At 39.2% G+C, this 57,671-nt stretch carries 37 protein-coding genes; 18 read left to right on the forward strand and 19 right to left on the reverse strand.

The genetic code is table 11. The features are described 5' to 3' along the window. Positions 1-85 precede the first annotated feature (85 nt). The 3 genes from BM179_RS17745 (at position 86) to BM179_RS17755 (ending at position 10,121) form a co-directional block, all read left to right on the forward strand. A complete protein-coding gene (locus BM179_RS17745) occupies positions 86-3,304 on the forward strand; it encodes a VCBS repeat-containing protein (protein ID WP_092018500.1) in 3,219 nt (1,072 codons plus the stop codon). Positions 3,305-3,369: 65 nt separating this feature from the next. Further along, positions 3,370-6,678, forward strand: coding sequence for a VCBS repeat-containing protein (locus BM179_RS17750; protein ID WP_092018501.1), 3,309 nt, complete (start codon positions 3,370-3,372; stop codon positions 6,676-6,678). 128 nt (positions 6,679-6,806) lie between these two features. Beyond that, positions 6,807-10,121 carry a VCBS repeat-containing protein gene (locus tag BM179_RS17755; protein WP_092018547.1) on the forward strand — a complete coding sequence of 1,105 codons (3,315 nt, stop codon included), beginning with the start codon at positions 6,807-6,809 and terminating at the stop codon, positions 10,119-10,121. A gap of 41 nt (positions 10,122-10,162) precedes the next feature. Here BM179_RS17755 and BM179_RS17760 read toward each other — a convergent pair whose 3' ends face one another. The 7 genes from BM179_RS17760 to BM179_RS17790 all read right to left on the reverse strand — a co-directional run bounded on the left by BM179_RS17760 (position 10,163) and on the right by BM179_RS17790 (position 17,500). Then, positions 10,163-11,497 (reverse strand): serine hydrolase domain-containing protein, encoded by a 1,335-nt coding sequence (locus BM179_RS17760; protein WP_092018502.1) that lies wholly within the window; start codon positions 11,495-11,497, stop codon positions 10,163-10,165. A 223-nt stretch (positions 11,498-11,720) separates the two neighbouring features. Next, a complete protein-coding gene (locus tag BM179_RS17765) occupies positions 11,721-12,866 on the reverse strand; it encodes a Gfo/Idh/MocA family protein (protein ID WP_092018503.1) in 1,146 nt (381 codons plus the stop codon). Positions 12,867-13,139: 273 nt separating this feature from the next. Next, entirely contained in the window at positions 13,140-14,306 is a 1,167-nt protein-coding gene (gene chrA / locus BM179_RS17770; RefSeq protein WP_092018504.1) for a chromate efflux transporter, read from the reverse strand. A 161-nt stretch (positions 14,307-14,467) separates the two neighbouring features. Continuing rightward, complete coding sequence (locus BM179_RS17775; RefSeq protein ID WP_092018505.1) at positions 14,468-15,445, reverse strand: isopenicillin N synthase family dioxygenase; 978 nt, start codon at positions 15,443-15,445, stop codon at positions 14,468-14,470. Positions 15,446-15,559: 114 nt separating this feature from the next. Beyond that, positions 15,560-16,192 carry a superoxide dismutase gene (locus tag BM179_RS17780; protein WP_229632977.1) on the reverse strand — a complete coding sequence of 211 codons (633 nt, stop codon included), beginning with the start codon at positions 16,190-16,192 and terminating at the stop codon, positions 15,560-15,562. Between the two features lie 357 nt (positions 16,193-16,549). After that, on the reverse strand, positions 16,550-17,155 hold the full coding sequence (gene recR, locus BM179_RS17785; protein WP_092018507.1) for a recombination mediator RecR: 606 nt from the start codon (positions 17,153-17,155) through the stop codon (positions 16,550-16,552). A 63-nt stretch (positions 17,156-17,218) separates the two neighbouring features. After that, complete coding sequence (locus BM179_RS17790) at positions 17,219-17,500, reverse strand: ATP-dependent Clp protease adaptor ClpS (protein WP_092018508.1); 282 nt, start codon at positions 17,498-17,500, stop codon at positions 17,219-17,221. 206 nt (positions 17,501-17,706) lie between these two features. Between BM179_RS17790 and BM179_RS17795 the strand changes: the two genes are divergently transcribed. Both BM179_RS17795 and BM179_RS17800 read left to right on the forward strand, forming a co-directional pair. Further along, the gene (locus tag BM179_RS17795; RefSeq protein ID WP_092018509.1) at positions 17,707-19,167 is read left to right on the forward strand and encodes a sodium:solute symporter; all 1,461 of its coding nucleotides are present in this window, start codon (positions 17,707-17,709) and stop codon (positions 19,165-19,167) included. A gap of 229 nt (positions 19,168-19,396) precedes the next feature. Next, entirely contained in the window at positions 19,397-20,827 is a 1,431-nt protein-coding gene (locus BM179_RS17800; RefSeq protein ID WP_092018510.1) for a phosphatase PAP2 family protein, read from the forward strand. A 48-nt stretch (positions 20,828-20,875) separates the two neighbouring features. On the opposite strand, the gene BM179_RS17805 is transcribed toward BM179_RS17800, so the two are convergent. Further along, positions 20,876-21,640: a septal ring lytic transglycosylase RlpA family protein gene (locus tag BM179_RS17805; protein ID WP_092018511.1), complete on the reverse strand. Its 765-nt coding sequence runs from the start codon at positions 21,638-21,640 to the stop codon at positions 20,876-20,878. 319 nt (positions 21,641-21,959) lie between these two features. On the opposite strand from BM179_RS17805, the gene BM179_RS17810 reads away from it, so the two are divergent. The 3 genes from BM179_RS17810 (at position 21,960) to BM179_RS17820 (ending at position 28,930) form a co-directional block, all read left to right on the forward strand. Continuing rightward, positions 21,960-23,945, forward strand: a complete 1,986-nt coding sequence (locus BM179_RS17810; RefSeq protein ID WP_092018512.1) for an alpha-1,4-glucan--maltose-1-phosphate maltosyltransferase — start codon at positions 21,960-21,962, stop codon at positions 23,943-23,945. Between the two features lie 94 nt (positions 23,946-24,039). Continuing rightward, on the forward strand, positions 24,040-24,495 hold the full coding sequence (locus BM179_RS17815; RefSeq protein WP_092018513.1) for a DinB family protein: 456 nt from the start codon (positions 24,040-24,042) through the stop codon (positions 24,493-24,495). A 1,315-nt stretch (positions 24,496-25,810) separates the two neighbouring features. Continuing rightward, positions 25,811-28,930 carry an AsmA family protein gene (locus BM179_RS17820; protein ID WP_092018514.1) on the forward strand — a complete coding sequence of 1,040 codons (3,120 nt, stop codon included), beginning with the start codon at positions 25,811-25,813 and terminating at the stop codon, positions 28,928-28,930. A gap of 115 nt (positions 28,931-29,045) precedes the next feature. Here BM179_RS17820 and BM179_RS17825 read toward each other — a convergent pair whose 3' ends face one another. From BM179_RS17825 to BM179_RS17840, 4 genes are all read right to left on the reverse strand, one after another. Next, entirely contained in the window at positions 29,046-30,833 is a 1,788-nt protein-coding gene (locus tag BM179_RS17825; RefSeq protein WP_092018515.1) for a RagB/SusD family nutrient uptake outer membrane protein, read from the reverse strand. A 12-nt stretch (positions 30,834-30,845) separates the two neighbouring features. Continuing rightward, complete coding sequence (locus tag BM179_RS17830) at positions 30,846-34,277, reverse strand: TonB-dependent receptor (protein WP_177219442.1); 3,432 nt, start codon at positions 34,275-34,277, stop codon at positions 30,846-30,848. Positions 34,278-34,515: 238 nt separating this feature from the next. Continuing rightward, positions 34,516-35,562: a FecR family protein gene (locus BM179_RS17835; protein ID WP_092018516.1), complete on the reverse strand. Its 1,047-nt coding sequence runs from the start codon at positions 35,560-35,562 to the stop codon at positions 34,516-34,518. Between the two features lie 276 nt (positions 35,563-35,838). After that, positions 35,839-36,438 (reverse strand): RNA polymerase sigma-70 factor, encoded by a 600-nt coding sequence (locus BM179_RS17840; RefSeq protein ID WP_092018517.1) that lies wholly within the window; start codon positions 36,436-36,438, stop codon positions 35,839-35,841. A 406-nt stretch (positions 36,439-36,844) separates the two neighbouring features. Between BM179_RS17840 and BM179_RS17845 the strand changes: the two genes are divergently transcribed. Next, entirely contained in the window at positions 36,845-37,990 is a 1,146-nt protein-coding gene (locus tag BM179_RS17845) for a putative sensor domain DACNV-containing protein (RefSeq protein WP_092018518.1), read from the forward strand. Positions 37,991-38,076: 86 nt separating this feature from the next. Here BM179_RS17845 and BM179_RS17850 read toward each other — a convergent pair whose 3' ends face one another. Further along, positions 38,077-39,117, reverse strand: a complete 1,041-nt coding sequence (locus BM179_RS17850; RefSeq protein WP_177219443.1) for a thioredoxin family protein — start codon at positions 39,115-39,117, stop codon at positions 38,077-38,079. A 368-nt stretch (positions 39,118-39,485) separates the two neighbouring features. On the opposite strand from BM179_RS17850, the gene BM179_RS25780 reads away from it, so the two are divergent. From BM179_RS25780 to BM179_RS17870, 4 genes are all read left to right on the forward strand, one after another. After that, positions 39,486-40,511, forward strand: a complete 1,026-nt coding sequence (locus BM179_RS25780) for an OmpA family protein (RefSeq protein ID WP_092018520.1) — start codon at positions 39,486-39,488, stop codon at positions 40,509-40,511. A 108-nt stretch (positions 40,512-40,619) separates the two neighbouring features. Beyond that, on the forward strand, positions 40,620-41,837 hold the full coding sequence (locus BM179_RS17860) for a hypothetical protein (RefSeq protein WP_092018521.1): 1,218 nt from the start codon (positions 40,620-40,622) through the stop codon (positions 41,835-41,837). 93 nt (positions 41,838-41,930) lie between these two features. Beyond that, positions 41,931-42,770: a maleylpyruvate isomerase N-terminal domain-containing protein gene (locus BM179_RS17865; RefSeq protein ID WP_092018522.1), complete on the forward strand. Its 840-nt coding sequence runs from the start codon at positions 41,931-41,933 to the stop codon at positions 42,768-42,770. 89 nt (positions 42,771-42,859) lie between these two features. Further along, a complete protein-coding gene (locus BM179_RS17870) occupies positions 42,860-43,756 on the forward strand; it encodes an arginase family protein (RefSeq protein ID WP_092018523.1) in 897 nt (298 codons plus the stop codon). A 65-nt stretch (positions 43,757-43,821) separates the two neighbouring features. Here BM179_RS17870 and BM179_RS17875 read toward each other — a convergent pair whose 3' ends face one another. The 4 genes from BM179_RS17875 to BM179_RS17890 form a co-directional block, all read right to left on the reverse strand. After that, positions 43,822-45,417 (reverse strand): hydrolase, encoded by a 1,596-nt coding sequence (locus tag BM179_RS17875; protein ID WP_092018524.1) that lies wholly within the window; start codon positions 45,415-45,417, stop codon positions 43,822-43,824. A 293-nt stretch (positions 45,418-45,710) separates the two neighbouring features. Beyond that, positions 45,711-46,646: a sugar phosphate isomerase/epimerase family protein gene (locus tag BM179_RS17880; protein WP_092018525.1), complete on the reverse strand. Its 936-nt coding sequence runs from the start codon at positions 46,644-46,646 to the stop codon at positions 45,711-45,713. Positions 46,647-46,730: 84 nt separating this feature from the next. Continuing rightward, positions 46,731-47,675 (reverse strand): hypothetical protein, encoded by a 945-nt coding sequence (locus tag BM179_RS17885; protein WP_092018526.1) that lies wholly within the window; start codon positions 47,673-47,675, stop codon positions 46,731-46,733. Next, on the reverse strand, positions 47,665-48,921 hold the full coding sequence (locus BM179_RS17890; RefSeq protein WP_092018527.1) for an exo-beta-N-acetylmuramidase NamZ family protein: 1,257 nt from the start codon (positions 48,919-48,921) through the stop codon (positions 47,665-47,667). The genes BM179_RS17885 and BM179_RS17890 overlap by 11 nt, the downstream gene beginning before the upstream one ends. Positions 48,922-49,179: 258 nt before the next feature. On the opposite strand from BM179_RS17890, the gene BM179_RS17895 reads away from it, so the two are divergent. The 4 genes from BM179_RS17895 to BM179_RS17910 all read left to right on the forward strand — a co-directional run bounded on the left by BM179_RS17895 (position 49,180) and on the right by BM179_RS17910 (position 54,772). Further along, positions 49,180-50,400 carry an ABC transporter permease gene (locus BM179_RS17895; protein WP_092018528.1) on the forward strand — a complete coding sequence of 407 codons (1,221 nt, stop codon included), beginning with the start codon at positions 49,180-49,182 and terminating at the stop codon, positions 50,398-50,400. A 144-nt stretch (positions 50,401-50,544) separates the two neighbouring features. Beyond that, on the forward strand, positions 50,545-52,419 hold the full coding sequence (locus tag BM179_RS17900; protein WP_092018529.1) for a M61 family metallopeptidase: 1,875 nt from the start codon (positions 50,545-50,547) through the stop codon (positions 52,417-52,419). A gap of 89 nt (positions 52,420-52,508) precedes the next feature. Next, positions 52,509-54,179: a S8 family peptidase gene (locus BM179_RS17905; RefSeq protein ID WP_092018530.1), complete on the forward strand. Its 1,671-nt coding sequence runs from the start codon at positions 52,509-52,511 to the stop codon at positions 54,177-54,179. 170 nt (positions 54,180-54,349) lie between these two features. Then, positions 54,350-54,772: an EamA family transporter gene (locus BM179_RS17910; protein ID WP_092018531.1), complete on the forward strand. Its 423-nt coding sequence runs from the start codon at positions 54,350-54,352 to the stop codon at positions 54,770-54,772. Between the two features lie 33 nt (positions 54,773-54,805). Here BM179_RS17910 and BM179_RS17915 read toward each other — a convergent pair whose 3' ends face one another. Beyond that, on the reverse strand, positions 54,806-55,651 hold the full coding sequence (locus BM179_RS17915; protein ID WP_092018532.1) for a C10 family peptidase: 846 nt from the start codon (positions 55,649-55,651) through the stop codon (positions 54,806-54,808). 89 nt (positions 55,652-55,740) lie between these two features. After that, positions 55,741-56,934 carry a helix-turn-helix domain-containing protein gene (locus BM179_RS17920; protein WP_092018533.1) on the reverse strand — a complete coding sequence of 398 codons (1,194 nt, stop codon included), beginning with the start codon at positions 56,932-56,934 and terminating at the stop codon, positions 55,741-55,743. Between the two features lie 138 nt (positions 56,935-57,072). On the opposite strand from BM179_RS17920, the gene BM179_RS17925 reads away from it, so the two are divergent. Then, the gene (locus tag BM179_RS17925; protein WP_092018534.1) at positions 57,073-57,438 is read left to right on the forward strand and encodes a hypothetical protein; all 366 of its coding nucleotides are present in this window, start codon (positions 57,073-57,075) and stop codon (positions 57,436-57,438) included. Positions 57,439-57,671: the final 233 nt, after the last annotated feature.

The raw sequence follows: 57,671 nt of genomic DNA on the forward strand, positions 1-57,671 counted from the left end.
TCCGGTCATTTTGAGTTCAAATTGATAAAACAGCAGTCCCTCGTGACTGCTGTTTTGTTTAAAAGCTAATACGCTGATATGCAAGATGAAAGCCTTACACATTTTTCTAATCACTATACTGTTTTTTTCCTGTAAAAACACTGATACCTTATTTGAAAAAACAGACCCTCAAAAAACCGGCATAACTTTTATCAATCAGATTCAGGAATCTGAGAAGGAAAATATTCTTACCTACGAATATTTCTATAATGGCGGAGGTGTTGCGGCAGGAGATTTCAATAACGACGGACTTACTGACCTCTATTTCTCAGGAAATCAGGTTGAAAATAAATTATACCTCAATAAAGGAAACTGGCAATTTGAAGATATCAGTCTTAAATCCGGAACTGCCGGAAGAAATGGCGGATGGAAAACAGGCGTAAGTCTGGTAGATATTAATGCTGACGGCTGGTTAGACATTTATTTATGCTATTCCGGCCTGAAAGAAGAAAATCTCCGGAAAAACCAGCTTTTTATTAATAACCACGACCTGACCTTCACCGAAAAAGCTGCCGAATACGGACTCGATGATCCGGGCTATTCTACACAGGCTGCTTTTTTAGACTATGATCTGGACGGCGATTTAGATTGCTTTCTCATCAATCATAACCTCAAAAACTACGAACGCAAAGAAGCTAATATCATGCGTTCGGAAAGAGACAAGTTTGCAGGAGACAAACTCTTTCAAAACAATCAGGGGAAATTTACGGACATCTCTGAAAACGCTGGCATAAAAGGAAATCCGCTGGGATTCGGATTGGGATTAATGGTTTCGGATATAAATGCTGACGGCTATCCGGATATTTATGTTACCAACGATTATGTTGAAGACGATTATCTGTATATCAATCAGAAAAACGGCACTTTTAAGGATGAACTAAGAAATTACATTCAGCATACCTCCTATTCTTCTATGGGTATCGACATCGCTGATCTGAATAATGACCAGCTTCCTGATATTTTCACGCTGGACATGCTTCCTCATGACAATGCCCGTCAGAAAACACTGCTTTGGCCTGATAACTGGAATGTATATCAATCTCAATTGCAAAATGGATTCTGGCATCAGAATATGCGGAATATGCTTCAGATCAATCAGGGGAATGGCTCTTTTGCCGAAATCGGCCAGCTAGCCGGTGTTTCGAATACTGATTGGAGCTGGGGAACATTGCTGGCAGATTACGACCTGGACGGCTTCAAAGACATTTTTGTAAGTAATGGTCTTGGGAAAGACTTCACCAATGCAGATTTTATTAAATATTATGATCAGGTAGCTTCAAACGGGAAAAACCTGTCTCTCCCGGACTACCTGAAACAGATGCCTTCGAGTGAAACCAAAAACTATATTTTTCAAAATAATAAGAACCTGGGATTTGAAAACCGCCAGAAAGAATGGGGATTTGATGAAGCCGCCATTTCAAGCGGTTGTACTTACGCCGATCTGGACAATGACGGAGATCTGGATATAATTACCAACAACCTGAATGAAACGGCCAGAATATTCAGAAATAATGCTGCCGATCAGAAAACAGCTCATAATTTTTTAAAAATACAACTCAGAGGAAATCCCGGAAATACCTTTGGTATCGGCGCCAAAGTATTTGTAAAAAACAAGGAAGCTCAACAGTATCAGGAAAATAACCCTACCCATGGCTTTCAGTCAAGTGTGATCCAGCCTCTTATTTTTGGTTTGGGAACATTTTCAGGAGAAAATGAGGTAACCGTTATCTGGCCAAATGGAAAATCTCAAAGAGTTCCGGCAAATTCAGGCCAGAAAACACTTATTTTAGAAGAGAAAAATGCCAGTACTACTACAACAGCTCCTTTGAAAAAAGAAGGATTATTTGAAGAAATAAATTATCTGAGTTATCAGCACAAAATCCTTCCGGTCAACGACTTCGATCATCAGATTATGCTTCCCTGCCATTACTCCTATCATGGGCCAAAAATGGCCGTCGGAGATATTAACGGCGACGGCAATGAGGATGTTTTTATCTGCGGAAGTTCTGCCCGGAAAGCAAGCTTTCTTATAAAATCTGCGGATAAGTTTATCGTAAAAACTGCGGATTTTCTTGAAGCAAAAGAAAATCAGGATGCTGTTCTGGCAGATTTTAACGAAGATAAATTCCCGGATTTATACCTGGCAAACGGGAATTACAGGAACGCACAGGTTAATGAAAATACTGATGAGCTCTGGTTCAACGACGGAAAAGGAAATTTCTCAAAAGGAAACCTTCCGCCGGATGCTCTCAACAATTCCTGCGTAAAAGTATTGGATATTGACAACGACGGAGACCTTGATCTATTTGTCGGAGGTTCAATTCAGGCTAATAAATATCCTTTTTGTGAAGAAAGCAGGTTATTGAAAAATGACGGAAAAGGGAATTTCAGCCCTGTCTCACTTGGTAAAATCGGTCTGGTCAATGATGCTGTGGTAACGGATTTTGACAAAGATGGTTTCCCTGATTTATTGGTTGTCGGGGAATGGATTCCTCCTCTCCTTCTGAAAAACAATAAAGGAACTCTTTCCTCTGAAAATCAGCCTGAATCTTTGAAAAATCTAAGTGGCTGGTATAATGCTATTGAAAAAGCAGATTTAGATGGAGATGGCGACGAAGACTTTGTTTTAGGAAATCTTGGCATCAATACACAGATTAAGGCATCCGCTACCGAACCGGCTTCATTGATTTATAATGACTTTGACCAAAACGGGACCATCGACTTTTTCATGAACTATTACATTCAGGGGAAAAGTTATCCGGCTGCCTCCAGAGATGAAATTGCAGAGCAGATTCCGGCTTTGAAAAAAATCTTTTCTGACTATCAATCCTATGCGTCTGCCACAATTGAGCAGTTTTTTGACAGTCAGCAACTTTCACAGGCACAAAAAAGGGAAATTACCCAGTTAAATTCTGTTATTCTCGAAAATGCAAAAGGAGACTTTGTTGTCCATCAGCTGCCTGTTCAGGCTCAATATGCTCCGGTTTATGCACTTGCACTGGACGATTTTAATGCTGATGGGAAAAAAGACATACTGCTGATGGGAAATAATAGCAGATTTCGCCTGAGAATCGGGAAAGTTGATGCAAATTTTGGGATAATACTGCTAAATAAGGGTAATTTTATGTTCGACTATTTACCACAGAATCAATCAGGCCTGGACATCAGAGGAGATGTGCGTTCGGTCAGAAAGATAGGAAATGGTTTGCTGATAGGCGTAAATGATAATACCATGAAATATTACAGGCTCAGGAAAAATAAATAGCAGATTCTTTACAGGATTAAGTTCCTCTTTGCTTACAATTAACCATTTTTAAATATAATACAATTATGAAAAAAATGTGGATTTGGATCCTTGGAACAGGTTTGCTGACCTTTTCCTGTAAGACCAAAAATACAGATACCCTCTTCGAAGAACTTCCTTCTTCTGAAACAGGGATTGACTTTACCAATCATATTCTTGATAAAAAAGACTTTAATATTTTCAGCTACCGGAACTTTTATAACGGAGCCGGTGTCGCTATCGGCGATATTAACAACGATGGTTTGCCCGATATTTTTCTTAGTTCAAATTTCGAGGAAAACAGATTATTTTTAAACAAAGGAAATCTCAGATTTGAAGACATTACCTCAAAAGCAGGCATTGTCGGAAAGAAATTCTGGAGTACAGGCGTCACATTTGCTGATGTAAACGGAGATGGAAACCTGGACATTTATGTGTGTAATTCCGGAAGCCGTGATGAAAGAGGCAACCAGCTTTACATCAACAATGGTACAAAGGGAAAAGGAGGAATTCCCACCTTTACAGAAAAAGCCAAAGAATACGGCTTAACCGACGGTGGCTTCTCTACCCATGCCGCTTTCTTCGACTATGATCGTGACGGAGACCTTGATATGTATCTGCTTAATAACAGTTTTACCCCGATGGACAGATTGGGATATGCAAATCTGCGAAACCAAAGGGATAAACTGGGAGGCCATAAACTATTCAGAAATGACGGAGAACATTTCACAGATGTTTCCGAGCAGGCAGGAATTTACGGAAGTCTGATAGGATTCGGACTAGGCATCACCATCGGTGACGTCAATAATGATAACTGGCCTGACATTTACATTTCAAATGATTTCTACGAAAAAGACTATCTCTACATTAACCAGAAAAACGGAACATTTAAGGAGTCTTTGGAAGACGAAATGCAACATATCAGCCTTTCTTCAATGGGGGCAGATATTGCAGACATCAACAATGACGGAAATCTGGATATTTTCGTAACAGATATGCTTCCTGAAAATGATGAAAGACTGAAAAAGACCTCCACATTTGAAGGCAATGATATTTTTCAGTTTAAGTTAAAGCAAGGATATCATTATCAGTATATGCGTAATATGCTCCATATCAATAATGGAGACGGAACATTCTCAGAAGAAGGTCAGCTTGCAGGGGTACATGCGACAGACTGGAGCTGGGGCGCTTTGATGTTTGACATGGACAATGACGGTTTGAAAGACCTTTTTGTCGCCAATGGCATTATGAAAGACCTTACTGACCAGGATTATGTTGCTTTTCTGGGAGATGTAAGAACGATGCAGCAAATGCTTGACGGAAAGCAGTTTCAATATAAGGATTTTGTAGATAAAATGACTTCCACACCTGTTCCGAATTATGCTTTCAAAAATTTAGGGAACCTTAAATTTGAAAACAAAGCGGCAGAATTCGGTCTGGAAGGTCCGGGTTTTTCAAATGGTTCAGCTTACGGAGATTTAGACAATGATGGTGATCTTGATCTGGTTGTTAACAATAATGATGCTCCGGTTTCAATTTATAAAAACAGAACCAATGAAAAGCTGAAATCCCATTATCTGAAAATAAAACTCAATGGCACAGGAAAAAATATCTTCGGCATTGGCACTACGGTAAAAATCTATCAGCAAGGTGGTTTACAGGTTTTACAACAAATGCCTAACCGGGGATTTCAATCGTCTATGGATCTGACGCTGAACTTCGGTCTGGGTAATAATGCCAAAATTGATTCTCTGGTGGTAATCTGGACGGATGATAAAAAACAGACGATAAAGAATGTCAAACCGGATCAGCTGTTAGTTCTTGATCACAAAGATGCCAGAGAAACTTTCGTTCCTGAAAAGTTGAATACTTCCGGAGAAATGTTTAAAGATGTTACCACTGAGGTCAATTTCAACTACCAGCATGAAGAAAATGACTTTATTGATTATAACCGTGACGGTTTGCTGAAACAAAAATATTCTACTGAAGGCCCGGCACTTGCCATTGGGGATATTAACGGCGACGGTCTGGATGATGCCTATATCGGTGGTTCTGCTACCAAACCAAAATTCATTTATCTTCAGCAAAAATCCGGAAAATTCGTACCTACTATTCCGGAAGCATTTAAAAAAGATTTTTACCTGGAAGTAGTTGATGCACTGTTCTTTGATGCTGATGGCGACAAAGATCTTGATCTGTATATTGTAACCGGAAGCAATGAATTCAGTAAAGATTCTCCTGAACTCCGCGATCGTTTATATATGAATGACGGAAAGGGAAATTTCACAGAAAACCCGGGGCTTCCTTCTGTAAGAGCAAGTGGTTCTGTCGTAAAAGCGGCTGATTTTGATTTGGATGGTGACCTGGATCTCTTTGTCGGAACCCGTTTAATTCCTGAAGAATATGGCAGGATTCCAGACAGCTATCTTCTCCTGAATGACGGAAAAGGCAATTTCAGTAATGTGAGTAAACAAATACTTGGAGAAGCACAGCACCTTGGAATGGTGACAGACGCTTCATGGCAGGATGTTGACGGAGATAAATATCCTGAGCTGGTACTGGTTGGAGATTGGATGCCTGTTACAATTCTTAAAAATGTTGGCGGGAAAAGCTTTAAACCTATGGATCTGGGCTTAAAAAATATCAATGGCTGGTGGAATTGTATACAACCTGCAGATATTGACCAGGATGGAGACATCGATTTTATACTGGGAAACTTAGGGTTAAATCATAATATGAAAGCCTCGGAAACAGAACCGGCAGAACTATATGTAAATGATTTTGACAAAAACGGAACCACAGAACAGATTATCAACTGCTATCATCAGGGCAAACAATGTCCGATGGTTTTAAAAGCAGACCTGCAAAAACAGCTCCCGGTAATCAAGCAGAAATTCCTGAAATATTCAGATTATGCAACGGCTCAGATTAAAGACCTGTTCTCTGACAGTCAGCTGGAAGGATCAACGATTTTGAAAACCAATAATACCCAGACTTCATTCCTGATTAATGAAGGAAATGGTAAATTTTCTATAAAGGCACTGCCTCAGGAAATTCAGGTTTCACCAGTTACTGCTATTCAGACCCTTGATTATAACCATGATGGCATACTTGATATAGCCCTGGCGGGAAACTTTTATGACGTCCTTCCGGAAATAGGCCGATACGATGCCAATTATGGGCTTATTCTTCAGGGAAAAGGCAAAGGAGCCTTTGAGGTAATAAAGCCTAAAAAATCAGGTTTCTTTACCAAAGGTCAGGTAAGAAAGATGAAACTGGCTAAAAACAACAATGGCGGATCAATATTGATTTTAGCCAAAAACAGCGATAAAGCACAGGTTTTCAGCATAAAATAAACCCTGCGGTATCAAATAATTATCAGGTATTTTAAAAGTTAAACCCCTGTTTGCCAGACAGAAAGTACTCAGACTTTCAACTCCGGCAAACAGGATCTTCTTTCGGATCAAATCCGGAATTCTTTATTATGAAAGCGAAAAATATATATTTTCTGATCATAACCTGCTTTAGTTTTTTCCTCTTTTCCTGCCGAAAATCTTCAGAACCATCTTTATTCAATAAACTGGATTCAACGGCTACAGGCATTTCATTTACCAATCAAATTACTGAAAATGAACAATTTAACATTATAGAATATCTTTATTTCTACAATGGTGCCGGAGTGGCCGCCGGAGATATAAACAATGACGGACTAACTGATATATTCTTCAGCGCAAATCAGGGAGAAAATAAGTTATATCTCAATAAGGGTAATTTCAAGTTCGAAGATATTTCTCATAAGGCAGGAATTACAGGTAACAGTAACTGGAAAACAGGGGTCACGATGGCTGATATTAATGCCGACGGTCTATTGGATATCTATGTTTGTGCAGTAGGAGATTACAAAGGTTTTAAGGGGAAAAATGAGCTTTTTATCAATAACGGCAATGGTACTTTTACCGAAAAAGCCCGGGAATATGGCCTGGATTTTTCAGGGTTTTCAACACAGGCCTCCTTCTTCGACTACGATCATGACGGGGATCTGGATATGTTCCTGTTAACGCATTCCGTACACAGCACGCGCTCCTATGATAAAGCCTCCACCCGAAATATTCCCGATGCCAGATCAGGAGATTATTTATTTAGAAATGACTCAGAAGTCTCCTCAAAAGACAAAACCTTCCTTCCAAAATTCACAGACGTAACACAGCAATCCGGTATTTATCAGGCGGTTATGGGATATGGATTAGGCGTATCCGTTGCGGATTTTAACAATGATGGCTGGGAAGATATTTATGTTTCCAATGATTTTCATGAAGATGACTATTACTATTTAAACCAGAAAAATGGTAGTTTTAAAGAAGTCGGAAAAGAGTATTTTGGACATACAAGCAGGTTTTCGATGGGTTCCGATGCCGCCGATCTCAACAATGACGGCTATACAGATCTCATGACACTAGACATGTATCCTGAAGACGAAACGGTAGAAAAATCCTCTGCCGGAGAAGACCCTTTCGACATTTATCAATACAAACTGAGTTATGGATACGGGTATCAATACAGCCGGAACTGCCTGCAAATCAATCAGGAAGGAAAATATTTTAGTGAAGCTGCAAATATTACAGGGTTAGCTGCAACAGACTGGAGCTGGTCTTGCCTGATGGCTGATTATGACAATGATGGTTTAAAGGATATTTTCATCTCAAATGGCATCGTAAGAAGACCTAATAACCTGGATTACATCAAATATTTATCCGGCGAAGGCTCCCGACAGCTTTCTGATACAGACCTGTTAAAACTTATGCCTGAAGGCAAGTACCATAACTACATCTTCAAAGGTTCAAAATCATTACATTTCGAAGATAAATCATTCAAATGGGGGTTTTCAGAGGCAAACATTGCCAATGGAGCAGCCTATGCGGATTTAGATAATGATGGGGATCTTGACTTAATAACCAATAATATCAATGAACCTGCAGGGATTTATCAGAACCAAAGCCAGGAACTCACCAAACATAATTACCTGACAATCAAACTAAAAGGAGACAATCCGAATACCTTTGGCATCGGGGCTAAAGTAATGATTAAGCAAAAAGGTGATGCTCAATATCAGCAGCTTATGCCTTCCCGGGGATTTATGTCGGCCTCGGAACCTGTTTTGCATTTTGGTTTAGGAAATAATCCGGAAATTGATTCCGTAGTTGTAATCTGGAATAATCAGAAGACAGAGGTTAAAACCAGAGTTAAGTCAAACAGCACCCTGATTTTTGATCAGAAAAATGCCATACTCAAAACTGTTCTTCCTACGGAAAAAAGTACAGAAAATGGACTGTTTCAAGATCTGAGCGCCTCATCCGGAATAAATTTTGTGCATCGGGAAAACCCTTATTCCGATTTTTCAAGAGAAACACTTATCCCTTTTCAGCTTTCAACTGAAGGGCCTGCCTTAGCGGTTGGAGATATAAATCATGATGGATTTGATGATTTATATATAGGCGGCGCTAAAAATCAGGCCGGAGCCCTGTTTATTCAGCAAAATGGTAAATTTATTCCTGCAAATTCTGCCGTATTTCTTCAGGATTCACTTGCTGAAGATGTAGATGCTGAATTCTTTGACGCCGATGGAGACGGCAATCTGGATTTGTATGTGGTAAGTGGCGGGAATGAGCTTGACGGCAAATTCGAAGCACTGAAAGACAGACTATACCTCAATGATGGAAAGGGAAATTTCAGGAAAGCACTCAATCATCTCCCTGTTTTTTACGGAAACAAATCCTGTGTAAAACCTTTCGATTTTGATAAAGATGGCGACATAGATTTATTCATCGGAGGGCGTTCGGTTGGAGGGCATTACGGACAAATTCCGGAATCATACCTGCTTATCAATGACGGAAAAGGACATTTCAGTAATCAAACCAATACTTTAGCCCCTGGGTTATCACATATCGGAATGGTAACAGATGCTTTCTGGGCAGATTTTAATAATGACAGGGAAGTAGATTTAATCCTGATCGGAGACTGGATGGGAGTCAGGTTATTTGAACATAAAAACGGGAAACTGGCACTTCAGAAAAATGAGATTTCAGACCTGCATGGTTTCTGGCAAGGGCTTTCTGTAACAGATTTTGACAAAGACGGAGATCTTGACTTTGTAGCAGGGAATCTGGGTACCAATAATAAATTCATTAAAAATCCGGAAAAATCCATGTTAAGGATGTACGTCAAAGATATTGATAACAGCGGAAGTCCTGAACAAATTCTGGCTTACAACCGGGCCGAAAACTGGTATTCTGTAGCCGGAAAAGATGAACTTGGGAAACAAATACCTTCGGTAATTAATAAAAAATTCACCAATTATCATCAGTTTGCCGGAAAGACTATAGCAGAAATATTTGACGGGAATGAACTTGACGGAGCAGCAGAGTCTGAGGTAAATACGTTTAGCAGTACTTATTTTGAAAATGACGGAAAAGGGCATTTCAAAGCATATCCCCTACCCTTTGAGGCTCAGCTTTCCAAGGTTTTTGCCATAACAACAGGCGATTTTAACCATGACGGGAATCCGGATATAGTCCTGGGTGGAAATCTGTACGGTGCCAGTATGTACCAGGGAAGATATGATGCAGGCAAGGGATTGATTTTAGCGGGAGATGGAAAAGGACACTTTAAAGCCTTGCCGGGTTCTCAAAGCGGATTCATAGCAGATGGTGAAATCCGGAAAATCAAGCTGCTGCAAAAAGGTAAATTACTCTTAGCAGCCAGAAACAACAATAGTGTTAAAATTTTCAAAGCCAATCATTAATATCTGAGTTTGGGAGGAATTCCGGAAAATTCCTCCCAGGCTTACTTCAGCGTCGCAACTATTTTTTTAACAAACTCATTGCGGTTGAAATGATCTTCATTCGGCGTGCATCCAAGCCGAACGACCACTAATTCTTGAGAAGGTATCACCGTAACAGATTGTCCTTCAAAACCTAAAGCCATAAAAGCATCTTGCGGAAAGCTCTTATCTTTATGTTCGATCCAAAACTGAGCTGCATATTTGCCATCGGAATGAGCCGTTTCTGAAGCAGAATATTTCACCCAGCCTTCCGGCAAAATTCTTTCGCCATTCCAGACACCATCCTGCAAATATAACTGCCCGAATTTCGCCCAGTCTCTGGCTGTAGCAAACATAAATGAAGAACCAACGTAGGTTCCGGAAGCATCGGGTTCTAAAACGGCACTTTTCATCCCTAATTTTCTAAAAAGACGCAAATGCGGAAATGCCAGGTAATCTGTATGTTTAGGGAATTGTCTTCTGATTATTTCCTGCAGAATATTCGTAGTACCACTTGAATACGACCAGATTTCAAAGGGTTTTGCTTTAGCTTTAGCCTGTAAAGCATAAGCCCCCGCTCCTTTTGTCCGGAAAAGCATAGTCGTTGCATCACTTGGTTTGGCATAATTTTCTTCAAAATCCAATCCGCTGCTCATTCTCATTAAAGCATCGGTTGTAATATTTTTTCGGTCATCATTCTTCCATTCTTCAAGCGGAGCAGGTTTTTCCAGGTCAATTTTGCCATCTTTTACCAATAAACCAATCATGGCATTGGTAACGCTCTTAGTCATCGACCAACCTAAAAGGGGTGTTTCCGGCTTGATGTTCGGAGCATATTTTTCTGCAATAAGTTTGCCCTTATGCAATACAATTACTGCACGTGTACGCAGAATTTCTTTGGGATTTTTTTCGCTGAAAATGTCATTTATCACCTTATCCAATTCCATTTTATCAACTCCTTCGGCCTTCGGATCTTCAGAAATCAATTGCCCGGAGACGGTATCAGCAGGAAGTGTGTAAGAAGGTTGGCTTCTGAGTTCTTCTTCCGTTATTTCATTGACCAAAGTACAGCCAAGGCCTTTACGAAAGATAGCTTTTGATTCGCCCAAACCATAAATACTGGCAGAAACACTTTGTTTTTCCTTATCGACTTTTATATCAGCAAAAGGAACAGCATACAGTTCCTCAGCTTTGATACTCTCAAAATCTCTTCCTGAAACAAACATACAGGAGCATACCGTTTTTGCATCATATGAAGAACCGATATGGGCGTATCTGACAGCATAATTTAATCCATAAGCTAATCCACCGACCGCTATCGCCAATACTACATAAAGAAATTTTCTTGTATTTGTCATGATGAAAATTGAAAGTTTTAGTAAAAAAGCCTTTTGCCGGACTCATTTGTGGAGACACAAAAAAGAGTGACGGAGTGAATTTTTATAAACAGATTCCCAAATCCAAGATAAAAAAAAAGAGGTGTATTTAACACCTCTCTCTTAGAAATTTGTAAACTTTATCTTCGTTTTGCCATTCCATAGTCTTCGTCTGTAAAACGTAAAAGGGCAATGGAACGATTACCTAAACTTCAACCCATGCCTGCTTCTTATTACTTTCAAGAATTTTCTCACAGATTAATAATTCTCTGTAACCATCTGCAAAAGTCGGGAATGTTGGCTTTTCAGGTTGTTTTCCGGCAGCAACAGCTTCGTAAACTTCCTTAAACAATTGTTTTGAAGTATCAGGAAAACCTTCATTATGTCCGCCAGGGAAAGTCATTAACTGACGGGCTTCGGCATATGCCAGAGAAGGATCACGTAATAATACTTCGTTAGATTTATCACGATTTCCGATCCACATTTCATTTGGTGTTTCAGAACACCAGTTGAATGTTTGTTTTGAGCCTGAAATTTCCAGAGTCATTCGGTTTTTACGACCTGCCTGAACCTGTGAAACAGTGATTACGCCTCTGTTTCCATTGTCAAAACGCAATAAAACGTTCGCATGGTCTTCTGTAGTAATGTTTACATCTGCATAGTCTTCTGGCTGCAACATCTTACCAGAATAGGTTTCTACAGGTTTTAATGGTTTTTTACGGGTTTTATGAACCGTATTGAAATCAGCCATTACCGCAGTAGTTTTCAGTCCGGTAATATACTCCAGGATATCCATCAAATGTGATCCGATATCAGCGATAGCTCTTGAATCACCTGATTTATCAGGTTCCAAACGCCAGTTATAATCAGTGTCGTAGAACAACCAGTCCTGCAAATAAGAACCCATGATCGAATAGATCTCACCGAGGTCTCCTTTTTCACGCATAGTTTTCATCTGACGAGCCAAAGGATAATAGCGAAGGTTAAAATGCACCGCATTTACCAAACCGGTTTTAGCAGCCAATTCAACAAGTTCTTCTGCTTCGTGAAGATCTTTTGCCAAAGGTTTTTCACATACAACATGTTTTCCTGCTAATAAAGCCGCTTTTGATTGGCTGTAATGAAGAAAGTTAGGCGTACAAATGTGTACACTTTCAATGTCTTCCTGCTTTAATAAATCTTCAAATGTGTAATAGCGTTCGATACCCAACGCTTCCGCTTTTTGTTTTGCCAACTCAACGGTTACTTCACAAAGTGCCGCAACTTCAACATTTGGAAGTCTTCTCAGGGCTTCGATATGAGCCGGACCGATAAAACCGGTTCCCACTATGCCAACTTTGATTTTTTTCATTGTTTTTGGGTAAAATATTAGAGAATGGATGTTTGTTTTGATTTTGTTAATAATATCTCAGTAATCAGGATTTTCTGATTCTGAATGCTTTCAGAAAACATTCGGGATTAAAGATAAAACAACATTTTCTAAAAGTCTTAAGATTAAGAAATTTAACTATGCAAAAAACCTTTTCAACTACGAAAACTACTTAAAATCTGATATTTTACAAAATATTATACATGACAAATATATAAATCTGCCATTACATTTTAATGCGTTTTTAGGGGGAATTCAAAGGATAAAGCCTAATAATAAACCTCCGAGAAAAAGAAGAAAGGAAGGAATTCTGGTAAATTCGAGCAAGGCAAGTGTGATACAGGCAGTTATAATTCCCCACCAGTTGTGCGAGGCTACCATAGGTTGCAGGAAGGTTATTGCTGCGGCGAGGGTTAATCCAGTAGTAGTAGCATTAATTCCATCAAGGGAAGCCCTGATTGGTCTGAATTGTTTCAGTTGTCCCCAGATTCTGTAAACAAAGAATATCAGAAAGGTTCCCGGTAAAAATATACCACATGCTCCGATAATACTGCCAAATAGCTGCCCGGTAATACCGTAATCTTTCAAAGCTAAAGTACCCAGGTAAGAGGTCAGGGCAAAAACAGGACCCGGTAATGCCTGAGACAAAGCCATTCCGGTAAGAAAGTCATCTTCACGGATCATGTGTTTAAATTCTACAAATTCCGTAAAAAGCATAGGAGCTAATACCTGTCCTCCTCCAAAAACCAGACTCCCGTTGCGGTAAAAATTCTCAAAAAGCCTGACAGGCATGTAATCAGTAAAATGCCCCAGCAAGGCCAGAAACACTAAAAAGCCCCAGAAAAGGTGAAAATTAGACCAGGGAATTACCATTTTATGTTTGGTATGTGAAGGATAATCCTTGTAGTTAAAAGAAGTAACCGTTCCCCCGACAATCAGGGCAACCGGACAAACCCAGGGCGACTGTAACAAAAATGCGAAAGCTGATGCCAGAAGCATAAGCAAAATCTCTACATTATTTTTAATTACTTTCCGGCCGATTGTATAACCGGCATGCAAAATAAATGCGACCCCGATAGGCTGAATAAACCTGATGATTTCCCGGTTTTGAAGATATGTCATACCAAAAGCCGCAGCAGTCATAATCAGTACAGCCGGTGTAATCCAGACCATCAGCGTAAGATAGGCCAGATTGGCTCCCCCGATTTTATAACCCAATGCCGTGATAGTCTGTGTAGAAGTCGGGCCCGGAAGAATTGAGCACAGCGCCTGAAGTTCAAGTAATTCCTCTTCGGTAAGATAACCCCGTTTTTTCACAAACCGGTCTATAAACATAGCCAAATGTACCTGCGGGCCACCAAAAGTGGTAAACGCAAGAATCAGGACATCTTTCAAAAAAAGCCGGCGTCTGATTTTCTTCATCTGGGAGGGTAACTATTAAGCCTAAAAATTAAACTGCAAATTTGGGATTTTTTTCAGATAATTGCAGTACTAATTAGTAATATATACCTAAAGTATACGACATAAACTTATCGTACACTTCAGGTATCAGGAAAAAATTATCTTTAGATAATAAGATTGTATTATTTCTTCAGACCGAGTTCAATCAATCTTTCATTCAAAAACTCCCCGGCTGTCATATCGACATAAAGCTTAGGATATTTAACAGAAATGCAGGATTCCAGACTGGTTAAGTTCATTTCTGAACGAGGGTGCATAAAGAACGGAATAGAAAAACGGGGTGTGCCCATTTTTTCACGGGGAGGATTTACAACCCGGTGTATCGTAGATTTTAATTTATGATTTGTCAGACGGTCCAGCATATCTCCCACATTCACAACCACCTGGTCCGGCAGAGCAGTAATCGGAATCCAGGCACCATCTCTTCTCAGAACTTCCAAGCCTTCAGCAGAAGCACCCATTAGCAATGTAATCAGGTTAATATCTCCGTGAGCAGCAGCTCTGACCGCACCTTCAGGTACTTCATCAGGATTTGGGATCGGGAAATAATGAATAGCACGAAGAATTGAATTACCGTTTTTCACTTTGTCCTCAAAGTAGTTTTCATCCAGTTCAAGGTATAAAGCGATAGCTTTCAGCAGGTTTTTACCGGCTTGTTCGAGGGTTTCATAAGCCGTAACCGTATAGGTTTTAAAATCAGGTAATTCTTCCGGAAAAACATTGGCAGGGTATTCTTCCCAAACCGGATCTCCGTCATTTTTCTCAGGCTGACCAACATGATAAAATTCTTTCAAATCAGCTACTTTGAAACCTTTGGCAGTTTCCTTTCCTTTTCCGATATATCCCCTCTGCCCTGAAATTCCTTCAATTTCATATTTCTTTTTTAAGTCATCAGGCGAAAAAAAGAATTGTTTCACATTAGCATACAGTTTTTCAGTAAGGTCAGAAGTCAAGCCATGATTTTTGATTGCAACGAAGCCTATGTTGTTGAAAGCGGCTCCTAAATCCTGCACAAATTTAGCTTTACGTACCGGATCACCGGAAGTGAATTCTGCCAGATCCAGCGACGGAATTTCATCCAAGAGTGTTTCTGAATTCATATTGATGAATATTTGATATTTGTTGATAAGGTAATCTATTTAATCAAATCAAATGCCGGATTCTGAATCAATAGCTTCTGAAATCCGGCATTCTAATTTAAAATCTATCTTCAATTATTTCAAGGCTGCTTCATAATTTTTTGTTACAGCATCCCAGTTTACCAGATTCCAGAATGCTGTAATATAATCAGCACGTTTGTTCTGATATTTCAGATAATAAGCATGTTCCCAAACGTCAATTCCAAGAATTGGTGTTCCTTTTTTCTCCGCTACATCCATCAGAGGATTATCCTGGTTTGGGGTCGAAGAAACTACCAGTTTTTTATCCTGAACAATTAACCATGCCCAGCCTGAACCAAAACGGCCGGTTGCTGCCTTGGTAAATTCTTCCTTGAATTTATCAAATGAACCAAATGTTTTGGTAATCTCCTCAGCAATTGCACCTTTCGGAGCTCCTCCGCCTTTCGGCGACATGATATTCCAGAAAAAAGTATGGTTCCAGTGTCCTCCTGCATTATTTCTTACTGCCGCAGGTTGCTTTCCGGCTTCTTTCAGCAAATCCCATAATGATAACTTGTCAAGCGGCGTACCTGCCACTGCTTTGTTCAGATTATCCACATAAGCCTTATGATGACGGCCAAAGTGAATTTCCATAGTCATCTTATCTATATTCGGTTCCAGTGCATCATATGCGTATGGCAATGCAGCCTGCGTAAACGGAGCAGATTCTACCAAAACTTCTTCCATTGTTTTTGAAGAAAGAGAAGAGATATAGCTTGAAAATTCCGTTTTACGGGCAAATAAATTCAGACCTGATAAGGTGAAAGCCGATGCCAATGTTGTTTTTAAAAAGTTCTTACGGTTCATGAGTTTTATGATTTAATAAAAAGGAATGTATAATTATACTAAGCGTTTGTTCATCACAGGGGTTTCCATTAACAAGCTGTAACAGCTTTTAACTCAAACTACTATTCACCAATGGACTTTATATGCTTTTCTGACGGCAGGAGATTCTGAAATGCTGAATTAATATGTATTTGACTCATTTTTTACGGAAGGTTTAGCCGTTTCAAAAAAATTACCAGACAGCAATCCGGGTCCTGGTTATTCAAATACAATACGGCTCACAATACTTCTTCCGAGTGTAATTTCATCTGCATATTCAAGATCTCCGCCAATTGGTATCCCACGGGCGATTGTGGTTATTTTTACATCAAATGGTTTCAGTCGCTTCGTCAGATAAAAAGCTGTAGTATCTCCTTCCATCGTCGGACTTAACCCTAAAATAACCTCTTTTACTTCCGTATTTCCGGAAATCCTTTGAACCAGCGATTCAATATTAAGGTCGTTTGGACCAACTCCCTCCAAAGGTGAAATAATCCCCCCTAAAACGTGATAAAGCCCTTTATATTGAGAAGTATTCTCAATTGCAAGAACATCTCTGGTATCTTCCACCACGCAAATCACACCTTGTTCTCTCCGGTTACCTGTACAGATGCCGCACAATTCATCATCTGAAATATTATGACATTGACGGCAATAACGGGTTTTAGAACGCATGGCCACCAAAGCTTCCGACAGTGATAAGGTTTGTTTTTCGTCTCTTTTTAATAAATGCAATGCCAATCGAAGAGCTGTTTTCTTACCGATTCCCGGCAATTTCGAGATTTCTTCAACGGCATTTTCTATGAGTTTTGAAGGAAAATTCACTGGCGTTCTATTTCAATTTCGGGTTTTCACTTTCCGGAAAGCCCCATTCTTTTTCAGTAATACTTACATCACTTCCGCCGAAATTCCACGACGGCAGATATCGTTTCTCATGGGTGCAAGCTCATCAAAAGAGCCCTTTTTCACGGAGCACTTCCCTTTATAATGAATTAAAAGAGTACTTTGCTCAGCCTGCTCAGGCGTATGTCCGCAAACCTCCATTAAAGTTTCAATCACAAAGTCAAAAGTGTTTACTTCATCATTGTAAACGATAAGATCTCTTTGATCTATGTCAACAACTTCTTCCAGCAAGTCAACTTGTTCTTGAAAGTGTTCAAAAGTTTTCATAATATTATTTTCCGAATATGTCTATTTTTTAGAATCAGGAAGTATTTTTCTGAAGTGTCTTAAATAATTATTGGTAGTAATGATAGCAAATTTAACAAAAAATATCAATTTTGGTGTTTATGTTCTTGGGTTAATCACTTACAGAACCTCTATTAATGAAAATAAATAAAACTTTAAATGCTCACTTTCTATAATAACCCAACTTCATGTCAACAAGTTTAGCCATTTCAATTTTAGTTGTCTATTTTTTACTATTAATCATAGTAGCACATTTCACTTCTAAAGGAGCAGATACCAATACCTTCTTTACCGCTAATAAACAGTCTCCCTGGTGGTTGGTCGCTTTCGGTATGATCGGAACTTCCCTTTCAGGGGTTACTTTCATCTCTGTACCCGGCTCAGTAGGGAAAATCCATTTTTCCTATTTTCAGGTAGTTTTAGGCTATTCTCTGGGTTATCTTACCATAGCACTGGTATTGATGCCCATGTATTACAGACTCAATCTGATTTCCATATATTCTTACCTTGAAAAACGATTCGGATTCTGGTCATATAAAACAGGTTCCGCATTTTTTGTATTGTCAAGAACCGTAGGTTCTGCGGTAAGATTATATGTGGCAGTGAATGTTTTGCAGCTGGCAATTTTCGATTCTCTGGGTGTTCCTTTCGAACTTACAGTCCTTATTACCATAGGCTTAATCTGGATTTATACTTTCAAAGGTGGCGTAAAAACAATTATCTGGACAGACACCTTACAGACTTTTTTCTTACTTACTGCATTGATTATCACTATCATCCTGATTTCCAACCAATTGCACCTCGGTGTGGGAGACATGATTACGCAGGTAAGCAACAGTTCGTATTCCAAGCTTTTTGTCTGGGAATGGGCCGACAAACATCATTTCGTCAAAGATTTTCTTTCAGGAGCTTTTATTGCCATTGTAATGACCGGTCTGGATCAGGATTTAATGCAGAAAAACCTTACGTGTAAGTCGATCGGTGAGGCACAAAAAAACATGTTCTGGTTTTATATCGTGCTGGTTTTCGTAAACTTATTGTTCCTGAGTCTTGGGGCATTGCTATACATTTATGCCCAGCAAACCGGATTCCTTATTCCTGACAAAACGGATGATCTTTATCCAATGCTTGCGTTGGGCGGTCATTTCGGCTCTTTAGCCGCTGTTACCTTCTTATTGGGAATCATCGCGGCAACTTATGCCAGCTCGGACTCAGCACTCACAGCATTGACAACTTCATTTTGTATAGATTTCATGAATATTGAAAAATATGAGGAAGCAAAACGTGCGAAAATCAAACATTATGTTCACCTGGGTTTCTCGATCTTATTCTTTCTGGTAATTATCGTATTCAAAGCCCTTAACAATCAGGAAGTTATTTCAGCCGTATTTAACCTGGCAGGTTACACATACGGCCCGCTGTTAGGACTCTTTTCCTTTGGTTTATTCCTGAAAACTCCGGTAAACGACAAATTTGTACCCCTGGTTTGTATTCTTTCTCCCTTGTTTATCTACGTTTTAGATGTTAATTCTAAAGAATGGTTCAACGGATATCAGTTTGGTTTCGAAAAACTGATCCTGAACGGACTTTTCACATTCGCTGGATTAATGATTCTTTCTAAAAAACAGGACAAAAAAGAACTGGCATAACCAAGAATATCTCTGCTGTAAATCAGCATTTTACAGAAAAAATCTTTTCAAATAAAAGTTCTTATACTTTGATAACTGCCTATTCAAAAAATAATAGGCAGTTATCAGAAATCAATTGATTTTGTGCACGATTTTTGATTTAATGTATATACAGATAAAATCATTTATGCACAGATTTTTCCCCATAACCATCGTTAGATTTTTTTTAACGACGCTACTCTTTTTACAGATGAGTTGCGGGGAAAAGCAACTTATCGACAAACCTGAATTTCCTGCTCTTAAAGTAACAGATATTGATGCTGCAGGCGGAAACTGGAAAACAATTCTGATCAGTTCTCCCAAAGCAATAAAAGTTCCGGCACCTTCTGCAATTTTGTCTGAATCCTATCAAAATGAGTTAAAGCTTTGTCATTTTTCAGTAAATCATCGCACTTATGCACAAAATGTTGCCATAAATTATTGGGGATCAGGTGGTGTGCTGCGATGGAATCAGATTGCTACAGAATTAATAGCGAAATACAACACCAATGACCTGCAAATAAAGTCTAACCCCTATAACCCGGGCATTTCCGAACCATTTGCAGCAAGAGTACTGGCACTTTTAAGTGCTGCACAATATGATGCCCTGGTCACTGCCTGGTATTATAAATTCAAATACAAAAGGATGCCTCCTTACCTGCATGGAAGCGGAGAAGCCGTTTTACCACAAAACAGCCTGCCCTCCTATCCTTCCGAAGATGCCGTAGTAGCATCTGTTTCCTATAAAATATTAAGCTATTTGTTCCCGGCCGAAAAAAGTTTCCTGTATAAAAAAGCCATTGAACATGGAAATACCCGTTTGTGGGCAGGGGTAAACGTGAGCAGTGATATTGTAGCAGGGGGGAAAATCGGGCAGGAAACTGCACAGTTATTTATAAATTTTGCCAGGAATGATTTCTTCGATCAGGCCGGTCAATTGAGCCCGGATCTGAAAAGAATGCCTGCGAAAAGCGGAAAGAACTGGAATTACCTGAGAGATTTGCTCAGGCATCCTGTTCTGCCTATGATGGGAAAAGTCAAGCCTTTAATGCCTCTGAAATACCACAAAGATGATCCTCAGATTTTACCCGAAAAAATAGCAGATCCGGCCTTTCAGAGAGAACTGGAGGAACTAAAAAAGATTTCTCAGAAACTAAATCCTGCTCAGAGACAAATTCTTGAATTCTGGGACAATGAATTAGGTTCTCCAACCATTGCGGGTCATTGGAATAAAATTGCAAAAGAGTTAATCCGGCCGTTAAATTACACAGAATTACGAAGTGCAAAAGTCTTTGCCATGCTTAATTGTGCACAGGAAAATGCAGCTATTTCAGGTTGGGACATCAAATACCGGTTCCTTATTCCCAGACCAAGTCAGGCGGATCCGACTATCAAACCAACCATGGGTGTTCCGGATTCACCATCATTTGTTTCGGAATATGCGGTTTTTTCTTTTACCTCCGGAATTGTGCTGGGGCATTTATTTCCAAAAGATTCAGTGAAAATTATGAAAATGGCAGAAGAAGCAGGTTTTTCCACAATCTATGGTGGCATCAATTTCAGGAGTGACTATGAAAAAGGAAAACTACTTGGAGAAAAAATCGGTAGAAAAGCCATAAATCCGGAAAATTGGGTTTGGTAAAAATGGCAGCATTTTCTGCCATTTTTACCAGTATTTTTTACAAGTATATTACAGGTTATAATGTGAGCGGACTACTCCTTTGTATCCGTTTCCTGCAAGCATATTAAGTTTTTCGGAAGCAGCTTCCTTGGAAGCAAATTCTCCGAACATCAGCCGGAAAACTTTTCCAGCACCTTTCACACCAACCTGAAGAAATATTTCTTCTTTTCTGACCCCCATTTTTAACAACTCCTCACTGATATCTTCTATCATTTTCAGACTTGACAGGGCTGTTACCTGCACACCAAAGCCCTTCGGATGCTGCTCAACTCCCTGCAGATTGTAGGTATGGTTTACCTGTAAGCCACTTTCAAAAGCAGATTCGACTGGTTGGGACTGAGATTCTTCTTTCGACGTAATCAACCGGGCAGAACCCGGACCATCCGCAGGCAAAGGGGAGATCAGTTCTACTCTCACTTTCGCATTTCCGGTGGCAATCATTCCAAGGCGAGAGGCAGCTTCTTTGGATAGATTAATAATCCTCCCTTCTTCCTCGCATTTGCAATGGTCATTTACCCTTACTTCAACTGATTTATTATTCTCAAGATTAGTAACTTTCAGGATAGTATTTAAGGAATAACGGGAATGCGAGGCAGTGAGTTGGGAATCATCATATTTTTCGCCGAATGAGGTCATCCGGCCTTTAAGATTTGAGGCATAATATCTTGCTGTCCCTTCCTCTGCCGGCGGATGATTATAATTTGACGTTCCCTGGGCACTTAAGAAACCAGGTGAAAGGATGCAGAAGAATGAAAAAGCCAGAATCTTTTCCATAACATGTAAGGTTTTAGTTTTCAAATTAAATTGTTTTTAGGGTTGGGTATTCAAATAAATAAGGAAATCTGTATAAAATCAAACATGGTCATTCATCCATGAAATGTTAAGCAAAAATCATTATTATTGTAACTTATAAATAATTCAATGATTAGCTTTCGGGTACTGAGTTATCATCCGTATTTTTAAGCAAACCATTACAAATCGCATACCTGATTATCATAGTATCCATTTTTATAAAGAGTTAAGATAGCTGCTTTTTCGAATTATATCAAGAAAAAGGCTATCCAAATTCAATCCATACAAATCTATTAAAAATATGTCAAAGCGAATTCAATCATTACCATCTTCTGTAAAACCTGCCGGAGGGCAAAGCAGAGTAATTATTGAACAGGTTTCCCCGGAACTGGACGGTGGAAAATTTGCAATCAAAGCATTCACCGGAGACCAGATTGATGTAGAAGCTGATATTTTTCTCGATGGCCATGATTCTCTTTCGGCATGTCTTTTATATAAATCCAGCCAGGATACGCTCTGGTCGGAGGTACCTATGATTTCTACTTTCAATGACAGATTCAAGGCTTCATTTAAGGTGGAAAAAATCGGATTTTATGAATACACCATTGAATCCTGGGTTGATCATGCGGCAAGCTGGCTCCATGAAGTAGAACTGAAATTAAAAGACGGACAGCATCTGGAAGTGGAGCTTCTGGTTGGAGCTCAGATTCTTGAAAAAATGGCTCTGATTGCTTCAAAAGAAGATAAAGCTGAACTCAAAAACTGGATTAAAATCTTTAAGAGTAAATCAAATTATGAAGAAGCTATCGACCTGGCGGAAAGTGCTAAAATGAAAGCTTTCATTGCAGCTTACCCTGATCGTCAGTACGCAAGCCGGTACAAAGAACTAAAAGTCTGGGTTGACCGGGAAAAAGCAGCGTTTTCTTCATGGTATTCCATGTTTCCAAGATCAGCATCTTCCAAACCGGGTAAGCACGGCACTTTTAAAGATGTAGAAGAAAATGTATTGCCAAAGGTAAAATCTCTTGCCTTTGATGTTTTATATATTCCACCGATTCATCCGATTGGCCACCAGTTCAGAAAAGGAAAAAATAATACCCTTAATCCAACCGAAACCGATCCGGGTGTTCCATATGCCATAGGTTCTGAGCTGGGAGGCCATAAAGCTATTTTACCGGAATTAGGAACGGTTGAGGATTTCAAACACCTGATTAATACCGCCAGTTCAATGGGAATTGAAATTGCAATGGATCTTGCCATTCAATGTTCCCCGGATCATCCTTATGCCAAGGAACACCCGGAATGGTTCAAGGTAAGGCCTGACGGTACGATTCAATATGCAGAAAATCCTCCTAAAAAGTACCAGGATATCTACCCTTTTAACTTTGAGTCGGAAAACTGGGAAGCTTTATGGGATGAATGGAAATCAGTGATGATGCTTTGGGCAGAATGGGGTGTAAGAATTATCAGAGTTGATAACCCTCATACCAAATCTTTTTCCTTCTGGGAATGGGTAATTGCAGAAGTTCAGGCTGTATATCCGGATATGATTTTTCTGGCTGAAGCCTTTACCAAACCAAAAGTAATGCAGCAATTGGCAAAATTGGGTTATACACAATCATATACCTACTATACCTGGCGAAATTCGAAAGAAGAACTCATCAGCTATATGAATGAACTCACCCAATCTGAACAGCGGTATTTCATGAGGCCAAATTTCTGGCCAAATACACATGATATTTTGCCCTGGTGTATGCAGGGCGGCTTGGAACCGATTTTCCTTCTGAGGTATTTCATGGCAGCTACACTTTCTTCGAATTACGGTATTTTCGGGCCGACTTTTGAGCATATGCTCAATGAAGCCAACCCCGGAAAAGAAGAGTACAGCAACTCAGAGAAATATGAAATTAAGCATTGGGACTGGCAGATGGAAAATAAACTGACGCACGTAATCCGTACAGTCAACCATCTGCGTCTGGAAAATTCAGCCTTGCAGCGAACCAATAATATCACATTCTGTACAATCGAAAATGAGAATATTATTGCCTATTTGAAAACACATGCAAATGGCAATCAGATTCTTTGTGTGGTAAACCTTGACCCGTACAATCGCCAGCATGGTGTGGTAAAAGTCCCGCTGCACCTGATAAAAAAGGCAGAAAATGAAGAGTATATCGTCCACGATTTACTCAATGGTGCAAAATATATCTGGACCGGAAGTCAGAATTATGTGGAACTTGATCCTTATGTTATGCCTATGCATTGTTTCAGGATTGAGAGCATCTAAAAACCTAAACCATTGAAAAAGGTCTTAAATTGTTTGAACATTCTATGGCAATTTAAGACCTTTTTTGTTTCTCTATATTAAAACACATCTCACTATGTCTGTCAAACAATCTTTAAAAACATTACTGGCAAGAGATTTATCCCGCCTTTTCAAAGAAATTGAAAACTATAAGGATGAGACTAAACTCTGGATTATTGCAGAAGATATCAGCAATTCAGGCGGTAATCTCTGTCTCCACCTGATCGGAAATTTAAGCACCTATCTGGCAAAAGAATTGGGAGGATTTCCTTATGAAAGAGATCGTCCGGCCGAATTCAGCACCAAAGGCCTGTCAAAAGAAACGCTGTTAACAATGTTGAAAGCACTTAGTGAAAAAGTTGAAAAAACGATGGAAAGTCTGACGGACGAACAATTAAGTGCTAATTATCCGGACGAAGTACTTGGCTATCCGATGACCTCTGAATATTTTATCATCCATCTTTCGGGGCATTTAAATTATCATCTGGGACAAATAAACTACCACAGACGCCTGCTGGATACTCAGTCATAATCAGGAAGAGTACATTCTCTATTTTTAGTCATTTTTTCCGGAAATTATACAAAGGCCGTTTTCTGATTACAGACAGAAAACGGTTTTTTCGTATGCTGAATAGTCTTTTTCTCTTTTCCAATTTATTTTTTTTATTTTTTGGTACAAAAAAAAGAAAAAGTATAAATTTTGGCGAAACTGTATAATAACTGACGAAAATCATTTTTCAGTGTAGCGCAGATCATTAAATTTGTCTAACACATTTAATATTAACACACCAAAATAATTGATGTATATCAAGAGTTCTGATTTTACTCATGAATTCAGAGCAAGTGTGTCTTTATGAAATCAGTATCTGGTTTCAATCATCCAATTGTTTTTAGTTGATTGCAAGACTTAGAAAATAATCTATAGGCAAAACCTGTAGATAGAATACTATTAGGTGTAGAACAATTATATAAGCTTGCCCATACGGACTCCGCTTGGGCAACTTTTCTTTTTCCTGATAGTATTTTGAATCAAAAAATATAAAGAAGTACCTTCTATGACTTTGTCGGGTAGTTCCAGAGTGAGGCATTTTACTTATCCGTCAGAGCAGACAAATTACCGCCAGAATTTTGCCTGTGTATGATTTTTATTGAGCACATGAAATTTATACTGAAGAATGCCTGTTCTTTCTTTGGGCTACCCGCCTTTTATCTTGTAATTCCTGCTTGTTAAGAACTTTATTTTCATTCCTCCCTTATCAGATTCCGGGGAAGTGAAGTATTGAACTTTTTCAGGAAATCATAAAAGTCAAATCTGTAAATAATGTTAAACCCATTGAAGAAAAGAGGCCAAATCCTCTGTTTTTCATTAAAACTTATCATTAGTTATGTTTGATGAACATTATAATTACTTTAAATATTCTCAGAGAAATGCGAGGAGAAAGAAACGGGAATTCCTGAAAAAAGCTTTTCTCCTGATCGCTGTATTTGTTGCTTTCTGGATTTTTATTTTACTGATAATCAAAAACCTAAATACTTAACTAACCACATTACTTTAATCAGTGCACACTTCTGTTTTTTTACCACAAAAGCTATCTTAATTAAAAAAAGGCCTGTTTTATAAAGTATAAAGCAGGCCTTAATTACAACATCCTCAGCAGAATATCGTTGGAATTTTTACAGGCTTCCTGCTAATAGTCCGGACAATTTATTTTAATTATACTAATTTTGCAGCAAATCTGAATGGATTGAAAGTCCTCATTGGTTGAAATCAATGGGTATATTTTTATGATTAACCACCAAAGAGCATTCTGCCTGAGAAGGATTGTCTCGATTTTAAATCCCGTTGCATGAAATTCCCCGTCAAGGCATTTTTAATAAAATCCCTGAAAATAAGCAGCTTACTAACAGGTATCCTGTGTTCACTCTTATTTTTATTACCCTACCTTTTCCCGCAAACCGTAAATACCAAAATAAAGGATTGGGCTAATAGCCGTATCAACGGAAAACTTGCATTTTCTGAAGTCGGCTTGTCGTTTTTCAAACACTTCCCTTCTCTCACTTTTACTTTATACGATGTAACCCTCAATGGGTCACAACCGTTTGAAAAAGACACGCTCCTTTCCGCTAAGGAGCTTGGGCTGGGCATTGACCTCAGTTCTCTGTTTAAAAGTACTGTGAACATCAATAAAATCTTTCTGGAAAATGGTTATATCAATATTCAGGTTGATAAAGACGGAAAGGCTAATTATAATGTTTACCGTGCCGAACCGACACAAAACACTGCTCCCAAAGACTCTTCCAAAGCAGCACTGAAACTGGAAAACATTCAGCTGGAAAACTGCCATCTGATTTATAATGACCGGTCTCTACCCATGATGGTGAATGCAAAAGGCTTTCATTATTCCGGGAAGGGTGATTTGAGTGAATCCGTTTTTGATTTACATACCCATACTGAAATAAATTCCGTTGATTTATATTATGGTGGTCAGCCATATATTCTTTCCAAAAAGGTCAATGCCGATCTGATTACACGGGTCAACACCAATACACTGGCTTTTATTTTCGAAAAAAATGACCTGAAAATCAATAAATTACCTGTCGATTTCAAAGGTCGTTTTGAGTTCTTAAAAAATGGTTATTCCATGAACTTCAATTTTCGTTCTGCGGAAACTGATTTACATAATATCATTACAGCCCTTCCTCCGGAATATCTGAAATGGCTTGAAAAAACTGAGGTAAAAGGCCACGGAGATCTCGCTTTGGTACTTGCCGGAAAATACATTGCCTCAACGCATACCAGCCCGGATCTGAGTTTTAAAATGAAGATTCGAAACGGATATATTGCCAACGAAAATGCCCCTTTTCCGATAGAAAACCTGTTTCTTGATTTTGAAACCCAATTACCGGGTCTGAACCCTGACAGCCTCGGGGTTAATATTGATTCTGTTTATTTCAAAGTAGATAAAGGATTCTTCAATTCTGTGGTAAGGGTAAAAGGGATAAAGGCTCCGAAAGTTTATGCCAAAATCAATACGCAGCTTGATCTGGCAAAATGGCATCGTGCATTCGGGTTGAAACCTTTTGAGGTAAAAGGGCAGTTTGATTTGTCACTTTTAGCGGAAGGTCAGTATAAAACCGGAATTGTCCGATCGGGTGTCAGAAAGGTTGATACGGTCATTACAAGTATTCCAAAATTTGATTTAAAATCCCATTTCAGGAACGGTTATTTCAAATATGCTTCGCTGCCTCAGGCCATGGAGAAAATCAATTTCAATATACTGGCAAATTGTACCGACAATGACTATAAACATTCTACACTGGCAGTCAGTGATCTTAACTTTATGGTGCTTGACAACTTTGTGAAAGGTCATTTTAATCTCATCAATGCAAAGGATTTTCCCGTAGACGCCCGGATTCAGACCAATTTCAATCTGGGCGATATCCGGAAATTCTATCCTTTGGAAGGTATGGAAATACTGGGAAAACTCAATGTCGATATTCAGTCAAAAGGGAAATATAGTCCTGCGAAAAAGCTTTTTCCCGTAACCAAAGCTAATTTTACCTTGCAGGACGGAACGCTTAAAACGAAATACTCTCCCCTGCCGATCGAAAGAATACAGGTAAGTGCTGAAGTTGTAAATAAAAGTGCTTCGACGAAAGATCTGAAAGTCAATATCAGACCGATTTCTTTTCAATTTGCCAACCAGCCTTTTACGCTGAAGGCACAGCTTCAGAATCTTGACGATCTCAGATACAACGTGAGTTCGAACGGATCCATAGATATTGGTAAGCTATACAAGGTTTTTGCGGTGGATGGTTATGGTGTAAATGGTTTGATTAAAACTAATTTCTCCCTGAAAGGCAGACAAAGCGATGCAGCTTCCGGTAATTACAACAAGTTGTCGAACTCAGGATCAATGAGGGTACGAAACCTTCAGCTAACTTCTGATTTATTTCCGAAGCCTTTTATGATTAATTCGGGTCTGTTCAGTTTTTATCAGGATAAAGTAAAATTTGAAACTTTCAAGGCCGTTTATGGTAAATCAGATTTTGAATTAAACGGAGAAATCTCAAACATTATCAATTATGCTACGAAACCCAACGCTTCTTTAAAAGGTAATTTTGACCTGAAAAGTAAATTGATTGCCGCTGATGAGTTTATGGCTTATGCAGATGCTCCGAAAACCCAAAACAGTACTTCCGCTGCTACAGGTGTGGTAATAGTCCCGGCTAATCTTGATATACAGTTTAAAGGAGAGGCTCAAAAAGTTAATTATAACGGACTTAATCTTAAGGACTTCAAGGGTCAGATTGCCATAAAAGACGGTAATATTGCCTTAAACGAAACAGGCTTCAGTCTGATTGATGCACCTGTGACGATGAATGGCAATTACAAAAGTATTTCACCCAAAAAAGCACAATTTGATTATCAGATTAAAGCCGATGAGTTTGACATTAAGAAAGCGTATAAAGAAATCAAGCTTTTCAGGGATATGACCAGTTCCGCTTCAAGCGCTGAAGGAATCGTCTCTCTCGATTATAAACTAAGCGGGAAACTGAATCAGAACATGCAGCCGGTTTATCCTTCCTTAAAAGGAGGTGGAGTTCTTTCCGTAAAAAAGATAAAAATGAAAGGATTTAAACTGCTTAATGCTATCGGTAAAAAAACGGATCATAATGGTATTACAGACCCCGATCTTTCGAAGGTAAACATTAAATCCAGTATCAGTAACAATATCATTTCTATTGAAAGAACAAAAGTTAAAATGGCCGGATTCAGGCTCAGATTTGAGGGGAAAGTCGATTTTAACAACAAAATGAATATGAGTTTCCGTTTAGGGTTACCTCCTTTCGGTATTTTCGGAATTCCTATGACAATTACGGGTACTTCAGAAAAACCAAAAATCAAATTAGGGAAATCCAATAAAACGGATGATCCGGAAGAAGAGAAAGATACTGAAAATTAAACCTTGTTATTTGAGAAGGTTTTCCATATAAAAAATTAAGCTACTGACATACGCCGGTAGCTTAATTCATTTTTAATCAATCGGATAATAGGTTCAGAGGTTTCCAAAACCCGGATTAATAAAGCGGGTTTTGAATGAGTTTGTTATTCTTATTGATTTCGTCCAGTTTGATCGGAAGAAAATAAGCTCTCTCGTTCCATGCCCGATCCTGCACTTCAATTACTTTAACAGTTGGCTGCGTAGCAGTAGTTTTATCAGGGTTCAGTTTGTAACGAACCTCCACTCCTCTTGCATTACCAAAAGTCTGTGGCGCAATCATCCAGCGGCGTACATCAAAATAACGATGCTCTTCATAAGCCAATTCAATACGACGTTCATTCTGATAGCGTTTCACCAATGCAGTACCTGTTTCGGTAATATCAGGCATTCCTGCTCTTTTACGAATCATATTCAGATATTGTTTTGCTTCAGTTTCATCTCCCAAACCGATGCAAGCCTCTGCATAATTCAACAAAATTTCTGTATATCTGAAAAATCTCCAGGGTACTTCTGTTCTAAAGAATTGTGCTTCAACAGTCGGATCCATAAATTTTTTCAGATAATATCCTGAATAAGTTCCGTTCCAGTCTTCAATCGGGCCTTTTCTGGTATCCAGTCCTGCAACTACATCAATTGAATTAGAGCCTGCATTCCATTTTTCCCAATATCCGACCTGAATAATTCCATTCGGATCTTTCTCTCTTACATCTGCCGGTCTCACCGCCCATTTCGCTCCTTCATACAAAATATCAGAATAGAATCTTGAGTCACGGTTTTTGTAAGGGTTTGCCGCATGAACAGGGTTATTCCAGTCAAAACGAGTACCATCTTTCATCTCATAATCATCAACTAATTGTCCCAAAGGTGTATTACCACCCCAGTTATGATAACCATTCGGACCGTTTGAACGACCCGGCCATGCGCCATCATTATCAAGTTTGGCCAGGAAGAAACGCACATGTATATCTTCAGGAGATTGTTTTGATAAAAAGAGTTGTTCTCTGTTTTTGGAAGCCTCCTCCAAAGAAGCAGGATTTGGTTTGTAAAGACTGTAAACGCCTAAATCCATAACTGCCTTTGCTGCATTTTTAGCGGCCAGCCAGCGTGCTTTTCTGTCACCTCCTACAATACTGATTAATTCCGGATTGGCAAAACCTTTCGCCCAGGTCGGATTCGCATACAAATCGCTGGCAGCATAGAGCAGTGTTCTGGCTTTTAAAGCCAGAGCGCCACCTTTGGTTGCCCGGCCTAAATTAGCCGCATCATAGTTTAATGGAAGTAAAGCTGCTGCCTTATCACACTCATCTGTAATGAATTTGATACATTTTTCATAGCTGTCGCGCGGAACTGCATAGTTTTCATTCAGACCATATGACTTATCAATGATCGGTACCCCGCCATATACAGCAACCAGGTTATGATACAGATAAGCTCTGATAAAGTGCATTTCTCCTTTGTAACGGTCTTTCAGGGCAGCATCTACAGAAGCTGCTCCGTCAATTTTATCGAAGAAGAGATTACAGGCTCTGATATTTTTGTAAACATTTTCCCACAAAAAGTACGAAGCACGGTCTCCACCCCAGTCACTCAGGTCACTTGGGTTAACCAGACTTTTAGTAATATTGGTTCCAGGGCCCCAAACGGCCATCGACTCGTCACCAAAAGTAGAAAACATCACATTGTTAAACCCATGTCCCAAACCTCTGTAAGCATTGTTAATAAAAGTCTGAATCAGAGCAGCATCATTCCAGACCGCAGTGTCTGCATATTGATCAAGAGGCTGTTTCTCTAATGAGTCTTTGTCGCAAGACGTTGTATTTAATAAAATTATGAGGGCTGTAAATATAGAAATTATTCTTTTCATCGATTTCCTTGTTTAGAATGTTAATGATAATCCGCCATTTATCACACGTGAAAGTGGATAACTTAAACCTCCGGTGTTATTGTCTTCCGGATCAAATCCGTTAAGGCCCGGGCAGTAAGTTGCCAGATTATTTCCGTTCACATAAAATCTCAGATTTTGTATTCCGAAACGACTCATCAGTTTTGATGGCAGAGTATAACCTAATTCCACATTTTTAAGTCTCAGGTAATCCGTGTTATGCAATAAATAAGTATTTCTTTGTGATCTCCAATACTCATCACTTCTATTGCTGGCACGTGGTTTTGAGGCATCAATATTGTCAGGAGTCCATCTTCCGTCAAAATCTTCTTTCCAGTAGTTTCCGAAATCACCACTTTCCAGAGAAAGATAACGTACCGCTCCGGCAGCTGCCTGTACCAGTATTGACAAATCGAATCCTTTATACTGGAAATTCACACCAAAACCTCCCTGGAAGCGTGGAATATCGGTCAGGTAGTTTCTAACCCTGTCATTGGCATCAATTTTACCATCTCCGTTTACATCCTTAAAGATTACATCTCCGGCTCTGGCACCATTCCAGTGAGGGGTTTTATTCACTGCATCCTGATCTCTGTAAATACCAATCGCTTCGTAATAAAGGTTATTATCAGGATTATTAGGATCTGATGGAAGCGGGTGACCGGTGATTTGCTGATAGTCAGGACGTCCCGGAGATTCATCGATAAAATCAACCTGGTTTTTAGCGTAACCTCCGTTAAGGGAAATCTGATATTTTAATTCACCTTTTTGATTTCTGTAGGCGATATTAAAGTCAAAACCTCTGTTTGAAGTTTTCCCGATGTTTTCACTTGGCAAACTCAAACCTGTTGAAGAAGGCACAGATGCATTTCTTTTCCACAATAACTGTGAACGACGATAATCAAAGTAATCGAAAGTAATGCTCAGTTTATCTTTTAACAAAATGGCATCGAAACCAATGTCTGCCTGATTGGCAATTTCCCAGGTAACGTTAGGATTCGGGATTCTTTTTTCTGCCAGTGTTTTGTTCTCTTTATCGATACCAAATACCATGTTTTGTCCCTGAAAACCATAAGAAGCAAGATATTGCCATTCATCAATACGGTCATTTCCGGTTTGTCCCCACGAAGCTCTCAGTTTGAAATCATTGATAAAAGAAACGCCTTTTTTCCAGAATTCTTCTTCAGACAAACGCCATCCTGCTGAAACTCCCGGGAAGAAACCAAAACGTCCGGCTTCCGGGAAAATGTATGATCCGTCAGCTCTCCATACAAACTCCAGCAAGTATTTTTCTTTGAAGTTATAGTTCACACGACCGAAGTAATTTCTTCTTGCACTTACATATCCGGAACCGCTGTTATTCTTTTCAGCATCTCCGCCGGCATCTAGCTGGTCAAGAGCTGTAGATACGAAATAACGACGATAAGCACTGAATTTATCTCCGTTTCCTGTTCTTGATTCAGCTCCTACCAAAAACTTAAGGTGGTGGATTTTGGCAAAAGTATGTTCATAATTGATCAAACCATTCAACAAAATATCCTGCTTATCCTCCATTGATTCCGTAAGGTTCGGATCGTCAACACCTTTCTTACCTTTTACCAGAACAGGCTGTCCATTAGCATCTCTTGAAGTACCATCCCATGAATATAAATACCATGGCGTCTGGAAGCGTTTATGAAAGTTAAAGCCTTTATCAATCGCAGCATTTGCTGTAAATGACAAGCCTTCTACCCATGGAATTTTCACATTTAGTTTTAAATTGGTATTCAGGACGTACCATTTGTCACGGTCGTATCCGGTTTGGTTAGTACTTACCACTACCGGGTTATTTCCGTATTCAATATCCGGACCTGTCAGTCCATTTGGCCAGTAGGCAGGTAAATTCGGTTTACCACGCATCAACATCCATAAAATATCTCCGGCACCACGGGTTGGATAATTTTTGTCTTCCATACGGCCGGACACGTCAAAACGGACATTGATATTCTTGTTAATATCTCCGTCAAGATTCGAACGGAAGTCATACTGCGTGTATTTGGTTGCACTGTTTTTGTAATAACCATCCTGACTTTTCTCACCTAAAGACATGAAGTAACGGATAGACTCGCTTCCACCGGAAACCGTAACATTCGTAAACTGCTGACCAGACCAGTTTTTATAAACGGCGTCAAACCAGTTGGTATTTGGATATTTCCAGGGATCAGATCCGTTTGCAAACTTCGTAATATCATCTGCCGTATATCTTGGCGGGCGGTTTCTGTACATATCCACCTCATTTAATGCCTGGGCATATTCCGCAGAGTTTGTCATTTTAGGTAAAACAGTAGGCTGGCTTAAACCAAAGTTTGAATTTACAGTAACCGTTGGTTTTCCTGATTTACCCCTTTTGGTCGTAATCAAAATTACACCATTTGCTGCCTGAGCTCCATAAATTGCGGCAGAAGCATCTTTCAAAACAGAGATACTTTCAATACTGTTCGGGTCAATTCTGTCTAAAGAACGGCCCGGAATACCGTCAATTACCACTAAGGCATCATTATTTCCCAAAGTGTTCACTCCTCTGATACGAATTGTAGATCCGTCATAGCCAGGTTCACCGCTACGCGTTACGGCAGTTACACCCGGCAAACGTCCTGCAAGGCTGTTACTCACGTTGATAGAAGGAGATTTAACAATTTCAGCTCCTTTTACCGTGGTCACCGACCCTGTTAAGGTTTCCTTTTTCTCAGTACCATAACCTACCACAATTACCTCAGAAAGAGAGGTTTCTTCCGGAATAAGGCTAACGTTTACTACCGTTCTGCTTCCAACTTTCAGTTCCTGTCTTTTGTAGCCAATGTAAGTGAAAACCAATTCAGCATTTTCATTCGGAATTTTGATTTTATACTGGCCTTTTGCATCAGTTGTGGTTCCGCGGTTGGTTCCTTTCAAAATAATATTCACACCTGGCAAGGCTCCGTCCTTCTCATCAGTCACTGTTCCTGAAATTGTAATCTCTGCCATTTCAGTAAGTGAACTAATTGAAGCGATTTCCTTCAAGGCGACATCACTGCTGGTCCCCGATGACATATTTTTCAGTAAAATCTGACCATCGATGACTTCATAAGAAATGCCCAAAGGTTTTAAAACAACATCCAAAGCCTCTGAAAGTTTTCGATTGTGAATATTCATCGATACTCTGCGGTTAGCCTGAATCGTTTTGGGGCTGTACACAAATTTTACATCCGCCAGTTTTTCAATCTTTGATAGCACTCTTTTTACTTCTGTTTCTTCAGTATTGAGTGATATGTTTCGGTTTAAGAATTCTTGTGCTTTTAAATGATGTGCATGCGACACATTTAAAAATACCATACCAATTAACACTTGTATCAGGGATATTCTCATAATTGGAAAGATCAGTACTCTGAGGTTTCGTGTTTTTTTCATATTTTTGACATGTTTTGTTGGGTTTTGAGAGAATTCGACAAAAAGGCTCTTCATCATCATTGTGAGAGATTATGATGAGAGCAGACTATGAACCGGTGATGTTAGCGCATCATCGGTTTTTCTTTGTTGGAGGGGGAGGGTATCTATTTTTCCATTCAGTTTTGGTTTAAATTTTAAAATTTATTTTGGTTTAACAGTTAGTATATTTTTCAATGGTAACAGGAGAAAACACATTTTTTTAATTGCAGCCTTTCCCTGAAATCAGAATATGAGTACCTCTGATTTCATAGGTTGCATCAATGGCCTGACAAATCAATTCAAGTTTATTATACAAAGTCTGGTGCATAATTTCTCCAGTGAAAGTACAGTTTCGTAAACTTTCATTTTCCATCATAAAATCAATGCCGTAAACCTGTTCCAGGTCTTTAAGAACCAGGGGTAAAGGTGTCTCATTAAACGCAAAGCTTATCAGGGTCTTTTCCTGTTTCCTGACTTCATCCACTATTGGTAAAGGATTGGCAGACAGGCCCGTAACCCAATGATCGTTGTCAGAAAAGTAAACAACCTTCTGATTAGGTGTCAGAATTACCCCAGCTGATACTTTGACATTCTCTTTCCTGTTTTTATCATTTTTCTGTTCGAAAACAGAAACCTTTCCGGTTCTTACTTCTACCTCTACTGCTTTGGAACTTTTATTACCTCTTACCCAGAAACTAGTTCCCAGTACCTGCGTTACAATTTTTCCGCAATACACGTAAAAAGGTTTTTCAGGATTTCTGGCTACTTTAAAAAAGGCATTTCCTGATAAAAAAACTTCTCTTTTATCTCCTTCAAATTTCTCCGTAAAACGAATAGAACTTTCCGGACTCAGCTCTACAACACTTCCGTCCGAAAGTTGTATTTTCTGGGTACTCCTTGTCTCATTTATCTGTTCGGAAATACCATTCTGAGAGACAACGGTTAAGGTTGTACGTTCATAAAATAAATTCTCTTTCAAAAGAGCCCAGTAACTGAATCCGCCAATCAAAAGTAACGCCGCTGCGGCAATCCATCGGGTTTTAAATCTTCTCAGAAGTGGAATGACCTGAACTTCTGAAGCTCCGGATCCTGCTTCTATCTTCTGCCAGAGACGGTTTTTTAATTTCTCCTTCTCAGTTTCGGTCAGATCCAATTCTGTATGTTCTCCAAGCAGACTATACCAATGGTCTATTTTCTGAATTTCTTCATCGTTACATTCCCCGTCAAGGTATTTACGAAGTAACTGTCTGAACTCACTTTTATTCATGATAATGCTAGTTCTGTGTGGTCTTTGTATCTAAGTCGGGAATCACCCCGACTTACCCTAAATATTTTTAAATATTCTTTAAATATTTATATATCAATACTATTTTGACTTGAATTTTGTTAAAATAATACTATTAATCCTGATGTTTGCCAAACCTTGTGTCATCAGAAGTGAAGCAATAAATCGCCTAACTGATTTACGGAGACATAAACCAAGGCAGAGAAACAAACTAGAGGGGTCAGACCATCGCCTGTATCATCACAGGCCAGGCGATAATCATGAAACGAGAAACAAAAGGAATGAAGTAGCAAAATGGCGCAATGAAACGCGAAGGACCTTAAGTGCTTTAGAAAGATGGTATTCTACAGCTTTTTCAGAAAGAGAAAGTTTCTGAGCAATTTCCGGAATTGTAAGATGGTTAAAACGGCTTAATTTAAAGACTTCCTGAGATTTTTCAGGGAGATCCATCAATCCTTTTTCAATGGCCTCTGTCAGATCCACCAACGCAAGGTCTTCATCTGCATTCTGGTCTGTCTGATCTGTAAATACTTCATAATAAGCCACGAATTTCTCATGCACAGCTTTTGACTCTATGATATCAATCACCGAATATTTAACAGCTCTGAAAAGGTAGTTTTCTAGCTGTCGTATTTCGAGGGTCTCACGTTTTTGCCACAAACCCACAAAAATATCCTGCACCAATTCTTCTGCTGCCTCTTTAGAATCAAGTTTTTTATAAGCTAATCTGTAAAGTTTAAACCAATATCGTTCATAGATCACAGAAAAGGCCTCACGGGATCCCTCATTCAAAGATGTCAGCAATTGCATATCTGTCCAATCGCCCAAAACTGAAGTATTTTGTTTAATTTTTTCCAATCTGTCTAATTTGCTTTATGACTACTCTTTTTTGTGGAAATAAAAATAATACAAAGTAATCACTTTTTTTTCCCAAATGAAAAGGTTTTTCATCTTTGCTGTATCAGAACTTTTTTTAAAAGAGGATTTGTTCCTTAAAAAAGCCTATGTCTTAAATTATTAGGTAAAAATGAGCCGGAAGAGGTTATCTGATAAAATCCGGTAAACCTTATTCTTTTTTTGATAAATGAAGGTTTTCAGGCATAGGAAGGACAAACATTCCGGTTTGAAATTGGTAATATTTCAGACGGCTATCCCAGACAGGAAATTGTTCTGAAGTTATAAAATCAGGCATTTTTATCAGATATTTCAAAGTATATCTCCGCAAATCCTGAAAAGAAGTCTTATTAAAAGTTAACTTTGACCCATGTTTTCAGAAGCAACTTATCAGGCTGCAATCGCTGTAGCCGATACCATCGAAACACATTTTGCCCATCACCTTGCTACGGCAAGGATGCGGGGAGTTACAGAATTAACCCCTGAACCCAAAGCAAAAGCTATCGAATCAATTATTGATGCTACTTTTTGGGCAAGTCTTCAACGGGAAGAAGGTCATTCTCCCAATATTTCACTGGCACTCCTTCCACCGGATCTGGCAGGAGATCCTTTGATTTTTGAAAGACGGCTTTCTCTCACACCATACAACCTGACCAAACTCGCTCCGGCAGTTAAAAGGCCGGGGGTTCATCTGGGAGTCTGGTATGATGATGACCACCTCTATGTCTGGGGTACTACCACTGTCCTTCCGAGAGTTTGTCTGGTTCTTGAAGTCATAGAGCCGGGTTTACTGGTAATCAAGCACCGGAGAATTGATGGTTTTGGAAAATTTGTAAACATCGCTGTATTAAAAGGCGATCAGGTAAAAGTTGTGGATGAACAAAGTTCAAGTTTATCTGATTGTCCGGCTTTGTTAAATTCCCTGTTAGGAATGCCATTGCCTTCCTTTCTCAGTGATTCTGTCAATGTTCTGGTCGAACTGGCGACTTCCATGCGTGAACATGGGCGAGGTGGTATTCTTTTAATCGTTCCCACAGAATCAAAAACATGGTCTGACTCCATCGTGCATCCGATTTCCTACCCTATCGTTCCTGCTTTCACCGGAATTAAAGATTTGATGAGCGTTGACATTGACAGCAAAAAGAATCAGCTTTTATGGCAGGAATCTTTGCGGAGAATGGTGGACATTGTAGGAGGTTTCACCGCAGTTGACGGGGCAACTGTGATTAATCAGGACCATGAATTGCTGGCTTTCGGTGCTAAAATTACCCGTTCGGAAGATGGCCGGTCTATTGAGCAACTCATTACTACAGAACCGGTTGTCGGGGCTTCTCCGGTTATCATTCATCCTTCCCAAAACGGAGGAACGAGACATTTATCTGCTGCTCAGTTTGTTTATGATCAACGGGATTCTATGGCAATGGTTGCTTCACAGGATGGCAGATTCACCATTTTCGCATGGTCTCCTGTTCTTGAAATGGTCCATGCCCACAGAATTGATGTCTTATTATTATAAAAAAACCCGGAGCGTGTTAAGATACGCTCCGGGTTCTTCCAATACCTGAAACAGCTTAATACTCACTGTTTATCAGTACATTATACTTATTTTCCGTTCTTAAAAATCCAGTTTAATTTATTAATGCTCTTTTCATCTCTGGTATTTTCTCTCACATATTTCTCAATAAACTGAGCATCCTTTTTATCAATTACTTTCACGCCTTTATAAAACCTGTCAATTAAGTCTGTCGCTTTTTCAGCATTTCCTTCTTTAAAATAGGCTTTAGTCTCCGCCAGCAAAAATCTTGCGCCTACTGCCTGTTCCGGTACGCCCATTTTTTTCAGATTATTTTTCATTTCCTCCAGCTTGGCTACAGAAAAATCCTTTGCTCTTCCACTGTAAAGGCTAAACATGATTACATTCTCGGCGGCAGTAATCACTTCTTTTTTGCCATATTTCGCATAAAAACTGTCCAGATTTTCCATCATATTTTTGAAAATCAGGTTGTCATCATCCATGATAACTTTCTGAATAACCACAAAATTCGAAGGGCTGTTAAAATTGCTGGCTTTTTGCTTTTGTGCATATACATTCATTGCAGCGATATTCTGCAAAGTGTCACAAATCATTCTGCAGGTATAGCCATACTCAATGAGAAAATTATCATCATGAACCCCTTGTGCAAAATAATTTTTCCAGGAAGCAAATTGTTTAGCGGGATCAATAGCACGGTCAGCCATATCTTTCAGAGAAGCCTCATTATTTTGCTCATCACCGCTAACCTGAATATGAAGCAGATTTTCATCTTTATCCCAAAAGCTCATCATAGGGGTTGACAACACATAAATATTGTGCTTCTTACGGAAAGCCCTTCCTTCCTCAGAATTAACCTCAACCTGATATGACACAAAACGCTTGTCAAAATAATCTCCGACAACCTGGTTGTTGTCAAAGGTCTTTTTAAAGTTCTCACAATGAGGGCATCCGATGGCATAAATTTCTACAAAAACAGGTTTATTTTGTTTTTTGGCCAACTCAAAAGCGGCTTTCAGGCTTCCTTTAACAAAATGAATTCCTTTGGTTTGAGCATTACTTTCTGTAAAAAAACAAAGCAGAAGCAGTAAGGGTAATATTCTTTTAAACATATCCGGGTTGGGGAAATTAAATGTAAAACACGATTTAAAATTACACATAAAACAAGTTTAAGATCATACTAAGATTATTTATCTCAAAAATACGGATTCAAATCATTATTTAAAAGAGAGATTTTTCAGGAAAAGAGTCTCAATATCTCTTTCTTTCCTCTCAGTTCCGGAAACTACCAGTAACTAACATTCCCCAAAATTTCCAATCAATTTTTAGTTAAAAAATAATCAAATGTGTAATTTTTATCCGGAATCAAAATATTGAGGTATAACAACTTAACCTTCTGAATCTATAAACGTTCAGGTTGTTTCTCCTGAACAGATTCCTGCATTTTAACTATTTTACGAACCGTTAAACATTGAAAACTATGCTTAAAAAATTATCCTTCCCGGCTCTTTTCTTTATGTTTTTACAACATTTTTGCCTTGCTCAAAATGCTGCTTCTTACCAGAATTACGATTTTATTGCCGGAGATAAAATCATATTTTCGGACGATTTTGCCAAAGATAAAGATGGAGAATTTCCTTCTCACTGGAAACTGGAAGGAGGCCAGGGAGTAATCAATATCCAGAATAATGAGAAATTCTTCTCAGTTCTTAAATACTATACCATCATAAGTCCAAGAATGAAATCCCCCACTTATCTCCCTTCAAATTATACCATTGAGTTCGATTATTATCTTGATGCAAAATATGACGGAAATCCGGGAGTAATACTGAGTTTCAGGAATGGTGATGAAGTGGCAATTCTGACTCCTGGCAGTATTCAGATAGACTTTTCATATCCGGGAGGAAATCTTAGCGGTGACAATCCTTCAGATATTAAAGGCGAGAGTTTTTATGACAAATGGCATCACATTGCTCTGGCTTTCAAAAATAACCAATTGAAAGTTTATATCAATCAGCATAGAGTACTCACTGTACCGGAATGCAACTTTAAGGCGACGTCTCTGGCCATTAAAGGAAATGCAAGTGAGGGAATGAATATGTTTTTCAAGAACTTCCGTCTGGCAGAAGGTGGAGATATGAACCTCATAGACAAAGCATTGACTGAAGGAAAATTTGTCACAAGTGCTATTACTTTCGAAGTAAATAAAGCCGGTTTGAAAAACGAAAGTATGGGTATTCTGAATGAAGTAACCAAATTCATGAAAGCTAACCCGACCGTTAAATTTGAGGTGGACGGATATACAGATTCTGATGGTGATGATGCCGCAAATCTTACTTTATCTCAGAAAAGGGCCAATGCTGTAAAAGATCAATTGGTAAGCATGGGCATAGAAACAACCAGGCTTTCAGCCAAAGGATTTGGAGAAACCAAACCTGTGGGCGATAACACTACTTCCGAAGGAAGAGCCCAGAACCGGAGAGTCGAATTCCTAAAAATGCCCTGATCCTTTGGTTTAAATTTAAGCTATTTATCCTCGTTTTCTATGACTTCTATTCATATAACGAAAAGGAAAGCTATGAGCATTTTCCTTTTCACCACTCTCTTATGCATTATGCAGTTTCAGCTTGTGCTGGCGCAGGAAGGACGACCAGCCTTACCTGCTGAAACAGCAGAAAGTCTGAGGGTTTTACAAGCATTACACGAAGCTTTTCCTCAGCAGCTAAATGGATGGAAAGTGGACGATGAAAGTAAAATTGAAGGAATTCAATGGTTTCATGATGGCGGAGCCGCAGTCAGATATCCCTTTCCTCATGAATATAAAATTACCTATGTTTCAGACCTTAGTCCGGCAGAAGCAGAACTTCGGCGAAAAGCTTTTGACAGGGAACAAAAAGATATGATGACTAAAGTTGAAGAACTGGAAGCCAGTAACAGAATTGAAGTTCAGGTCTGGATTAATTACTTTGAAGATCAGTCTCATTCATCAAGTCAGCCTCAGCTCAGAAATTTTCCTCCCTTTGATCTGACAATCTGGGGGGCTAAAGCTTCTAAATTATTTCTTGGAAACTGGAAAGTCTCAAAAAGTCAGAAACTTGACGATGGTTATGAAACTGATTGTCTTGCCGCCAAAAATCCTGCGGCTTCAATGGGACAGATACAAGCCTTAAAATTGATTATCAGATGCTCTTCAGGAATCAGAGAAGAGTTTTTGAAAAAGGTAAACCTGAAAGCATTAAAATCGTTGATCGGACAAAATTTCCTGGATCAGAAAATCATTACTTCATCCACACCGGTTGAGCAGGAATTAGCCAGGCCGCTCGAAGGTAAAAATGTATTCAGATATGTAATTGACGGAGGTGATTTTTCCAATAGTCAGGTCAATATCAAGCATTCTGAATCTATGGAACAGGCATATCTCAGAAATAATCATCCTGATCCTAAAGTCACGACAAATGCTGTGACAAGGTTATTAGTTCAGGAAGATGGTGATACACAAAAACGAACCCCTTATCCTTTTGCTGATATTACTATTCCATTTATCAGAAAAACCGGAGAGTTTGAGGTTTTAAAGGAAGAGGAAATGAGTGGAAAAAAGGCAACTTTTGCGCTCGAAATTAATTGCTGGAATGGCTGTGAGTGGAGTATTTCAGCAATTAATATCAAAGTAAAAGTTAACAAATATGACTTGGTTGGCGGTTTTGTTGAAGGAACTTTCAGCGGAGATGGCATGGCTGCTTTCAGGCCCCATGAGCATACAGACCGCAAGCCTTTTCCGGTTAAAATCAAGGACGGTTATTTCAGAATTAAAAGAAAAGCTGACAGATATTAACCTGAGCATAATGCAGAAAAATAGAGAAAACGGTATAATTCCCGTAATTTCATTATTTATATCTCTCTGTTTTATGTTTTAAATGGTATTGCTATGAGCATGTTTGACCCTGTTTTTGCCACGAAACTGATTCCTGAAATCGACAGGAAACTGATTGAAATTCTTAAAACGCTTGCTCCGGAAGACTGGAATCTTCAAACCAGCGCGCCCAAATGGAAAGTAAAAGATATTGCGGCTCATTTACTGGACGGGAATCTCAGGAATTTATCTTCTTCAAGAGATCATTTTTTCGGAGATCCTCCGGGAAAAATTGAATCGTATCAGGACCTTCTGGATTATCTCAATAAACTGAACGCTGATTGGGTTTCAGCTATGAAACGGGTTAGTCCTGACATTCTGATTCAATGGCTAGAGCAAAGCGGTAAGGAATATGCTGAACATTTACAAAGTCTGGATCTTGCCGGAAAGGCTATATTTTCAGTAGGCTGGGCCGGTGAGGAGGAATCCACTACAGCTTTTCATATTGCCCGTGAATACACAGAAAAATGGCATCATCAGCAGCAAATCCGTTTGGCTGTCGGGCAGACAGAGGAGTTATATACAGAAGAATTGTACCTCCCCTTTCTGGAAACCTGTATGAAAGCATTACCCTATCATTACCGGGAAGTTGCAGGCCGGCAGGATGATGCAATACAATTTACCATTCCGCTTGAAAAGGACGAAAACTGGTTTTTACAATATGATGGCATCTCATGGAATCTATTGAAAAAATGCACAGTTTTACCCCTTTCCCGGGTAGTAATTGAAAAGGAAGTCGCCTGGAGAATTTTCACCAAAGGCCTTAATAAAGAAACTGCCCGAAAACATGTAAATATAAATGGTGATGAGCAACTTGGGGGAAAAATATTCGATATGCTGACTGTAATGGCATAATTTCAAATTCCGGAAAGCGAAACAAACAACTTTCCGGAGCTTTTAAATCAATCTTTCCCCGGAAATAATCAGCCATAAATACTGATAAAATGATAGAAATTATTGAATCCCCGTTTAATCTTGGGTTAAAGGAACCTGAACCCGGCAAAGAACCCGGTGTAAGGAAATTACCCTTCTGGTTAAAAAAACACGGTTTTCATGATTTAATTAGTCCAAAGGCAATCCACAACCTCGAAGCGCCTGCTTATAGTATGTACCTTGATCCGGAAACCGGAATAAGAAATGCTGATGCCATTGCGGCATATGCCGGAAAACAGGCTGGAATACTTTCAGAAGTGGTAAAGCAAGGCTCAAAAGCATTGGTTCTGGGAGGTGATTGCAGCATTTTAATCGGGAACATGCTAGGACTGAAAAAGCTGGGAAAATATGGCCTTTTCTATATGGACGGACATACGGATTATATGCTGCCGGAGCTTTCTCAAACCGGAGGCGCCGCCGGTATGGATTTAGCAATAGCTGCCGGAAAAGGCCCTCATAAACTAACCGACATAGATGGTCAGAATCCTTATGTTCAGGAAAAATACATCTGGTGTGTCGGAAACAGAGAATATGACGAGGATTATGTCCGGCCAATAAAGGAATCAGCCATTCATTATTTCGATTTAAACAGACTTCGGGAATCCGGTCCGGAAAATTGCGTCGAAACTTTTCTGGAAATGGTGATTGAAGAAGAATTAGATGGTTTTTGGGTACATTTCGATGTGGATATTTTAAACAACGACATTATGCCGGCAGTTGACAGCCCCGAACCGGGAGGACTCAGCTATGAAGAAGTAGCAAAAATGCTGAAAAAACTGTTAAAACATGAGAAGTTCACCGGGCTTCAGATTACCATTCTCGATCCCGATCTCGACCGGGATGGCAGATATACCAGGGAATTCATAGATCATATCGGTCCGCTTATCAGGGAAATTCCGGTACAGTGAAGAAGCATCTCAAAAGAAAAATGGCCCGGAACGATTCCCGGGCCATTTTTCTGTAATAAAGCAAATTACTGAGCTTTTGCTAACCAAAGAGAAGCATTGATGTGTAAAGCCGGATGAGAAGTATATCCTGAAGGTGAATCACCTGACCAGCCATTGAATAAATTATCATTAGGATCTCCTGTTCCGTCATCAGAAGGAGAGCTGTCACCTACAAAAACAACACGGCCTGTTCCATAAGTTGAAAGCACGGCCATTACGCTGGTGTTACTGCCTACTGTACTGCTCATTCTCCAGAATAAACCTTGTACATTGGCATTATTTGCAGGATAAAGTGTTGCAGTTGTACCATTATAGAAAGCCAGTTTTGAAGCAGTACCAGCCAAACCGTTTAATACCGTCTGCGCATAAGTATTTGTTCCGGTATAAACATTAGTGGTAGGTTTTTCACTGATGTCAACATAATCAACTACAAAACCGAACGGATTGCTGTTATTAATGCCATTATTGGTCATCAAATCGTTCCAGACTCTTGGCGAATCATATCCGTCACCATCTCTGTCTGAAGGATTGTAACCATTTGCATCTGTTCCGGCAGTTGTTGCGGCAGTATGATCTGCTACCATCATTAAACCTCCGCCATTAGAAACAAAATTCATAATGGCTGTTTTCTCAGCAGCTGAGAACAGACGGTTTGGTTCAATTACCACAAAAACATCATAATTACTTAAATCCTGAACATTAGAAGCATCACCATAAGTAATTGAAGCTCCGTTTGGAAGTGTTTCAACCAATTGTCCTCGTTTTACCAGATCAACTGCCCAGGCAGACATTCCACCTCTCCAGTAAGTTTCAGGTGTACTTGACGTAATACCTGTATATGATGGTGTAGGGAAACGTTGAGCGGCTGTTTCAACCGTTGTTCCTCCCGTATAAATGGGTACATTTTCTGTTCCGTCAGCATCAATCTGCCAGTCAGCACTTCCTGCATTTTCTCTCTTGCTGGCGTCAAACAGGAACTTTTTACCTGTAATACCTCCGCCGCCACCGGTTCCTCCATTATCATTGATCGTAATGTCATCAATGTTAATACGGTTACTTGAACCTGAAAGTTTACGAATTTCCAAACGAACATTTCCTGTTAATGAAATAGTAAAAGACTGCGTCTGAAGCGTAGAGCTGGTTGTGATGTTTGAACCAGACTGCGTCCAGGTACTTCCACCATTCACAGAATACCATAAACCCCATGTACTTGGCGTATCAGTTCCGTAAGTACCATGTTTGATTGTTACTGTACTGATTCCGGTAGTTACGTCAAAAAGCATCGTGATTTTTCCGGTATTACGGATTCTGGCAGACCATGAACCTGCTTTTAAATCAGCACTAAGGTTTCCGACAAGTGCGTCATACATATTCCATGATTTACCCTGCAAAGTAACATTGTCACCGCTGCTTGATCCTGCCGGAGCAACGTCATATGCAGTTTTAGGACTTGTTGAACCAACCTCAAATCCTTCTGTCAAAGAAACAGCAGCGGTACGGCCGGAACTTCTTACCGGATTGGTAGTAGGATTAAGATCATCAGTTTTGTGACAACCAACCAAAAATGAGCCTGCCAGCGCAAAGGCCACGAAGGAATACTTAAATTTAGAAAATGAGAGCATAAAGATTAAATGGTTTTAAGAATAAGTGAAATAATACGAAGAATAAGACAATAAGGTGGATTACAAACGCTGCGATTTGTTTGGCAATATTCCGAAAAACAATTAAGAGCGCAGAATTACTTATGTTAATTTATTATTATTTTACAAATCTTCCAAATAATTCCTGATTTAAAATTCATGCACTTCTCTGAAATTTTCTTGGCAGGAAAAGCTTTAAGGGTTGATTTTTATTACAAAAACCGGGATCGATCAAATAAAAAAGGGCTGATTCTGAAAATCAACCCTTTGGTTATTTATTTCATTGCTTCCCTCAGCATTTCAATACTCTTCCTGACTCCGGTTTCTGCTTTTTCCTTTCCTTCAAATTCAAGAGAAACGTATCCTTTATAACTGGCTTTACGAAGAATGTCAAATATCCGTTTGTAGTCCAGATCCAGGCTGTACCATTCTCCTCCGCCATTGTAGGTTTTTGCCTGAACAAATGAAGCATAAGGAGCAACTTTCTCCAGTTTCTCATAAGGATTTTCCAAAAAATTACCAGTGTCAAGCAACACCCCTAACCAGGGAGAAGGTATAGCATTTTTGATTCGCAGAAGTCCTTCAGGTGTGGAAGTAAGTCCCCAGTGATTTTCCAAAGCCAGCAAAATACCACATTCTTCAGCTTTAGCAAGGCATTTCTGAATACCGTCAATACACCATTTAAAGGCATCATCCTCAGTATAACCCGGAATAGGTGCTTCTACCCCCCGGTTCTTCATCAGGTCATCAAAAGACTTGGTAGTTCCCCATCTTCCTGAATTAAGCCTCATACAGGGAATACCCATTTTATAGGCTAATTCGATACAGTGAATCGTATGGTCAATATTTTTTTGCAATTCATCTTTATCAGGCGTCACGAAGCTTTGATGAATAGAAAGAGCGATAAGATCTATGCCATTGATAAATGCATGTCTTTTAATCTTTTGTAAATACGCATTGTCATCGCTTTCCATTTGACGATGCAGTAAATCAACGCCCTCTACTCCTATTCTGGCAGCCTCATCAATTACATAATCCAGGGGAACTTTCGGGGTTTTGAAATGCCAGTACGAGTAACTGGAAATACCTAATTTAAATGGCTTTTGAACTTCTTTGGTAACTGGCACCTGATCAGAAAGAGCAGATGGACTGGCAAAAGCCAGGCTTCCCAAAGCGGATTGAGAAAGAAATTCCCGTCTTGATATTGTCATAGTCTGGAGATGGTTTCGGCTTTTATATATTATTCTTTCAATATTTCATGCAAATCCCGGTCAGATCCGATTCCTCCCGCCACACTAATCCAACCTGTCTTCCAATGCCTGAATAAGCCTCTGGGTCATGATTCTTCTTCCATCGGTATTAAGATGATAAGGAGAGTCATAAAAATACAAATCATCAATTACTGCATCCTCAGGTCTGCCAATAATCTCAGCTTTAAGCATTGTTCTCATCTGGCTTTCCACCACTTTTATCGCATCATAATTCCGTTCAAATGACTTTTCCGGATAAACCGGGAAGACATAATAAACTTTAATCCCATGAGTTGAGGCAAAGGTTAGAAAGCGGTTGAGGTCTTTTATCTGACTCGAAAAATCCAGCTGGCTATCAAGAGAATCAATCGGAACCGGTGAGTTTTTCAAATCAAGATGCCCTATAAAATCTCCGTTTGGCAGAAAATTGTTTCGGGTATAAATCGACAGTCTTTGAGAGTTCCAGAAATTCCGGAGGCTAATGATTCTGTCCGCAAAAAAACGTTTTACCACTGATTCATTTTCTAAAAGCTGAGCTGCCGAAGGCACTGCATAAATTAACTCATTTTTAACGGAATCATTACCCGCAACTGTCATGGAATACTCGGTACTCAACACCACAATATCTCCTTTTTTAGCAAAGCGGATTAATTCATTGGTTATAAACGCTGAACCCAGATTTTCATCCAGCCCCAGGTTAACCACCGGAATATCAAAATCACTCTCAACCAGCTTACTGTTTATTCCGAAAGCCCAGCCTGATCCTCCTGCGAGAATAATTCTCGGAGCAGGAATTGAATCCAGTCTTTTGTGTTTATCAACGATTGTTTCAAGGTAACCATTATGATATTCAGGAGCATTCCGGTGAATAACTTCTACTAAAATGAGTACTACAATCAGCAGAAAAATAAGCTGTGAAAGCCATAATCGCCAATTTAATATAAGCCGCCGGTTACCGATAATAAACTGGCTGCCAGGTTTATTCTGCATACAATAAATATTTCTTTCTGATGTTTTTGTACTTATCCAGGTCGGTCTGCCAGGTTTTCCGTATATCTTTTTCAGAATACCCGGATTGAATCAGTTTTCGCAGGGAATCTGATCCCGCCAAAAGATCAAAGGATTTAGGTCGGTTAATAAATTTATCTTTCTGTGTTGATTTCTGATAAAGATCCAGCACATATTTCAGGGTAAACTTTTCTTTTCTTGCATTAACCGTTCTTAAATCCAGCCCATAACAAAGCGTGTCTTTCAGGGGTGGATTCTTCGCTCCGGGTTTCTCCACAGGCGTAAATGTGTAAGTTCCGTTTTCAGGATCCGGCGATCCGATTACCTGAAACTGGGTATCCGTTCCCCTTCCTACGCTTACCACCGTTCCTTCAAAAAGGCAAATAGAAGGATATAACAGAATTGATTGAAGATTCGGCAAATTCGGGGAAGGAGCAACCGGCGGAGCATAAGGCATTGAATGTTTGTAATTCAGACAGGTTATGATCTTTAGTTTACACTCATTTCCGTCTTTCAGCCATTTCTCTCCGTTAATCATAAGTGCAAGTTCTGCCACAGTACAGCCATGTACGATGGGTACAGGATTTAATCCTACAAAAGAGGAGAACTTTTTCTGTAAAACCGGACCATCAACATAATGACCATTGGGGTTCGGTCTGTCCAGAATCATCAGCGTTTTATTGTTTTCGGCACAGGCTTCCATAACATAGTGCATAGTGGAAGTATAGGTATAAAACCTGGTTCCTACATCCTGAATATCAAAAATCACTACATCAATTCCTTCCAGCTGTCCGGGGGCAGGCTTTTTATTTGATCCGTAAAGTGAAACAATTGGCAGACCCGTTTTCCTGTCTATTCCGTTTGAAACATGTTCTCCGGCATCCGCAGTACCTCTGAAACCATGTTCAGGCGCGAAAATTGTCTTTATTTTTACGCCCAGCGACAATAATGAATCTGCCAGGTGGGTTCTTTTAATAGTAGAAGTATGATTTACAACCAGGGCAACCGTTTTGCCTTTAAGGTCAGGGAGAAATTCAACAATTCTGTCTGCTCCTGTTTTAACAGAATGATCAACAGGTAATTTGGGTGAATTATGACATGAACAATTATCCCCGTCTCTTCCATACAAAGTTGCTCCTTTCAGATATGATTGAAACTTTGATGAAGAACAGGCACTCATAAAAAACAGGAAAGTAATTAGGTAAGGTTTTTTGATGAATCGAAACATTGTCTTTTATTTGTTCTAAAATATTAAAATTAGCTGATGTATTCGGAAAAATCGAATAAAAAACATCCTTACCTTTCTTTTAAACACTTGAATGATTTGCACTAATGACTGAAATGCCATCAATTTTTATACGTATTGACTATTACCTGCCTTTTCCGTCACTTCCTGAAATCAATAAGTTTTAATCCTGAGGTTTTGCATTGATTTTATACAATCTAAAGATTTAATTCCCTATCCATCGAATCAGCTGAACAGCTTATGAATTTTGCTTATTTCATCTCCCGGCGAATACAAGATACAAAAAATGAATCATTTTCTGCAACAGTTACCCGTATAGGCGTGGGCAGTATTGCCCTTGGGCTGGCAGTCATGATTATTGCTTTTGCAGTGCTTTTCGGATTTAAAGGAGCCATCAGACAAAAGGTTTTCAGCCTTAGTTCTCATATAAAAGTTTCGAAGTTTACGGCAAATTCTTCCTATGAAGAAAATCCGATCACGAAGCAATCAGATTTATACAGACACTACAGAAACATCCCGGAAATCGCTCATATACAGACCGTTGCACAAAAGGCAGGATTATTAAAAACAAAGGAAGATTTGTCGGGAGTTGTTCTGAAAGGTATCGGAAAGGATTTTGACACAAAAATGTTTGCACCCAATATGGTTGCGGGAGAGATGATCGCTTTCCCTGATTCAGGTTATTCCAGGGATATTCTTGTCAGCCGGCAAATCGCAGGAAAACTTCGGCTGAAACCCGGAGATAATGCTATTATTTATTTTCTCAATAATCCGGAAAGACCCCGGAAATTAACCATTAAGGGAATTTATGAAACAGGATTGGAAGAGTTTGACAAAAACCTGATAATCGGAGACATCTCTTTAATTCAGCGAATTAATAACTGGGGGGTCGACTCTGTAGGCAGTTATGAGATTTTTGTGAAAGATTTCAGCAAATTGAACCTTGCCGTTGAAAAAGTGCAGAATAAGATCCAACCCGATATGCGCCTGATCCCTGTCACAAAAATGTATCAGGGAATGTTCGACTGGCTGGATATGCTTGACCGGAATATGCTGATTTTTCTGATCCTGATTTCTTTTGTGGCCAGTTTCAACATGATTTCCATTTTGCTGGTACTGATGATGGAAAGAACTCCCATGATCGGCCTTTTAAAAGCCCTGGGCAGTCCGGACTGGCAAATCCGCAAAGTTTTTATTTTTAACGGAATCTCCATGATTATCAAAGGTTTACTTTATGGAAATCTGATCGGCATCGGAGTATGTTATTTACAGCAATACTTTCATATTATTCCTTTGGATCCGGCCAGTTATTATATGAATACTGTACCTATTTCAATGGATTGGCTGGTAATCATACTATTGAATGTATCAACACTGGCACTTGTCTCGTTTGTTTTATTAATACCAACATTGGTGATTACCAGAATTCAACCAGTTCGGGCGATTGCCTTCAAGAGTTAGATTTCAGGAATACAGGAAAAGGATACAATAATTGAGCGTATTCATTAAATTGTGTCTTTGATCTTTTGCCTGAAAGGCTAAAATCTGATATCTTGTATCTTATGCCTTTCAAATGCTTTTAAATTAAAAAACCAGGTAAAGTAAATGAAAATTAAATTATTCACGGCGATAGCGTTATTTTCTGCAATGACGGCTTTCGGACAGAAAACAGCGCAATCCGCTAATTATCAATTCACAGTAGATCTTACCAAAGTAAACAAGGATAAACTGGAAGTGACTCTGATTACACCTAAATTCAACAGCAATGAAGCGGTTTATAACCTGCCTAAAATTGTACCGGGTACTTATGCTAATTATGATTTTGGCCGATATTCCTCCAATTTTAAGGCTTTTGATATAAAGGGTAAAGAATTATCCGTTGAAAAACTGGATAAAAACAGTTATAAAATCAAAAATGCCAAATCTCTTTATAAGGTTTCCTACCTGGTAGATGATACCTGGGATTCACCTGAAATCGCAGGTGAATATGTTTTTGAACCGGCCGGAACCGATATTGAAAAAGATACACTTTTTGCCATTAATACACATGGATTCTTCGGATATTTCAGTGATTTAAAGAAAAATACCTATCAGGTTACTTTTCGTAAACCGGCAGGGTTTTATGGCTCTACTTCTCTGACAGCAAGCTCTACTTCAGACAGTGAAGATACTTTTACTGTTCCGAATTATATGGATCTGGTAGATGCCCCGATTATGTACTCAAAACCGGATACAACCATTTTGAAAATTGGCGGAGCCGACATCCTCGTTTCTTTGTATTCTCCTAATCATATGGCGACTTCAAAGGATATTGCTGCAAACATCAAAACCCTTCTTGAATCACAAAAAGAATATCTGGGAGGTACACTTCCTATCAAAAAATATGCTTTCCTGATTGTTTTGTCTGATAACCTTAAAAACGGAAGTTATGGCGCTTTGGAGCATTCGTATTCTTCATTTTACTACTTACCTGAAGCTACGGCGGAAGAACTTTCTCAGACGGTAAAAGACGTTTGCGCACACGAATTTTTCCATATTGTAACCCCTTTAAGTATCCATTCTGAGGAAATCGGTGATTTTGATTACAACAAGCCAAAAATGTCCAAACATCTTTGGATGTATGAAGGTGTAACAGAATACGCAGCAGGCCATATGCAGGTGAAATACGGCTTAATTGACTTAGGCACATACATGGAAATGCTAAGGGGCAAGATCACCAATATGCTTGACAAATACGATGAAAAAACACCGTTTACGGTAATGAGTGCCGATGTACTTGATAAATACAAAGACCAGTACAACAATGTATATGAAAAAGGTGCTTTAATCGGTTTATGCCTTGATATAAGATTACGTCAGCTTTCAGGCGGGAAATACGGTACACAAAATCTGATGCGTGATTTATCTAAATATTTCGGAAAAGATAAGTCATTTAAGGATGATGAACTGTTTGATAAAATTGCTGAAGTTTCAAAACTCCCTGAAATCCGCACATTTTTCACAAAATATGTTGAAGGAAATGAGCCTTTACCTTTAGAGGAAACATTTAAAAGCGTTGGCATTGAATTTAAAAAGGACATCAAAGTGAAAGCCATTACATTCGGTGTTTCCAGAGATAACCTTGGTGTAAATCCTGATACCAAACGTATTTTCCTTGTGAACAACAATGGCATCAACGCTTTTGGAAAAGCTCTTGGCTTACAGGCTGCCGATGAATTGGTTTCATTGAATGGAGAAAGCCTGGAACTGAGTAATTTCAGAAATGCTGTTTCTAAATTTCTGGAAAATGCCAAAGAAGGAGATGAGGTAAATATGGTGGTTATGAGAAAAGAAGAAGGTTCGGAAACAAAAGTAGAAAAGAAACTTTCAACCAAGCTTTTCATTCCTGAAATTGATCAGAAAAATGTCCTTGCACCGGTAGAAAACCCGACCGACGCTCAAAAGGCATTACAAAAAGCCTGGTTATCGCCGGAAAAATAGCCGCATCCGGAGCCTTGAATTTCTGAATTTCTTTATAATTTTCAGCAGTTCAAGGCTTTGCGGAAATCTTATACGAATATTGCACAATCATGAAAACATTTTTTATCAATACGTTTTTCAAAAAAAACTTTACACCAGTTTGTGTACTGACGCTGCTGTTTTCGGCAAATTTGCTGAATGCCCAGAACCGGAAGTACCTCGTTTTATTGAAAGACAAAAATAATTCTACCTATTCTGTTTCAAAACCTGCTGAGTTCCTTTCCGCACGTGCTATTGAACGTAGAAAAAAACAAAATATCAGTCTGACTGAAAGAGATTTACCTGTCAACCAGACTTATCTGAAATCGATCTCAGCCACAGGAGCAACAGTCCGGTATACTTCTAAATGGATGAATGCTGTACTGATTGAGGCCGACACTGCCAAACTTCGTAAAGTCCTCAATCTTAGTTTTGTAAAAGGAATTGAAGGCAATACAGCTTTAGACAGTCCTTTCTCAACCGGAGGCAGAATCGGTCAGAAAACCAGTACAAAAGGTAAGATAGATGTATTACCTGATTACGGCAATTCTCTCAGTCAGGTAGCCATGATTTCTGCCAATGAAATGCACAGGCGGGGATTTCATGGGGAAGGAATGTTAATCGCCGTTTTAGATGAGGGCTTTCTTAATGCAACTACATTACCCTGTTTTAAATCTTTGTTCGATGAAAAAAGGGTGGTAGATACTTATGATTTCGTAGGGAAGGACAAAAATGTATATGATACCGGCTCACATGGAACCGCAGTATTAAGCACTATGGCCGCATACGTGGAAAAAGAATTGATAGGAACTGCCTATAAAGCTTCATTTGCCCTTTTCAGGACAGAAGACAGTTCTTCGGAAAGTCTGGTAGAAGAGGCTAACTGGTTATTTGCCACAGAATATGCCGACAGCCTTGGAGTTGATGTATTAAATTCTTCCCTGGGTTACAACGAATTTGATGAAGCACAGACAAATCATGTGTATGCAGACATGAATGGCAAAAAAACCATTGCAGCCAGAGCTGCCAGCTGGGCTGCAAAAGCGGGTATAGTTTGTGTAATCAGTGCCGGAAATGAAGGGAATAAATCCTGGAAATATATTACAACTCCTGCCGATGCCGATTCGATTATTACGGTAGGTGCAGTTGACCGCAATCAGGCTTATGCCAGTTTCAGTTCTTTAGGGCCCTCAGCTGATGGAAGAATTAAACCGGATTTAAGCGATATGGGGCAAAGTGCTGTGGTTGCTATTCCTTCAGGAGGTACTTCAACTGCAAACGGCACCTCGTTCTCCTCTCCTATTCTGTGCGGTATGGTTGCCGGATTCTGGCAATCTAATCCAACCCTTACAGCCATGCAGGTGATTGATTTTCTTCGAAAATCAGGAAGCCAGTTTACCAAACCGGATGCTTTTCTGGGATATGGTATTCCAAGTTTTGAAAGAGCGGAGGTATTAGCTAAAAATATTCTGGCTGCCGAAAAGGAAATCCAGACAGGATTTAAAATCTTCCCGAATCCCTTTTCATCACTTCAGAATCCTTCTCTGGAAAATGAACAATATGATGGAAGAACATTCTATGCTTCCTTAATTGATATTTACGGAAAAATACTCTGGAATGGTGAAATTAAAAATGAAGTTGAATCACTTCCTTTTCAAAGTTTTTCACCGGGAATTTACTTTTTAAAAATCTATAACGAAAAGCAGAACAGTACTTTAAAAATCATCAAAAATACAGAATAAAGCTGAAGCTCAGAACCATCAAAAAAAGCCTTTGAAGATATATTCAGAGGCTTTTTCTACTTAAAACATTGCTCTTTAGCTCAAAGAACGTAAATATATTATTACTTTGAGAGATTGTCTGTGAGACGCATCCGCAGTAAAGAAATTAAACTCATTAAATCCGGAACGATATGCCACAGTGGTTAATTTATGCGCTTTTATCTACTTTATTTGCCGGACTTACTTCGGTATTGGCCAAATTTGGTATCTCTAAAATTAATTCTGATTTCGGATTAGCCATTCGTACTTCAGTGGTATTTCTGCTGGTATGGCTCAACACGATTTCATGGCATGGATTAAAGGATTTTGCCAACCTTACTCCCAAAAGTGTACTTTTTCTGGCCCTTTCAGGTGTAACCACTTCCCTATCCTGGATTTTCTATTACAGAGCCATGAAAATGGGCACGGTTTCATATGTTGCAGCAATCGATAAAGGAAGTATTCTGATTACCATTCTGCTTTCTTTTACGCTGCTGAAAGAGCCTCTGACCCCCAAATTATTGATCGGAGCAGGTTTTATTCTCATTGGAATGATCGTCCTGATCTGGAAATAATACTTGTTCAGGACAAATTCAGATCGTTCTCCATCAATTCCGGACAGCTGGCAAAATCGGGCGAATGGTCACAAATGCTCTTAAACGCAGATCATCCTTTACATCAATTGGTTCAAATAAATTATACCATCCCGTACGAAAGCCACTTGATCCATAATTGATATGCACAAAAAAGGTATTATTTAACTCATGATAGCCATCGATTACGGTAGAATGCCCATAAGAACTAAAGTTACCAAAATGGAAATAAACAGGCCTTCCGGCTTTTATTTCATTTCGAATCAACAGCCTGACGCTGTCTTCCTTAATCAGGTGCCTAATCTTCTCATTCTTCACTATTTCATCCATCTGAGGTTTTGGGAATGGAATATCTCCTGTTATGCAGGTATAAAATTCAGCTTTACATTGAAAATGTTTTTCCAGTTGAGGAACAGGATTTACCATTTCCAGATATCTCCCGGTTCCGAAATCCTTCCTTATAGCCTCCGCAGTCATGAAAATATACCTCGCTACTGCCTCTTTCTTTTCAGGTGCAGAGCCAGGGGTAATTTCCGGAACAAAATCCGCCCAATTCAGCGAATGTCTTTCTAAAGTATCTCTCACTGCATATCCTTTTGTGCAATTATATTGCACAGAACCAAAGGGTTTCAGCTGATGATAATACAATACCTGAGCCAGGGCTGTACTCCAGCAACCCAATACCTGATGGTCAGGACTAAAACGGGCATATTCACCCCATTGATCCCAATTCGTTTTCAGTAAAAATGTTTTTTTACTGAAATCTACAGGTTGCTGCCAGGCAGTCTGCTCTGCGCTGATTTGTCCATACGAACATAGGCTGTAAAAGCCGGATAGAATCACTAAAATTGTTTTTTTCATTTCGATTAATTTTTCGGTAAAGTGAGGTATTTAAAAACACTTTCCCCACTCAAAACCTGTTTTGAGTGTAAATTAACCGGCGATAAAACCTAATTTAAGGATTTTATAAAGTCGTTGGGAGACAAACCTGTGTTCTTTCTGAATACTCTGTAGAAACTTGCTTCAGAGTTAAAACCACAGTCCAGGGCAATTCCCAGCAATGAGAGGTGCGTTGCTTCCATACTGCTAAGTCTGTTTTTCACTTCCTCCACACGGTATTCATTGACAAGGCTTCTGAAATTCATCCGGAAAGACTGGTTAATTACAGCTGAAACCGAGGATGCAGGATAATTAATTTTCCGGGCTAAATCCTTCAGACTCAATTCAGGATTAAGAAATAGTTTTTCCTCACTCAGTACCTGAATGATACAGGTCTTGATTGTCTCAAAATCAATATTATTCTCTGTCAAAGACAGATTGTCTTTCAGTGTTTCCTCTTCGTTTTCAGTGTCCGGGAAAACAGAAAAGTCAGTACCCGCGAAGGAAACCGGCAATAAATCAAACTGCCTGGAAGTGCTATACAGTTGATAACCCTTCAGACCCAGAAAATAGGTAAGAAAAGCCATAAAAAGATAAAATAACTCCAGATGGATAAAGTGGCTGCGGCCAAAAGGAAGAACATTTTCCAGGAGAGATATAGCAGCAAGAGCTAAGACAAAAATTCCTGAAAGTACCAATAGATTCCTTAACCAGGTAAATTCCTGGTAACTGGTATTTGATTCATTTTGAAAAAGCCATATCCTGTATTTCCTGATCCGGAGAAAAGAAAGTCCCCAATATACAATGGCCGATAAAAGTGCCAGCCAATCTTCAAGTCCTTTGATCAGTTGAAAAGAAGCTCTTTCAACCATTTGGTCTTTCAATGCAAAATTATGTTCCGGCAATACCACAAAATAAAGCCCCAGGGCATATATCATAAATACAAAAACAGGTATAAAATGTCCGGAATAAATCGTTTTCCAGACAAAATTCCTGGAGGTTGCCGCGCAGGCATACAAGTAAAACAAAGGCTGAATGGCAGTGTCTATCGCAAGCGGGAAATAACGAAAAGTATTCACATTCCATAAACCCAGGGTATGCAGCAAAATCTTTGAACTTAACAGCACAAGCGTAATAAGAATACCACATAAAAGATTTTTGCTTATTTCTGATGGTTTGCTGAAAAGTAAAATAGTCAGCATGACCATCCCCTGAATCATTCCCAGTAAAACAATCAGATCAAAAAAAGTAATAGAAAACATCATTTTACATGCTTAAATCAGGGGATTCCTTAGCTGAATTTCAATTATTCGATTTTGTGCTGCCATTTTTACTGACATTCTTTAATATTTTGTAATTATGTAACTGAAATATTCTTTCCTCAATATTACACCATTTATAACATGCAAGCTATCAAACCTTTAATCATTTTATCCAAAAGGATCAATATCATCACAATTTGTTCACTGATGATTGTTGCAGGAACTTCAGGCTGCACTGATCACTTTTTCCCGGACAGATTCATTCCTCTAAATCCTGAAGAGTATTTCAGACCAACTGTTCCGGATTCTATAGAGGTATTTGCCGCTCAAAATCCTTCAAGGCCTTATCATGAAATAGGTATTTTCTATTTGTACAATTCAGGAAAGAATGCCGGGCAACAGGTTGGCAGAGCAAAGAAATTCATGGCTGATTATGGTGCAAATGCAATTATTCGCCTCGATATTACCGATACTTACCTCAAAGGCGTAGCAGTCCGCTGGAAATAGATTTAGGTTTTAGGTTAAATAAAGTTATGGCAAGTTGGGTGAACTGATGATATTATCATGAAACCACTTGATGTTTTTAGTTTTTTGCTATGCGAAACGGTAATCTTTAACGTTTAAAGCTCCTTCTCACTTAAATTCTTATTTGCCGCATTAAGGTATACCCTGCTTTAAAATTATTCAATAGAATAAAAGCTAGTAAAAAATAAAAGCCTCCCAGTTTCCCGTTAGGGTAA

It is taken from the genome of Pseudarcicella hirudinis, assembly GCF_900115665.1.
GTDB lineage: Bacteria > Bacteroidota > Bacteroidia > Cytophagales > Spirosomataceae > Pseudarcicella > Pseudarcicella hirudinis.

Coding starts and splice junctions, on each gene's coding strand:
- BM179_RS17900 (WP_092018529.1), top strand. CDS start 50,545: ATGAAAATTAAATTATTCACGGCGATAGCGTTATTTTCTGCAATGACG.
- BM179_RS17910 (WP_092018531.1), top strand. CDS start 54,350: ATGCCACAGTGGTTAATTTATGCGCTTTTATCTACTTTATTTGCCGGA.
- BM179_RS17760 (WP_092018502.1), bottom strand. CDS start 11,497: ATGACAAATACAAGAAAATTTCTTTATGTAGTATTGGCGATAGCGGTC.
- BM179_RS17820 (WP_092018514.1), top strand. CDS start 25,811: ATGAAATTCCCCGTCAAGGCATTTTTAATAAAATCCCTGAAAATAAGC.
- BM179_RS17890 (WP_092018527.1), bottom strand. CDS start 48,921: ATGTTTCGATTCATCAAAAAACCTTACCTAATTACTTTCCTGTTTTTT.
- BM179_RS17765 (WP_092018503.1), bottom strand. CDS start 12,866: ATGAAAAAAATCAAAGTTGGCATAGTGGGAACCGGTTTTATCGGTCCG.
- BM179_RS17745 (WP_092018500.1), top strand. CDS start 86: ATGAAAGCCTTACACATTTTTCTAATCACTATACTGTTTTTTTCCTGT.
- BM179_RS17800 (WP_092018510.1), top strand. CDS start 19,397: ATGAGTTGCGGGGAAAAGCAACTTATCGACAAACCTGAATTTCCTGCT.
- BM179_RS17845 (WP_092018518.1), top strand. CDS start 36,845: ATGTTTTCAGAAGCAACTTATCAGGCTGCAATCGCTGTAGCCGATACC.
- BM179_RS17925 (WP_092018534.1), top strand. CDS start 57,073: ATGCAAGCTATCAAACCTTTAATCATTTTATCCAAAAGGATCAATATC.
- BM179_RS17775 (WP_092018505.1), bottom strand. CDS start 15,445: ATGAATTCAGAAACACTCTTGGATGAAATTCCGTCGCTGGATCTGGCA.
- BM179_RS17750 (WP_092018501.1), top strand. CDS start 3,370: ATGAAAAAAATGTGGATTTGGATCCTTGGAACAGGTTTGCTGACCTTT.
- BM179_RS17790 (WP_092018508.1), bottom strand. CDS start 17,500: ATGAAAACTTTTGAACACTTTCAAGAACAAGTTGACTTGCTGGAAGAA.
- BM179_RS17915 (WP_092018532.1), bottom strand. CDS start 55,651: ATGAAAAAAACAATTTTAGTGATTCTATCCGGCTTTTACAGCCTATGT.
- BM179_RS17880 (WP_092018525.1), bottom strand. CDS start 46,646: ATGACAATATCAAGACGGGAATTTCTTTCTCAATCCGCTTTGGGAAGC.
- BM179_RS17835 (WP_092018516.1), bottom strand. CDS start 35,562: ATGAATAAAAGTGAGTTCAGACAGTTACTTCGTAAATACCTTGACGGG.
- BM179_RS17805 (WP_092018511.1), bottom strand. CDS start 21,640: ATGGAAAAGATTCTGGCTTTTTCATTCTTCTGCATCCTTTCACCTGGT.
- BM179_RS17780 (WP_229632977.1), bottom strand. CDS start 16,192: ATGGAAGAAGTTTTGGTAGAATCTGCTCCGTTTACGCAGGCTGCATTG.
- BM179_RS17870 (WP_092018523.1), top strand. CDS start 42,860: ATGATAGAAATTATTGAATCCCCGTTTAATCTTGGGTTAAAGGAACCT.
- BM179_RS17895 (WP_092018528.1), top strand. CDS start 49,180: ATGAATTTTGCTTATTTCATCTCCCGGCGAATACAAGATACAAAAAAT.
- BM179_RS17795 (WP_092018509.1), top strand. CDS start 17,707: ATGTCAACAAGTTTAGCCATTTCAATTTTAGTTGTCTATTTTTTACTA.
- BM179_RS17860 (WP_092018521.1), top strand. CDS start 40,620: ATGCAGTTTCAGCTTGTGCTGGCGCAGGAAGGACGACCAGCCTTACCT.
- BM179_RS17830 (WP_177219442.1), bottom strand. CDS start 34,277: ATGAAAAAAACACGAAACCTCAGAGTACTGATCTTTCCAATTATGAGA.
- BM179_RS17815 (WP_092018513.1), top strand. CDS start 24,040: ATGTCTGTCAAACAATCTTTAAAAACATTACTGGCAAGAGATTTATCC.
- BM179_RS17850 (WP_177219443.1), bottom strand. CDS start 39,117: ATGTTTAAAAGAATATTACCCTTACTGCTTCTGCTTTGTTTTTTTACA.
- BM179_RS25780 (WP_092018520.1), top strand. CDS start 39,486: ATGCTTAAAAAATTATCCTTCCCGGCTCTTTTCTTTATGTTTTTACAA.
- BM179_RS17905 (WP_092018530.1), top strand. CDS start 52,509: ATGAAAACATTTTTTATCAATACGTTTTTCAAAAAAAACTTTACACCA.
- BM179_RS17755 (WP_092018547.1), top strand. CDS start 6,807: ATGAAAGCGAAAAATATATATTTTCTGATCATAACCTGCTTTAGTTTT.
- BM179_RS17825 (WP_092018515.1), bottom strand. CDS start 30,833: ATGAAAAGAATAATTTCTATATTTACAGCCCTCATAATTTTATTAAAT.
- BM179_RS17885 (WP_092018526.1), bottom strand. CDS start 47,675: ATGCAGAATAAACCTGGCAGCCAGTTTATTATCGGTAACCGGCGGCTT.
- BM179_RS17920 (WP_092018533.1), bottom strand. CDS start 56,934: ATGATGTTTTCTATTACTTTTTTTGATCTGATTGTTTTACTGGGAATG.
- chrA (WP_092018504.1), bottom strand. CDS start 14,306: ATGAAGAAAATCAGACGCCGGCTTTTTTTGAAAGATGTCCTGATTCTT.
- BM179_RS17865 (WP_092018522.1), top strand. CDS start 41,931: ATGAGCATGTTTGACCCTGTTTTTGCCACGAAACTGATTCCTGAAATC.
- BM179_RS17875 (WP_092018524.1), bottom strand. CDS start 45,417: ATGCTCTCATTTTCTAAATTTAAGTATTCCTTCGTGGCCTTTGCGCTG.
- BM179_RS17810 (WP_092018512.1), top strand. CDS start 21,960: ATGTCAAAGCGAATTCAATCATTACCATCTTCTGTAAAACCTGCCGGA.